This is a genomic window from Rhodopseudomonas palustris (genome assembly GCF_003226555.1).
Lineage (GTDB): Bacteria > Pseudomonadota > Alphaproteobacteria > Rhizobiales > Xanthobacteraceae > Rhodopseudomonas > Rhodopseudomonas palustris_I.
On record NZ_QKQS01000013.1, the window covers coordinates 641580 to 695915 of the forward strand.

Genomic DNA, 54336 nt, shown 5'->3' on the forward strand with positions numbered 1-54336 from the left:
AGCACGACGGCGAGGATTGCGCCGTCGGCGACACGGTCCCGCTCACCCGCGCGCAGCACGCGCAGCTCTACGCGGCCGGCGCCGTCGCGACCGACTGGCGCGACTGAGTTCGTGCACCCGCCGCCGGGTGCACCGCGCGGACGACGGTCCGCCTGGCCGGGGGCGCAAGCGCCCTCGGCGTCATTCTCCGAAACAGCGGGGCGCTGCCATGTCCGACCAGTTCAATCGCTTCGATCCGTCATTCTACGAACAGGGCGTGGAAGCCTGCGCCACGGGCGCCAGCCTGCTGGACGTGTTCAAGGCCTTCGCCAGCCACGACATGACCGATCGGAAAGCCGAGGATCGCGTCCTCAGCTACGTGCTCGGCTTCGGCGACGAACTGCTCTCCGAACTACGCGAGGCCGCCAAGCCGCGGTCGGTCGACCTCACCCTCAACATCAACGTGACGGGCTCGCTCGACGACGGTGCAAAGCTCTCGCTGATCCAGGCGATCGAGGATGCCGTGGCGAATGCCGTCAAGCCGGAGCCGAAGTGATGGACCGAAGGGCTTTCCTCGCCGGCGCCGCCGCGGCCTGTTTTGTCCCGCCGATCGCTTATGCGCAGACCGCCAAGCCCGTCTATCCGCGCGATCTGCTCGACCGCGTGCACGAGATCGGCCGCACGACGCCCGGCGGGCCCAAGCAACTTCAGGCTGCCCTCGAAGCAGAGTTCGGCCGGGGCGAGATTGTCTTCAGGGATGAAACCTGGACCGTGCTGGTCGATGTGAGCGCAGTCGACCACCACCCGGCGAGCGACCATCCGAACGTGCGCGGCATCCCGATGCGGATCGTGGAGCCTGCATCGTGGCGCTCCAGAGACTGGATCCTCGTTTTCGCAGGCGGCCCCGAGTGGCGCCGCGATTACTTGAAGCTGGGCTGATCTCATGGCCTTCGCCACGCTGTCCGACGTTCTGGCGCGCTATCCGTCCGAGGCGACTGTTCTCGCCGCGGACGAGACCACGCGCGTCCGCGACGATTCGCGGATCGAGGCGGCGCTGGGCGACGGCACCGCGGAGGTCCGCGCCATCCTGTCGGCGCGCTACACCCGCGACGAGCTGGAGCGGATCGACAATGACAGCCGCGAAGTGCTGCGCATCTACACGATCGACATCGCGCTGTATCGCGTGGCGCTGTCCTTCGGCCGCTCCAACGAGCGCGTGGAGAAGCGCTACGACGTCGCCATCGCGCGGCTGCAGGCGATCGCCAAGGGCACCGCGGCGCTCACCTTCGACGGGCCCGGCGGCGGCGGCACCGGCGGCGCCGGCGAACCGGCCGGAGCGGTGTCGCCCAACGAGGCGATCGTGGTCGCCAACGAGCGCGTGCTGACGCGCGACCGGCTGCGGGGCTGGTGATGGACAGCGGCGTCCGCATTGAGGTCGACATCACCGACCTGACCAAGGCGCTCTCGGCGCTGTCCGGGCTCGATCAGCTCGACACCGAGCAACTGATGTCGGACATCGGCGCCCGGCTCGAATTCTCGATGCAGGAACGCATCACCACCACCAAGACGGCACCCGACGGCACGCCCTGGCCGGCGAACATCGAAGGCACCTCGATCCTGATGCGGACCGGAGATCACATGCTCGGATCGGTCGCCTGGACGGCGTCGGCCACCGAGACCGAGGCCGGCCTGTCGTGGGAATACGCGCACGTCCATCAGGACGGCATGACGATCAGCGCCAAGAACGCCAAGCTCCTGTCGTTCGTCGTCGGCGGCCGCCGCGTCAGCAAGAAGAGCGTCACCATTCCGGCGCGGCCGGTGGTCGGCATCTCGGCGGAGGACGCGACCAAGATCGACCAGCTCGCCACCCGTTTCGTCGCCGGTAAGCTCGGAGGCGGCCAGTGATTGTGCCCGCCACCATCTCCGAGCGGCTCGCGGCCTCCGCTTTGGTCGGCTATCTCGCCGCCGTTGAAGCGACCTTGAAGCCGCTGTTTCCGGACATCACGGTGCGCCAGCATCCGGGCCGGATCGACGTCTCGGACATCGTCGAAAAAGACATCTTCACGCCGCCAATGATCGCGCTCGCGGCGGTGAAATGGAAGCTCGACGGCGACCTCGCCGGCTCGTGGGATCTGCCGGTCGAGGCCGCCGCCTACATCGTCACCGAAGACATGGCGCTGGGGGGCCGCGCCTGGCGCCGGCAGGAGGTCGCGCATGCGCTCTCGGTCGGGCTGCTCGGCGTGCTCGGCGATCTCGACGCGTCGCGCTGGGGCCTGCTGCGTATCGCCCCGCCGCAGAAGGTCGAGGCGCGGCCTTTGTTCACCAGCGAAGTCTTCGCCAAGGGCGCGGCGTACTACGTCGTCACCTGGGAACAGACGCTGAAGGGCTTCGGCAGCAGTCCGCTCGAAAGGCCGCCGATCGCCGAACCGCAGATCTTCGATTTCGACGGCGAGCCGGTCGACGACAGCGATGGAGCGCCGGTGTGAGCATCACCGATCCGCAGGTCCGCGCGCTGAAACAGTATCTGCGCAATTTCGAAAAGCGCCTGGTCGAGGTCGATCAGCGCGTCGCGCGGATGATCATGCGCGGCAAGGTCGCCAAGGTGCGCAAGCAAGGCGACGACTGGCAGGTCAAGCTGGAGATCGGCCGCGATCCGGAGACCGACAAGCCGGTGCAGTCGCCCTGGGCGCCGGTGCAGCCGGTCGCCGCCGGCGCGCTGAAGATCAAGGTCAAGCCTGTCGAGGGCGAAGCGATGACGCTGCTGTCGCCGTCCGGCGTGCTCGGCACCGCGTCGATGGCGATCCGCTCACCCTACGACGACGATCATCCGGCGCCGAAGGGCGACGAGGATTTCGTGCTCGAAATCGGCAAGTCGAAATTCGTCATCGCGGACGGGCTGATCAGCACCAAGGTCGGCGGCAACGAGATCGAGCTCAAGGGCGACGCCATCAACATCGTGGCTACTGACAGCGACGGCTACGTCGTCGCGAAAAGCGGCAAGTTCTGGCACCTCGGCGTCGAGGCCAAGAACGAAAAAGCCACACCGAAAGTCACCACCGAAGACGGCCCGGCAAAGAGCGTCAAAGCGAAGATCTGAGGCACAGCATGGCAGACGAAAAGAAAAGCTATCGCATCACCACCCGCCGCCCGATCGGCGGCCGCATGCGCCCGGCCGGCGAGATCGTGGCGCTGACCGATCGCGAGTATCAGGCGGAGGCCGGCTGGGGTGGCATCGAGCCGGTCATGCCTGAACCCGCCGCGCCGGCGGCAGAAGCCGCCGCGGATGCCGGCGAGACCGACGCGGCCACGAACACGCGCAAGCGCAAGTAAGCGATGGCCGAGCGCACCACCAGGACCGGGGTCGACGCGAACACGGGGCGCATCCTGCGCGGCCGTGAGCATGCGGAGCATTGCGTGCGCCGCATCTTCGCGACCCGCCTCGGCACCCGGGTGATGCGGCTCGGTCTGGGTGCCGATCTGGCTCCGCTGCGCGGCGAGAACCTGACCGCCATCAACGTGCTGCGCGCCTATTCCGAGATGGTCTCGGCGGTGCACAGCCAGGAGCCGGCGATTCGGATCCGCAATATTCAGCCCTGGCTGATCGACGGTCGTAACGGTGCGATCGGCTTCATCTTCGGGACCACCTTCTATCCCTATGGGCACCTCGGCGATTACTCGGTCGAGGAGGATGCAGATATTCGCGTGCCGGTGACGGCGTTGGCGCGCGGATCTGCGGCGGTGTCGGCATGACGACGGCAGCCTCTCTCGATCTGTCGCGCATCGGCGCGCCGACGCTGGTCACGATCGACTACGAAGCGGCGCTGACGGCGCGGCTGCTGCACTTCAAGGCGCTGTGGGATGCGGCGCGGCTGCGCGACCCGACGCTGCCGGCGTTCGACGTGATCGACGCGGCCGGCAATCCGGTGACGCAGTTCGACTCCAACGTCGTGCTCGAGCAAGAATTCGCCTACGGCGAAACGATGGTCGAACAGACCATCAACGACCATGCCAACGCGCTGCGCCTGGCGACCTCGGCCGGCGCCGATCTCGATCATCTGGCGGTGACCTACAAGGCGACGTCGCGGCTGATCCTGTCGCCGGCAACGGGCACCACGTCCGAAGTGCTGGAAGCCGACGACGAACTGCGCGAGCGCGCGCAGATCTCCGACGAAGCCCGGCCGCTGTTCGGACTCACGCCGCCCGGCTACGTCTGGCGCGTCCGCAAGCTGTTCGGCGACCGCGTCAAGGATGTCCGGCCGCTGCGCCGGCCCGGCGGCCATATGGACCTCTACATTCTGGCGCGCGATGGCGACGGCACGCCGGCCGAGACGCTGATCGGCGACATCCAGGGCGCCTTCGACGGCGAAGCCGGCTCGCATTCGACCGACATCGTCACGGTGCTGCCGGCGCGCATCGTGGCTGCGCCCGTGCAGGTGAAACTTTGGGTGGCGCGCGGCCCCGATCCGGCGCTCGCCGTCGCGCTCGCCTCCACGGCGATCGCATCGCTCGGCGCCGAGCGCCACCGCATCGGCGAGACGCTGCACGCGCAGGCGATCGGCGCGGTCGCCAAGTCCGGCGCGGTACGCAAGGTCGATGTTCTGGCGCCGTTGGTGGACGTGGTCGGCGGACAGGATGGCGCGCCGCACATCTCGTCGATCGCCGTGAGCTGGGGGATCGACGCATGACCGAGCCATTCCCCTCGCTGCTGCCCTACCAGGCGCCCGCCGAACATTGCCACAGCCTGGTCAACGCGGCGCGCTGGCCGAAGCTGTTCGCCGAAGCGGCCTCGCTACGCACGCTGTGGAACCCGTGGACGTGCCCGGCCGAGCAGTTGCCGCTGCTCGCCTGGGCGTGGTCGGTCGATTTCTGGAAGCCGGAATGGCCGGAGCATCGCAAGCGTCAGGTGATCGCCGAATCGCCCGCGTATCACGAGGCCAAAACCACGGTCGCCGGCTATCGGATGGCGCTGGGCTATGTCGACGCCGAATTCGTCCGGGCCCGGCTGCCGCGGCACGCGTTCTTCGTCGGCTCCGCGCCGACCAAGGAGTCGCACGATCGCTGGCTCGCCGGCCTGCCGGAGATCCGCATCTACACGGCGGACTATCCGATCCGCTATCGCCCGGTGCCGTTCCTGATGCCCGACGGGACGATCGTTCAACGCACCTTGAAGGGACGTTTTGTCGGGCGGCGTTTCGTGGCTCGCTCGGCAAAGGCCGTCGTGCTCGGCCGCTGGCGGCCGGAGCTTCGCAAGGGCGGCACCGTGCAGCGCCTGGTGGTCGCCGGTGTGCGCACGGACGCCTCGGGCCGGCTGCTGTCCGATCCGGAAAGGCTGGTCATTCCCGGCCCGCGGCGGAATACGTTTCAGGTCGGCAAGCGGCTGCGCGGGCGGTTCGTCGCTGACGGCAAGCTCGCCGGCCAGCGGGTGATCCTGCTCAGTTTCACGACCGGCGGCGATCAGTTCATCCCCGCTGTGATGTCGCCCGGCCTGACGCCGATCGACGCGACGCCACGCAAAATGTGGGAGCCCCAGCCGGCCGGGCGCGGCTGGTTCGTCGGGATGCGGCTCAAGGGCCGCGGCATCCGCCCGAACCGCGCCGACGAACAGGCCTATCTGTCGATCCGCCTGGCGGACGGCAGCTCCGCCGAACTCGGCCGCATGCGCAACCGCATCGGCCGCTCGCGGATTCGCCGGAAGCCTTTCACCGCCACCGTGGTGGCGCATATCGCCGGGCCGTCGAAACGCGGCTTCCCGCTCGGTCGCTACCTTCGCGCCGGCCCGGAGCCGCGCATCGCCGAGGTGATCAGCGCCCTGGCCGTGACCCAGGCTGCGCGTGACACCCTCTATCTCGATCACAACTCGGTCCGTCCCATCACTTACGGCGATCTCGCGAGATTGCCCGACGATGTGCGGTTCGGTGCCGTCATTCGCCGCTGAAAAGGAGGCATCATGTACAAGCGCATTTTGTGGGACGTCGATCAGGAAGGCACCGAGGAGGATCTGGAGCGCATGGGGCTGTGGCCCCAGGAGGGCATCGCCCGGCTCACCGATGATCTGCTGGTGTCGGGCCGATTGTACAAGGGCTTCACCACGCTCGCGAGCGGGCTGTCGGCGATCGAAGTGGCGCCCGGCCGGATCTACGACGCCGGTGCGATGTACGCACTCGAAGCGGCCCTGACGTTGTCGCTCGGCGAGTTCATGCCGATCACCGCCGGCCAGAAGGTCTACGTCGTCCTGATCGGCCAGGGTCGGGAGGACGATGGCTATGTCGAGGCGCGCAACTACGAGCGTGAGGTGCCGCAGACCGGCGGTGGCACGGCCATCCAGCAGGTGCCGCAGACCGGGAGCCGCGCCAAGGTCCGCAGCGCGATCCTGATCGCCTATCCGGGGTCGCCTTCCGTCATCCCCGTCAGGCCGTCGATCCCGCTCGGCACGGTGGCGATCGCCGACATCCTGCTCGGCACCGGCGGCATCGAGAGCATCGCGATGCGGACCGAGAATGAAGCGCCGGAGCTGGACGCGCTCGCGGCCGCCTACACGTCGCTGCAAGTCCGGCTCGGCCTGGTCGACCAGGAGATGGCCGGCTTGCGCAACGACCTCGCGGCGCTGGCCCGGCTGTTCAAATCGAGCGTGTCGCGGCTGACCGTGCAGGCGATGCAGGGCGACATCGCGATGATGAAGGACCGGCTCGACATCCCCGACACCGGCTCGCCCTACAGCGCCGACAACTTCCTCGACGAGCGCGAGAGCGACCCGACAAATGTCGACTACAAGGCCCGCGTTCTGGAAGGCATCCGCTTCCCTGCCGCAAACCTCTGGAAGGGGCCGCTGGCGCTCTACAACGCCAACGACGGCAACCTGATGCACGCCAGCGCCGGGCTGATCTGCCCGAAGTACAACGTGGTCGAAGGCATCAAATTGTGGGAGCGCTCCGGCTCCACCCCGCTCGGCGGCACGGTCTATCAGACCATGGAGCTGACGCAGATGCTGATGAGCCGCCAGGAGACGGCTTACGGCGATTATTTCGAGGCCTGCACCAACGCCGCGTGGTGGAATTCCGGCCAGTACGACGTCGCCAAGGGCATCTTCCGGATCGGCGACGAGACCTATGAGGTCGCCGATTATGATCGCGACCTCGGCGTCACCGTGCCGTGGCACGCGATCATTCGGTTGCGCAAGTTCTGGACCACCACGGTGAAGACGCCCTACGACGTCTACGCGCCGGTCTCGCACACCATCCAGGGCGTGCTGAAGTCGCAAAGCTGGCTGCAATCGCAGGATCGCTGGTCGCCCGGCATGCGGCTCGCGATCGAGTCCTGGTCGGCCGGCGCCGAGGTCACCGTCGCGCTGGTCGAATGCGGCGACAACGGCATGCCACTGCCTCGCCGCATGCTGAAGAAGACGACGCTGGCAGCGTCGCAGTTCAAGACCTTCCCGGAGGCGACGGGCGTGCCCTGGTCGACACCCGTGTTCCTGGAGTCCGGCAAATTCTACGCCTATCTGTTCGCCGTCACCGGCGACGTCACTGTGGCCTATGCGGAGGGCCAGAAGTTCCTGTCGGGTAATTATTTCGAGACCACGGACGGCACGTTCTTCGTCGGCAATCTCACCCGCGATCTGTGCCACGTCACCGAGTACTGCCAGTTCGCCCTGACCTCGCTCACGGTGCTGCTGCAGGGCGTCAATCTCGATGGCGGCATCCACAACATCCGCATCCGCAACGCCGAAGTGGTGCCGGAGAATTCCACCCGCGAGTTCCAGCTTCAGGTCGGCGGCGCCTGGCGCAAGATCGAGGCGCCGGAGGGTGACGATACGCTGTTCGGCTCCGGGGTGACGCCTTACTACGATTTCCGCCTGGTGCTGAACGGCAACCAGTGGGCGATGCCGATCCTCGACATGGGCTCCAGCGAGGTCGAGCTGTTCCGGGCCGACGACGATCTGCGCCACATCTCCTCGGTCATCGCCTTCGGCTCTTCGATCGAGACGGTCTACGTCAAGGCCACGGTCGGCGCGTGGGATGCGGCGCGCCACACCCTTGCGGCGCGGCTCGCTCACGGCGCCGGCTATGCGACGCTGAAGACCCACGACGCGGTCGAGACCAAGCCGGCGATCGGGCCTGACGGCCTGGTGCGGGCCGACGCGGTCGGGAAAATCTGGACCTTCACCTTCGCGGCGCCCGGCATCAGTTCCTGCAAGATCGATTTTGTCGGCGCCACCAACAACCCGCGCGTGACGTATCACGTCGAGCGCCGCATCCAGACCACGGAGTAACGCAGATGGCGAAGAACCCGACGAAGACAGGAGCCGCCCCGGCGGAGATCGACGACGAGACCTACTACAGGGTCGACGTGTCCGGGGCCTTCCGCGCGATGGGCGTCAGGTTCGGCACCCAGTCCACCACCGAGGTGAAGGGGGCCTTGCTGCGCAAGGTGCTCGCCACCGAATTCGCAACCAAGATCACGGGCTATCGCTCGTTCTGATCGGCCGGGGTTCCAATGGCTCGCAAATTCGAGACCGATTACCGGATCTCCAAGGTCGCCGAAATCCTGAAAACCGAGAACAAGTTTCGGCAGGATATCGATCTGCGGGCCGACGCGCTGGAGCGGGCGGTGTCGAACCTCGGCGCGGACGCGCAGGAGCTGGTGGCGCGGGTGCTCCGCGTCATCGAGCTGGAGATCGCGCCGCGTGCGGCGGAGATCGAGGCGTTGCTGGCGGACTACCGATCCGGGGTGCCGGCCGCGCTCGTCGCCGAAGAAGCGTCGGGCCGCCAGTTCCTGACGCCCGATCGCCACGCCGCGATCCTCGCCGAGCTGCGCGGCGGCGTGGCCGCGGAAGGCGATACGCTCGCCAAGCTGCTGGCCGCGATCGTGGCCGTGGATTCGGCCAAGGCGACGCCGGCCGACATCACGGCGGCGATCAATGCGCTCAAGGGCGGCGCGCCGAGCGCGTACGATACACTGGTCGAAATCGCCGCGGAGCTTGCAGAGAACGATACGGCCGTTTCCGGCCTGCTCGCATCGCTCGCCAACCGTGTCAGGTTCGACGCCGCCAGCGCCGAGAGCCCCGCCAGGCAGGCGCAGGCGCGTGCGAACATTGGTGCCCCGCTGAGGGGGCATCTCTATGGCCTCGCGCTCGCGAATAGCGTCGCAGACCCCGCCAACGATATCGACATCGGGGCCGGGGAAGCTGCCAGCACTGAGGCCGACCCTGTACTGATGGTGCTCCAGGCCGGCATCACGAAGCGTCTCGACGCGACTTGGTCGGCAGGCTCAAACCAAGGCGGTCTCGACGCCGGGGCCGCCGCGGACGGCACCTATCACATCTGGATCATTCGCCGGTCCGACACCGGCGCCGTCGATGCGCTGTTATCCACCAGCGCGTCGGCGCCGACGATGCCGTCAGGCTATGATCAGAAACGTCGTGTCGGATCAATTCTGCGCAGATCAGGGTCGATCGTCGGGTTCGTCCAAGACGGGGACGTCTTCCGCCTGAAGTCCATGATCAATGATGTTGCGGCGGAAAACCCTGGGACCAGCGCTGTGACACGGACCATCAGCGTGCCACTTGGCTTGCGCGTCGAAGCTGAACTCGTCGTCGGCTTTGTCGATGGTGCAGGCAACAACTACAACAATCCAGGTGCGATCTACATTTCCGATCTGGCTGCCGACGACGTGGTTCCGACGATTGTGTCCGGGGTCTCGGCCGTATGCTATCCGAGCTTTGCGTCATCCCAGCAGAATGCGGCCCCGGTCATGGTTTTTACAAACCCAAGCGCACAGGTCCGCAGCCGTATCTACACTTCAGGCGTTAACACCACGCTCGTCATTAACACCAGAGGATGGCGCGATCGCAGGGGGCGGGAATGACCGTGTCGACAGTTTTTGTGGAGCGTGATGGCAGTGGCGCGATCAAGGGCGTCTATGCAAATTGCCAGCCCGGTTGCGCCGAGGAACTCAATTCTCCGGAAAATGCCGATGTCGCTGCGTTCTTGTCGAGATTTGGTGCAGCCGTCCCGGCCGCGGAGCCGGTGTCGCAGCCGCCCCGCGTCGTTGCCTCGGCCATGGGAATCACCGTCGAGAACGGCGATGTCGCCGCCATCCGCGGCTCCTACAACATCGCGGCGGCGTTGTATCTCGGCGTCGGGCAGGTGATGTTGCTGTTTTTCGTGGCGCTCGCCGACGATGATTACTTCGTCGTGGTGCAGGGCCACCCCTTCTCGACGGCGGCATCCGAGACGACGGCCGATCATTTCATCGTCGAAACCAAGGACGGCGCCGGGGACCTGGTCGACCCGTCTTGCTTGAGCATCCAGGTCTACAAGGTCTGACGGCTGATGGAGAGTGGAATGGGGAAGCTTGTTTGCGCGATGATGATCAACGGCGAGGAAAGCCTGCGCGTTCTGACGACGGCCGAAGGCGTCGTCCCGCGCCTGGTCAAGAAAACGCCGGGGGTCGGAAAGCCGTACTGGTATTGGCCGTCGATTCCGGCCGGCCAGGTGATCGCGGCTGATTTCACCGACGCGCCGGTCGCGACCAGCGACGAGGCGCAGAACGCGGCGGACATCGCCGCCATCACCGCAACGCCGCAGGAGAAACTGACCTACGGCTGATCGGGCGGCGCCGCGGCGCCTGCAACAACGACAAGAGGGCCGCTGACAGATGACACCTGTCAGCGGCCCTCTTTGCGCCGTCGATCCATAGGGTCGTCCCGAACTGATTTCAGGTCAAGGGGCTCCCATGGCTGCGCTCACCAAGAACCACGGCGTCCGCTTCATCGACGGGGCGGAGACCGCCCGCCTCGTGCAGGTGCCGGACTTCGCGACTATCGCGATCGTGGCGCCTGCCGACGAGGCTAACCCGTCGATCTTTCCGCTCAACACCGACGTGCATCTCTATGGCGACGAAGCCGACAAGATCGCCACGCTCGGCGATGCCGGCGAAATCTCGATGGCGATCGACGACATTCTGTCGGAGGGGATCAATCCCAGCCTGATCGTGCGCCGGGTCGCCAAGGAGGCGACGCGCAACGAGCAGCTAGGCGCTATCATCGGCGACCCATCCGACCGCACCGGGCTGTGGGGTCTGCTCGACGCGCGCGCTACGACCAAGGTCCGGCCGGGCCTGATCATTACGCCCGGGTTCGACAACGACAGCCCGATCGGCGCCACCACCGTGACCATGACCAATCAGGGCGCCGACTACACCCATGCGACGGTGACCTTCACCGCCACCGGGGCCTTGGTGCAGCCCAAGGGCCATTGTGTGATTGCGGGGGGTAAGGTCAGCGTCGTGATCGACGATGCCGGCTTCGGCATTCCCAACACCTGCACGATGGTGATCGACGGCGACGGCACCGGAGCGGCGGGCACCGTTGCGGTCGGCCCGGTCGCCAACCCGGTCGCGCTCGCGAAGTCGGCGGTGGCCAAGCGGCTGCTGGCGATCGGCATCTGCGACGCACCCAATCTCGGCCAGACCGAAGCCGCAGCGTGGGCCGAGCGGCTGAAGCGCGACAACGGGCGATATCTCTACGCGATCGACCCGGCGGTGCGGCGCTTCACCGTGCTGGACGGATCCGACGACACCATCCTGACCCGGCCCGCGTCGACCACCGTGGCGGCGCTGTTCGCCAAGCGCGACCGCGAAAAGGGTGGACCGTATTGGTCTCCGGAAAACCAGACCTCGTCGGCGATCGTCGGCACCGCGCGCCCGGTCTCCTACTACGACGGCGAGATCGACCACGAGGCCAATTACCTGGTTAACGCCGGCGTCAATACCTTCATCGAAGGCAAGGAGCTATTCGGCAGCGAAACGCTGTCGAACGACGCCAACTGGCGCTTCGTGAACAAGGTGCGCACCGAGAATGCGATTCGCGCGGCGCTGCCCGTGGCGCTGCGGCCGTTCCGCGGCCAGAACTTCACCGCCCACAACGCTCTGATGTTCGTGAAGACGATCGAGTATTTCCTCGAAGAATGTGTGCAGCTCGGCGTGGTCGTCGGCTTCACGCGTTACTTCGATCGGAAGCTGAACCCCAACATCAATATGCGCGCCGGCATCATTCGGGTCGAACTGCCCCACGAAAACACGCCGATCATGTCGGACATGCAGATCGGGATGCAACCCTATCTGCCCGCCTTCGACATTCTGGCCGCCGACATCCAGCAGGCGCTGGGTGGTTATGAGCCGATCGCCGCCTAAGGAGCGCCCCGATGGAATTCGTCCGAAAATCCGGAAACCTCTATGCCGAGGGCATCAACCTGTGGCTCTCGCTGTCGGGCTACAAGCTGCCCCAGCCGAAGGTGAAGACCGAAGAGCATCACCCGGGCGGCGGCATCATGGCGCTGAACGTGCCGATCGGTGCGATCGAGCCGCTATCGCTGCAGTACAATCTCAAGGGTGCGCCGCCCGCAGTGCTGGGGCAGTTCGGCATGTCGCTGGCCCAACGCAGGCTCTACACGATCTACGAGCTGCTGCAGGACGAGAAGGACGGCACCAAGCGCGAGCGCATCATCACCATGCGTGGCCTGATGTCCGAGGTCGATCCCGACGAGATGAAGGGTCGCGGCGTCCAGGGCTACGGCTATCAGATCCATTCGATCACCGACTACGAGGACGTGATCGACGGGTACGGCATCATCGCCAGCTTCTCGTTCTTCACCAACCGCTGGCAGGGCTACGGCACCGAGATCGGTTCGGACGTCGACAACCGCATCCTGCGGATTTCGGGCTGAGGAATCCCAAGCGAAAGAACCAGAGGCAAGCGGCCATAATCGGCGGGGCGCACTCACTTGAGGACCCGCCACCGCGGTTCGAGTAGGCGACGCCCGGCGCGGATCCGGGCACCAATTTCAGGGGCCTTTAAGGAGCTTTCAATGGTCGATGATCTGCCGCCGCCGATCGATGCCGAGCCGGCGCTGAAGCCCGTGTTGCCGCCGCCCGGCTCGCCGGACTACGCCCGAAACAGCGGCGTGACCGAGGCGCCGGCCGAGACTGCGGCCAAGATGCAGAGCGAGCCGCCGCCGCTGGTGGCGGTGCTGCAATTCCAGTCCGGGGATCTGCGCAGCAAGCGCTTTCAGCTCGACTGGCCGTTCGAACTCGACGGCGTGACGATCGACGCAATCACCGTGCGGCGGCTGCCGATGGTGACCGTCAACAATCTCGTCGCCAGCGAGCGCTACCGCGATCTCTACGAGATCTACGCCGAGATGACCGGACTGTCGGCAGCGGTGCTGCGCGGGCTCGACAGCGACGACGGCGAACTCATCACGGGGGCGTGCTGGGATTTTTTGCCCCGGTTGCTGCGGACGGTTCACGAGTAACCGTCGGTCTCGACGAGTGGCGGCTCGTCGCCGCGCGGGTCGCGGCGGCTCTGTCGACGCCGCTGCCGGCCGTGATGGCGATGGACTGGGACGACGTCGTGCTGTGGTTCGGTGAGGCCGTGGCGATCGGGCTCGAAAACCGGGTGAGGCTTGAGCTGTGAGCAATCTCGACGTCTCTCTGCGGTTGCGCCTGGTCAACCAGCTCGCGGGCCCTGCCAAGGAAGCCAAGAAGGAGCTGGAGAACGTCGGCGCGGCGGCCAAGAAACTCGACGGCGCCAAGGCCGGCAAGCTCGCAGCCGACCTCGCCAAAACCAAGACGGAAGCCAAGGGCGCCGACGCGGCGCTGAAGCAGGTGGCGGCCGGCGCGCAGAAGCTCGGCACCACCAAGGCGGACAAACTCCCGCGCGATCTGAACCGCACCAAGACGGAAGCGCTGGCCAGCCAGAGGGCGCTGGCGCAGATCGCGCGCACCCTGCAGCAGCTCGACGGCAAGCATGCCGAGCGGCTCGTGAAGGGCCTGCGCAATGCAACGGCGGCATCCGAACGGCTGGCGCGCAGTATGCGGCGGGTGCGCGAGGAAGCGCGTCGGGACGACGGACATAAGCCGCCGCACCGACCTCGCGAGCAGCCCGGCGAAGGCGGCGGCAACATGCCCGGCTTCATCGCTGCCGGCGGCCGTGCGGCGGCCGGCTATCTCGGCGCTGGCTATCTCGCCTATCGCGGTGCCTCCGGCGTGAAGAAGTCGTTCACCGACTTCGCCGATCTGGACCGACGCATGACGCGGCTGGGCATTACGGCGGATGCGACCAAGGGACAGGTGGAGGCGGCCACGGCCGACATCCGCGCTCTCGCGAAGACCTATGCGGTGCCGGTCGAGGACGCGCTGAAGGGCCTCGAAGCGCTGGTGGCGCAGGGCAAGGAGCTGCCCGAGGCGCTCGGCATGATGGATGCGATCGTCAAGTCTGCGCAGGCCTCCGGCGCGTCGATTGAGGACATGTCCAACTCCGCCGGCACGATGATGACCAACCTGAAGCTCAGAGTCGATGAGCTGCCAGAGGCGTTCGACAGGCTGGCTTACGCGGGGAAAAAGGGCCAGTTCGAACTGAAGGACATGGCGCAGTACTTTCCGCAGTTGGCCGCTTCGTGGGCCAACGTCGGACAGAAAGGCGCCGACAAGCTGGCCGATCTCGCGGCAGCGACGCAGATCATTCGAAAGGAAGCCGGGACTTCGGAGCGGACCTTCAACGGCATCCGCGATCTGCTCGCCAAGATCAACACCACGGAGGTGCAGGGCAATTTCAAGAAGATGGGAGTCGACCTCGAGGCCGGCCTGAAGAAGGGCGCCAAGGAAGGCAAGCCGCTGTTCGATGTCCTGGTCGAGCTGACCGAGCAGGCGACCAAAGGTGACATGGCGAAGCTGCCCAAGCTGTTCGGCGAAATCGACTCGCGAACCGCCATCAGCGCGCTGATCAACCTCAAGAAGGAATTCCGGGCGCTGCGCGCGGAGATTCAGACCAAGGCCACCGGGACGATCGCGAACGACATCGTCCGCGTCACCGACGACGCGCAGGCTTCGATCGACCGGCTCGCGAATTCATGGTCGGCGGCCGGCGTCGCGGTCGGCAAGTTCGTGGCGGAGGCAACGCCGGCGCTTTGGGCGTTGGAAAAGATGTCGAATCTCATGGACGGTGGTCGGGAGCTGGTGAAACCCGGCAACAATCCGTTTTGGGATCAGGAGTTCTGGAAGCGCGAGAAGGAGAAGATGCGCGGGATCGAGCCGGTGCCGCCGGTGCCGCCGAAATCGTCGTTCCCGGGGCGCTTCCAGCAGGCGGCCTACGACAAGGCGGTGCGCGAGCGCGCCGCCAAGGTTCGGGAAGCCGAGGCCCGCCACAAGGCGCTGTATCCGCCGACGCTGCGCGGCCCGAATGCGCCGGTGGCGCCGAACTACTCGCCGGTGCCGAGCTTCAAGCCGCCGTCGATGCCTGCCGGCAAGGGCCGGTTCTCGACTGGGCAGAATTTCTCGGTGGTGCCACCGGACGCCAAGGCTCAGGCGCTGGCGTCGATGCAGGGCGTGACCAGCGTGATTGCAAGCGAGGGCGCAAAGGCGGCCGCGACGGCGAAGTCGATCGCCGAGCAGATCAAGTCGTATTTCGATTTCGTCGTGCGGCCGACGATCGCGCCGCGGCTCGGTGGCGCCGCAGCGGGCGGCGCATCGCCCGCAGCCCCGACCGGCCCCGCGCCGGCCGCGCCCGGCAAGCGGGCGAGCGTCAGCAACAACCGGACCACGCACGTCACCGTGAACGTCACCGGCGCCGGGAAAGACGGCCGCCAGATCGGCCAGGAGATTGGCCGGCAGCTCGCGCAGCTGGGTAACAGCGCCAACGCGCTGTTCGACACGGCGTGAGGAGGACGCCATGGCGCTGATGGCGATCGGAGGGCACATCTTTCAGGCGATCGGGCTGAACGGTCAGAGCATCGAGACCAGTACCGAATCCAATTGGGTGGACGTGCCGCGGTTCGGCATGGTCGACAGCGCGCAGATGCACGGCTGGCGGCGAGCCGAGATGTCGATCCGCGGCGTGCTGTATCCCGACCAGATCGGCGGGCTGGCGGACTACGAGGCGATCCGGGCGAGCCAGTACGGCACCAGGCCGCTGCCTCTGCTGCGGATGGGCCGCGGATTCAGCGCGCGGGTGATCGGCGCGGTGACGATCGAGCGCGTATCGGACCTCGAAGAATACGGCGGCAAGAAGATCGCCTTCACGATCGATTTGAAGGGGCATTCATGACCGCGTTCGACCGGCTTTACACGGTGCGGCGCGACGGCCTGCGGCTGGACCATATCGCCCGCGACGAACTCGGCAGCGAGCGCGGCGGCACCGTCGAGAGCATCCTGGCGCTCAATCCGGGGCTGGCGGCGCTGGGCTGGATCATCCCGATCGGCACCGTGATCAAGCTGCCGCCGCGGCCGAGCGCCAGCACGCCGCAGATCAAGGTCGCCCGCGTCTGGGGCGACGCATGACGGCGCCGATTCTCAAGGTCATGAAGGCCGGCATCGACCTGATGCCCGGCATGGCGCCGTACTTCATCAGCGCGACGTTCACCGACAATGCCGGCGAGGAAACCGACGAGTTCGAGATCGAGCTCGACGACAACTGGCGCCAGATCCCGCTGCCGCAGGAAGACGATCTGCTGATCGTGTTCGCCGGCTATGAGGAGACCGGCGTTGCGATGATCGGCGCCTTCAAGGTCAACGGCTGGGAGACCGGCTGCGAGGCCGGACCCGAGACGATGACGATGACGGCGCGCGCCGCGACGATGTCCGGCGAATTCAAGGCTGGCGGGCTGAAGCACTGGGACGATTCCACGCTCGGCGAGGTGCTGGAAGACGCCGCCAAGGCGGCGAAGCTGTCGCTGGCGATCGACCCGGAACTGGCGAAGGTCAAGCTGCCCTACACGCTGCGCTGGGAGAACAGCCCGATCGACTTCGCCATCCGCGTCGCGGCCGAGGCCGGCGGCACCGTCAAGCCCGGCGGCGAGAAGCTCGCGGTGACCAAGAAGGGCTCCGGCAAGGGCGCGGGCGGCGCCGAGCTGCCGCCGATCATCATCAACCGGATCGGCTGCTCGGGCTGGCGGATCAAGGGCGAGCCGCGGCCCAGGCACAAGGCCGTGGTGGCGTCCTGGCATGACCCGAAGACCGGCAAGCGCAAGTCGATCCGCTGTTCGACCGGCCAGAAGACCGGCCCGACCCACACGCTGCTGCATCCGCGCGCCAGCGAGGACGAAGCCAAGCGCGCCGCCGAGGCGCGCGGGCGCGAGCTGAACATGCTGACCGGCGGCGGGCATTTCACCGACATCTACAACCCGGCCTGGTCGGCCGGCGCGAAGGTGATCGCCAGCGGGTTCGGCGACGGCATCGACGGCACGTGGCTGTCGGAATCGATCTCGACGACATGGGCGAAGGACTCGCCGGTGCTGTCGACGATCACCGTGAAGGCGCCGGCCGAGGGCAAGAGCGAGGGCGGAAAAGGCAGTGGATCGAAAGGCGGAACGTCCGGCGAGGCCGGCGTGCCGTCGACCGGCAACGTGGCCTGACAGGAGAGACGCCGATGAAGGACCCGACATGACGGCTGGCAGACGCCTCGGCGCGGCCGCCATCGGCCTCACACTGATCGCGGCGGCGCCGGCCGGCGCCTGCGACCGGCGATGCGCCGGCCTCGCGTCGTTCTACGGCAGCGAGTCCGGCACCCGCACGGCCTCCGGTCAGCGCTTTCATCCCGGCGGGATGACGGCGGCGCACCGCTGCCTGCCGTTCGGCACCAAGCTGCGCGTGACCTACGCCGGCCGCAGCGTCGTCGTGACGATCAACGACCGCGGCCCGTTCATCCGCCCCCGGGTGCTCGATCTGTCGGAAGGCGCGGCCCGCGTCATCGGCCTGACCAGCCGGGGCGTCGGGCCGGTCGGATGTGAAGTCGTGGGAGTTGTGCGATGAGCCACCAATGCCCGATTGCAGGCTGCTCGGCCGCCGTCCCGGCGGAGGTGTTCATGTGCGCTCGCCACTGGCGCATGGTGCCGAAGCCGCTGCAGGCGGCCGTCTACGAATCGTTTCGCTCGACCGGCCGGTTGAGCGACAACCACCGCGAGGCGGTGCGAGTGGTCGAGGCCGCGGAGGCTGGACGGACCGCGCTCGATCTCCTGGCCGGGATGAAGGCCCTGACGATCTGGCAGCCATGGGCGTCGCTGGTGATGATCGGGGCGAAACCGTACGAGTTTCGGCGCTGGCGCTTCGCGGATCGTCCGCATCTGGCCAAGTTGATCGGGCAGCGGATTGTCGTCCACGCCGGCGCCAGGCCTGCCCGGCCGGCCGAGCTGCTCGACATCCTGGAGCGGATCGACCAAGGCGAGAGCGCCCTCGATCGGGCGATCGCGCGGCCCTTCCTCGAGGAGCTGCTCGCGGCGCGCCTTCGCAAGGAGACCGGACCTGCGCCGCTGGCGGCCGCTTTGGGCACCGCCGTGCTCGGCGAGCCCCGCAACTGCCTGGACCTGTTCGTCGACACCGTCGCCGACAGCACCCGGATCGACGAGCACATGTACGCCTGGCCGTTGACGGACGTGCAGGCCTTTCCGGAGCCGATCCCGGCCGCCGGGGCGCAGGGTTTCTGGAATTTCACGTGAGAGGAAGGGTGACGGGGTCCGGGAATTACCCGGTCGCGGGTCCAGTTTGGCGACGAGCCCGCGAAGCGACGCAGAAGAATTGCCGCCACCCCGCCGAGGCTCTGACGAGCGACCGCGGCGTGGCACGATTCGGATTAACAGGACATGGAGACCATCCGCTGCGCCCGATGCCGGGCGCTGCTGTTTCGCGCGGCCGGCGGCGCAATCGCCGCGCCCGTCGAGATCAAATGCCGCCGCTGCGGCAGCATCAACATCCTGAGGCCGACAGAGCCCCCATCAGAGCGCCGCGAGCGTCGAGACGAAAGGTCTCACGCTCATGTCGAAGCCAAAGCCCCACCATCCGCCGGTGCCCGGCCCCTACGAACGGCCTTGGACTGATGTCCCGAGATACATTTACGGCACCCAGGCCGTCGCCGGGTTCGGCACCCGGTGGTTCTACGTCGCCCGGATCGAGCGGGCCCTGGCCTGCGAGATGGTCATCCGGCACCACTATTCCGGCCGCATCGTCAAGAACAGCTATGTCCACCTCGGGGTGTTCATCGACGGGCAGATCGTGGGCGTCATGCAGTTCGGCTATGCGCTCAATCCGGCCGCGATGGGCAAGGTGGTCGAGGGGTCCAGCTCGATCGACTATCTCGAACTCAACCGGATGTGGCTGTCCGACGCCGCCCCGCGCAACAGCGAAAGCCGGGCGATCGCCTATGCCGTCCGGTACATCAAGGAGGTCATGCCGCAGGTCAGCTGGCTTCAGACCTTCGCCGACGAGCGCTGCGGCGGCTGGGGGGTGGTCTATCAGGCGGCGAACTTCACCTACGTCGGGTGCCACTTCACGGCCTTCTACGAGCTGGACGGCGAGTTTTTCCACGAGATGCTGCTGTCGGCTCACTCGAAGATGGGGCAGCGCGGGGCCTATCTCAGGCAGAACCTCGACCGGGCGACCCGCCAGACCTTCCGCCAGTTCCGCTATGTGTTCTTCATCCGCCGCAGCTGGCGGAAGAGGCTGCGCCTGGCGCCGAAGCCCTACCCGAAGCGGTGGTTGGAGGCCCCTTCAACGGCACCGGCGGCCGGCAAAACCGTTGCCATGTGATCTTGCGCGCGCTGCCATTTGATTTTGCGCGCTACAGCAGATCGGACGGCCCACCCGAAGCCCCCTCACCGCTGCCACACAACAGACTCTAAGTTATTGAAATCATTGGAGCGGGTGAAGGGAATCGAACCCTCGTATTCAGCTTGGAAGGCTGCTGCTCTACCATTGAGCTACACCCGCGACGAAGCCCCCGTAACACGTTCGCCGCGGGCTCTCAACTCCCCTCGCCGGCGCACCACCAACTTCGTCGCCCGGTCGCTCTTGGCTTTGTCCTGTTCATAGGCCGCACCACCGCCCGCTTTGCTGCCGATCTGCGGAACAGAATCGACCGTCCCTGGTTTCCGGTCCGACCGCAGGAGGCGGATGATTGGAGCGGAGGCGACGATGGGGTTCTTCAGCAAGGACATTCAGACGATGGAGGACCTGCTGCTGCACGGCCTCCGCGACATCTATTACGCCGAGCAGCAGATCACCAAGGCGCTGCCGAAGATGATCGAGCAGGCTACCAACCGCGATCTGACTCAGGGCCTGAAGGCGCATCTGGAAGAAACCGAGAAGCAGATCGAGCGGCTCGACCAGGTGTTCAAAAAGCTCGGCGAAAAGCCGTCCGGCGTGAACTGCCCCGCAATCGACGGCCTGATCAAGGAAGCCGACGAGACCGCCGGCGAGATCGCCGACCGGACCGTGCTCGACGCCGCGATCGTCGCCAACGCGCAGGCGGTCGAGCACTACGAAATCGCCCGCTACGGCACCCTGATCGCCTGGGCCGAGGAGCTGGGCCACGACGACATCGTCCGTTTCCTCACCACCAACCTCAACGAGGAAAAGGCCGCCAACACCAAGCTCAACACCGTCGCGCTCCGCAAGGGCGTCAATCGCAAAGCCGCAAGCTGAAAGGAAACCACCGCATGAACCGCACCGCACTCGTTCTCGGCTGCCTGTTGGTCGCCACCCCGGCGCTGGCGCAATCGGTCACCGAGAAGACAGGCGTCAATTCGGTGCTCGGCATCGCGCCGTCCACCGCCGATTTCGTCAAGCAGGTCGCGATCAGCGACATGTACGAGATCCAGTCGAGCCAGCTCGCGGAGCGTAAGGGAAACTCCGCCCAGCAGGCGTTCGCCAAGCAGATGATCAACGACCACACCAAGACGTCCAGCGAGCTGAAGTCACTGGTGACGGACGGCAAGGTCAAAGCCGAGCTGCCGACTGCGCTGGATTCCGCCCACCAGGACAAGCTGGACAAGCTGAAGAACGCCAGCGGCGCCGAGTTCAGCGAAACCTATGACGAGCAGCAGATCAGCGCCCACAAGGACGCGGTCTCGTTGTTCGAGCGCTACGCCAAGGGCGGCGACAACGACGCGCTGAAGAACTGGGCCGGCACCACGCTGCCGAAGCTGCAGCACCACCTCCAAATGGCGCAGCAGCTCGAACGCGACCGCACCAACACCACCTCGAAATCCAAATCCAGCAACTAACCGTCATCGCACAATCTTCAGGTGACGACACGGCCCGGCGGCGCAATCCGCCGGGCCGTTGTATTTTTACCCAGCGCCGCGGAAGGGCATCTCCTAAAGCGACCCGCGCCGGCCGGTGGAACCGAAAACTCCACTCGCGCATTGTCGGCAGTCAGCGGTATGGGGGCTTGTACGTGACACGACCATCGGCACGCGTCGGCCGAGGGCTCGCTTACGGCGCGCCCTCCGGCCGGACGAAATGAGATCGCTTGGACAGGAGCCGCGCCAATGGCGGAGATCACCGATACCACGGAGACCACCGAAACGCTCGAGCGGCCGCCCGAAGCGGACCCGGCCGAACCGGCCCCGAAGCCCAAGCCGGTCCCTGGCTACGACGTTGTGTATGTCCCGGACGTGGTGCGGGAGGGCCTGCCCTTCCCGCTCGGCGCCTGCTGGGATGGCAATGGAACCAATTTTGCGCTGTTCTCCGCCAACGCCACCAAGGTCGAGGTCTGCCTGTTCGACGGCGACACCGAGCGCCGGATCGAGCTGCCCGAATACACCGACGAGGTGTTTCACGGTTACATTCCGGACATCGGTCCCGGCACCTTTTACGGTTATCGCGTCTACGGACCGTATGAACCGGAGAACGGCCACCGCTTCAATCCGAACAAGCTGCTGCTCGATCCTTACGCGCGCGCCCATGCCGGTGAACTGACCTGGGATCCGGCCGTGTTCGGCTATGTGATGGAGAGCGGCGACGACACCACCTTCGACGAGCGCGACAGTGCGCGATTCGTGCCGAAATGTGTGGTGGTCGATCCGGATTTCGATTGGAAGGGCGAGCCCGGCCGCCAATCCGTGCCGTGGGATCAGACCATCGTCTACGAGACCCACGTCAAGGGCTTCACCATGCTGCACCCGGAGGTACCGGACAATCTTCGCGGCACCTATGCGGGCTTCGGCACCAAACCGGTCGTCGATTACATCGCTTCGCTCGGCGTCACCGCAGTCGAACTGCTGCCGATCCACACCTTCGTCAACGACAGCTATCTGCTCGACAAGAAGCTGGTGAACTATTGGGGCTACAACACCATCGGCTTCTTCGCCCCCGACCCGCGCTATGCCGCCGACGTGCCAAACAGTCTGCGCGAGTTCAAGGAGATGGTAGCGCGGCTGCACGATGTCGGTCTCGCGGTGATCCTCGACGTCGTCTACAACCACACTGCCGAGGGCAACGAACTCGGCCCGACGCTGTCGTTCAAGGGCATCGACAACGCCAGCTATTACCGGCTGCTGCCGGAACAGAAGCGCTACTACATCAACGACACCGGCACCGGCAACACCGTCAACCTCACGCATCCGCGCGTGATCCAGATGGTCAACGACAGCCTGCGCTACTGGGCGGGCGAGATGCACATCGACGGCTTCCGCTTCGACCTCGGCACCATCCTGGCGCGCGAGCATTACGGCTTCGACGAGCAGAGCGGCTTTCTGAAAGCCGTGATGCAGGATCCGCTGCTCGCCTCGGTGAAGCTGATCGCCGAGCCATGGGACTGCGGCCCCGGCGGCTATCAGGTCGGGGGATTCCCGCCCGGCTGGGCGGAATGGAACGACAAGTTCCGCGACACCGTGCGCGACTATTGGCGCGGCGAAGCCCCGGCGGCGGCGCTGGCGCCGCGGCTGTCGGCCTCCGGCGATGTGTTCAACCGCCAGGGCCGGCGCGCCTGGGCGAGCGTCAACTTCATCACCGCCCATGACGGCTTCACGTTGAACGACTGGGCGAGCTACAACGACAAGCACAACGCCGCCAATGGCGAGGATGGCAAGGACGGCCATTCGGACAACCGCTCGTGGAACTGTGGCGCCGAAGGGCCGACCGACGACGAAGCGATCCTCAGCTTACGCGAACGCCAGAAGCGCAACATGCTGGCGACGCTGCTGCTGGCCCAAGGCACGCCGATGCTGCTCGCCGGCGACGAATTCGGCCGCACCCAGAACGGCAACAACAACGCCTATTGTCAGGACAACGAGATCTCCTGGGTGCATTGGGATCATGACGAGGCCGCACAGCACCTACGGAGCTTCACGCAGCGGCTGATCGAACTCCGCCGGACCAATCCGACGCTGCGCCGCAGTCGGTTCCTGACCGGGCAATACGACGAGCAGCTCGAGGTTCGGGACGTCACCTGGATCAACGCCAATGGCGGCGAGATGCAGCAGGAGCACTGGGACGACGGCAACGTGAAATGCTTCGGCATGCTGCTCGACGGCCGGGCGCAGACGACAGGCATCCACAAGCAGGGCCAAGAGGCCACCGTGCTGCTGATCCTGAACAGCTTCGACGGCGTCGTCGACTTCACCCTTCCTGAGGTTCCGCACGGCTCGAAATGGGCGCTGCTGATCGACACCAACCTGTCCGACGGCATTCCCGACAAGCAGTTCGATTGCGGTGAGGTTTATCAAGTCACGGCCCGCTCGGTCCTGCTGTTCGGGCTCACCGAGTAGTCACGTCCCACGCCGGCGCGAGTGCGCCGGCGTGGTGCCACTAATTTGCGCAGGTCCTGCCGCAAGATAGCGGGAACGCAGGGTTCGTTTTGCGATTGAGAATAGCAATGTCGGCCGACGCACCGTCCGCCGTTCTCGATCAGCAACGGGAGCTCTTCAGGTGATCATTCGCGCGGGGTACAACATCGCCTTTCACTGCTTTCAGGAAACGCCGATCAATCTCTTGCTCAGCGTGCATCCCTCGCGCGCGCAGCATGTGATCGGCGATCATATCATCAAGTTCTCGCCTGACGTGCCAGCGCGCGACTTCACCGACATGTTCGGCAATGTCTGCACCCGGATCGTCGCGCCCCCCGGCCGCATCGACATCAGCAATGACTTTCTGATCGAGGATTCCGGCCTGCCCGACGAAGTCGCGCCCGGCGCCCGCCAGATCCCGGTAGCCGAGCTGCCGGACGAGGTGATGGTGTATCTGCTCGGCAGCCGCTATTGCGACACCGACAAACTGTCGAACCTCGCCTGGTCGCTATTCGGCGGCATTGATTCAGGCTGGGAGCGGGTGCAGGCGATCGTCGACTACGTGCACGATCGCATCACCTTCGGCTATCAATTCGCCCGCAACGACCGCACCGCCTCCGAAGGTCACGCCGAGCAGATTGGCGTTTGCCGTGACTTCGCGCATCTTGCGGTCGCGCTGTGCCGCTGCATGAACATTCCGGCGCGGTACTGCACAGGTTATCTCGGCGATATCGGCGTGCCGGTAGACCCGGCACCGATGGATTTTTCCGCGTGGTTCGAAGTCTATCTCGACGGCCGCTGGTACACCTTCGACGCCCGCCACAACACGCCGCGGATCGGCCGCATCGTCATCGCCCGCGGCCGCGACGCCGCCGATGTGGCGATCTCCACCTCGTTCGGCGTCACCAACCTGCTGAACTTCGAAGTGATCACCCACGAGGTGACCGACCAGACCGCTGCTGCGACACCACTGTCGAAGGTGGCGTAAGCCCTTACCCGGAGTCGATCGTCGTTGCGAGCGCAGCGTAGCAATCCAGCCTCCGGCACGAACATCTGGATTGCTTCGTCGCTTCGCTCCTCGCAATGACGCGGGGTCGCGCTCCCCTCGACAGCGGCAATCCTCCGAGAGCGGTTCATCGTTTGATTGAAACGATCCGACCTTTCCGAAGGCACTGTGTCCTCATCCTGAGGAGCGCGGCGAAGCCGGGCGTCTCGAAGGATCAGGCAACGCATTCCGTGCGTCACATGGTTCGAGACGGCGCTACGCGCCTCCTCACCATGAGCTTGTGCGTGTGGCAGGCGGTGCGGATCAGCTCTGATTCGATGAAAAGAAGAACTGCTCTAACGAAAAAGCGGCCGGGCTTGCACCCGACCGCTCGCAACCGAGACGGAAACGTTCAGTTGGTGATCACGCCGAGATTGGTCTCCGAGCCTTCATTGCCCGGCACGGTGATCCGGACCTCGTGGCCGAACTTGATGGCGTTGGAAGCCGCGGCGCAGGCGGCTTCGAACGCCGCTTCCTTGCTGGCATAGTCGCCGGTCGGATCGTCGTCGTGACGGATCCCCCACCGGTCATCGCTGCCGATGATGTCGTAGTAGGCCTTACCCATGCGCACCTCCATTTCCTTGCGATAATGGCGGCGGCTGGCGATGGTTCCTTGACGACGCGCGGCGGAAGCAGCTCCGCCGCAACGTCGTCGACCGCTCCGTGGCGGGCAATCAGGCGGCGCGGACGCTGTTGAGAAAGCGTGCGACCTCGACCTTCAACCGGTTGCTGTCTTCCGACAGCGAGCGGGCGGCTGACAGCACCTCCGACGACGCCGAGCCCGTCTCGGTGGCGCCACGCTGAACGTCGGCGATATTGACCGAGACCTGCTGGGTGCCTTGCGCGGCCTGCTGCACGTTGCGGGATATCTCCTGCGTCGCCGCGCCCTGCTCCTCCACCGCCGCCGCAATGGTCGACGCGATCTCGGACATCCGGCCGATGGTCTCGCCGATCGCCCTGATCGCCGACACCGACTGTCCGGTCGCCGCCTGAATCGCACCGATCTGCTGGGTAATTTCGTCGGTGGCCTTGGCGGTCTGATCGGCCAGCGCCTTCACTTCCGCCGCCACCACCGCAAAGCCGCGCCCGGCCTCGCCGGCGCGCGCAGCCTCGATCGTGGCGTTGAGCGCAAGCAGGTTGGTCTGGCCCGCCACGGTGTTGATCAGCTCGACGACGTCGCCGATCCGCGCCGCCGCCTTCGCCAGATCCTCGACCCGGTCGTTGGTCTGCTGCGCCTGCTCCACGGCATCGTGCGCCATCCGCGCCGATTCCTGGACCTGCCGGCTGATTTCGTTGACCGACGAGGTCATCTCCTCGGTCGCCGAGGCGACCGACTGGACGTTGGTGGAGGCCTCCTCCGAGGCCGAGGCGACCATGGTCGCCAGTTCCTCCGAACGCTCGGCGGTGCCGGTCAGCGAGGTGGCCGAACTTTCCAGCTCCGTCGATGCGGTCGACACCGTCTCGACGATCTCGCCGATCGCGCTTTCGAACTCGTCGGCGAGTTTGATCATGTCCTGCTTGCGCTGCCGCGCGATCGCTTCGTCCTGGGCGATCCGCGCCTCGGCTTCGTCGCGAGCCTTGCGTTCGGCGTTGGCCTGGATCACGCGGACGGTCTTGCCGATGTCGCCGATCTCGTCGCCGCGCTCGGCTCCGGCGATGGTGACGTCGAGCTTGCCCGACGCGAGGCGTCCGAGGGCTTCGTTCAACCGGGTCAGCGGACGCGCCACACCGAGGAACGAGAACACCGCCGAACCGATCAGCACCAGGATGATGGCCGAGCCGAACATCAGGTTCAGCGTATTCGACGCGGTGACCTCCGCGGCGGCCTTGGCCTTGGCGTCGGCGACGGCACGCTGGCTCTGTTCCACCGAGTCCCGCAGCAGTTTCGCCGCCTTGTTGGCGATCGGAACGGTGCGATCGCGGCTAATGCTGTTCTTCAGCTTGTCGGCGGCGATCGCCTCGTCGGTGAGCACGAGATAGCGCTTCACCATTTGTTCGAGTTCGGCGAGCCCCGGCTTGATCTTGGAGTCGGCAACGGCAGCGGCGTTCTTCAACGCCCTGAAGGTCGCCGCAGCGTTGTTGTCGAGCTTGCTCTTGTAGTCTTTGTCGTCGACGACAAAGAACTGCCATCCCACTGCCTGAATGCCGTCGAACGCGCCGTTGGCTTCCCGGAGGCTCGCTTCAAGGGCGACGCTGTCCGGCAGGCCGTCAGCGGGTACCAAGGCGATGGCGGCCGCGAGCTTGGCATCCCATTCGGCCGACAGCGCGACGCGCTTGGCATTGGCCTCGAGGACACGCTTCTGCTGCTCGGCCTGTTCGTCTGCGCCGACCGCATAGTCTGCGGTCATCTGCTTGATCTGGCCGAACAGTTCTTTGTCCTTCGGTTCGGTGGCGAGCGCCAGCACCGCATCGATCAGTTTCGCCTGCGCCGTCTTGGCCTCGGCGAACTGCTTGCGCCGAGTGTCGAATTCCTTGGTCGACCGCACCATCCGAACCCCGCGCACCGCGAGCTGCATGTTGCGCATCTCCGATTCCGCGATCAGCGCATTCTCGGAAATCTGAGCCTGGAGGTCGGCATGCCGGCTGGACGCCTGGATCGCCGAGGCCGTCAGCCGCTGGTTCACCACCATTGCAACCGCGAGTACGATGCCAATCAGGCCGGCGACTGCGAGCTTGTTGCCAATTCGATTGAACTTCTTCATGGGATCCCCCTCGGCTCTAGGCGTATCACCGGGGATCTTTGAGACAGTTAACAATGGAACCGGTACAACTACGAGTTCGGCTAAGCTCCCCCTGAGTGTTTGAAAGGTATGAACTGGTCTATTTGTCGCTTAGCTCGGGGCTGAATCCGATCGATTCGGGGCCCCTCAGAAAGAACTATGTGCGCCGTTGTTGCGAGATGTCGGTAACCTTCACATTGACAGTGCGGGTCCGGCCGTCGCGCTCAACTGTCAGCTTGACGTCGCGGCCGATGCCGGTGTCTTCCAGGGCAGCGGCCAGGTCGGACATGCCGTGGACCGGCTTGCCATCGGCCTCGGTGATAACGTCCCGGACATAGCCGTCGTCGGTGGCGCCTTCGAGCCCGGCCTTGGCCGCTGGCGAATCCGGCAGGGTCCGTAAAATCACGACGCCGTCGATTCCGAGTTGCGCGGTTTCGTTCTCCCGCGCCGCGATGATGCCGATGCCAGGCACCGGCACCGTGCCATTGGTGATCAACGCCGTGACGACGCGATTGACCGCATCGACCGGAATCGCGAAGCCGATCCCGGCCGAGGCGCCCGAGCCGGAGATGATCGCGGTGTTGATGCCGATCAGCCGGCCGGCGCTGTCGAGCAACGGACCGCCGGAATTGCCTGGATTGATGGCCGCGTCGGTCTGGATCACGCCGCGGACCTCGTGTGCCGCCGCGGTCGGCAGTCGGCGCCGTAGCGCGCTGACGATTCCCGTGGTGAGGGTCTGTTCGAGGCCATACGGATTGCCGATCGCGTAAGTCGCCTGCCCGACCTGCAGATCTTCCGAGCTGCCGATTGCGATCGGCCGCAGCGGCGTGTGCGGCCGCTCGAGCTGCAGCACCGCCAGATCGTAGTTTGGTGCGGCGCCGACGACGCGCGCGGTGACGAATTCGCCCGACGCCATCCGGACGCCGAGCTGACTGGCGTTCTGGATGACGTGATTGTTGGTGACGACATGACCGGCCGCATCCCAGATCACGCCGGAGCCGGATTGCACCGGCGCCTCCTGCTGAGCAAAGAACGGCGACACCCGCTGCTGGGTCTGCGCGAACACGTGCACCACGGAGGGCGACACCTGCTTGAACAGCTCGATCGTGGCCTTCTCCGCAGGCGCCAGATCACCGCGCGCGGTGACGGTGCGCGGGCCGGTGACGGAGAACCACAGCGCGCTGAGATAAGGCTGCGCCACCCAGAATGTCGCCAGCACCAGCAGCCAGACGATCGCGATGCGCAGCAACAGGTCGTTACGCCTGGCTCGCCGGAGCTGGGCCTCCTCACGAACCTGTGGATCGAAACCAGGGGGCGGTGGCGAATGGGGCGGGAGCGACGTCATGGCGAGATCGTCTCGAACAAAGGCAGGTCGGCCGCGAGTGAGCGTCGGCGCCCGCAGCCTGTCAGCGCTAATGCACCAGGTTCCATCTGGTTCCATCTAGGCCGAGGATGCGGTCTGATGCAGGCGCCGAACGCGGATGGTTAACAATGCATGCACCGCGGAGCCGTGAGCGGCCACCGCATTACTTCGAGTCCATGATGGCCCAGACGAGGCTGCCGGCGCTGGCGCGGTGGCGGCGCGGCTTCTATATCATGCCGGTTCCCGCCTCGGATCTTCGGCCTCCCGATCGATCCAAACCCCGAGTCGATCGACATGACAGGTTCGTTGTCCAACATGATGCTGGTGATTTCGGTCTGGGCGCTGCCGCTCCTGATCGCGATCACCTTCCACGAAGCCGCGCACGCCTATGTGGCCAAGCTGTGTGGCGACAACACCGCCTGGATGCTGGGGCGCGTCAGCTTCAACCCGATCAAGCACGTCGATCCGTTCGGCACGGTGCTGCTGCCGCTGCTCCTGCTGGTGATCCAGTCACCGTTTCTGTTCGGCTATGCCAAGCCGGTGCCGGTGAACTTCCGCAATCTGCGCAATCCGCGGCGCGACATGGTGCTGGTCGCCGCTGCGGGACCGGCGATCAATCTGGTGCTGGCGGCGCTGGCGGGGCTCGCGTTTCATCTGGTCGGCTACGTGCCGGGCCAAGCCGGCCAATGGCTGATGCAAAATCTCGCCAATGCGCTGCTGATCAACGTCGTGCTGGCGATTTTCAACCTGCTGCCGATTCCGCCGCTCGACGGCGGCCGGATCGCCGTCGGCATCCTGCCGCGCGCGCTGGCGAACCCGCTGGCGCGGCTGGAGCCTTACGGCATGCTGATCCTGCTCGGGCTGATCTTCATCCTGCCGCTCGCCGGCATCGGCGTGGCCACGCAGTTCATCGCGCAATCCAGCAGGGTCGTGGTCCAGGCAATTCTGATGCTCACCGGTAACGTCTGACCGCGTCGTCCTCAGGTGGTGTTTCAGTAAGCATCGCGCGCCATTCGATTAACTCTGCGACAGGATGCGCGAAGAGGCGGAACCGCAGTCGCGGCGGCCGCTTGGTACGACGGGGCGAGACCTGTTCGCGGCGCAGCTATTCCAGCAGCGCCGCGGCTTAACGGGACAACGACCGTGACCACAGCCGCAACCACTTCTCCGACCTCTCCGACCTCGACACCAGCCTCCGCACCCGATCGCGATCCGCCGACACCGACGCGGCGCGACTTTCTGTTCATCGCCACCGGCGCCATGGCGGCGGTCGGTGCGGCAGCGGCGATTTGGCCGTTCATCGATCAGATGGAGCCGGACGCCTCGACGCTGGCCTCGGGCGCTCCGATCGATGTCGACCTCAGCGCCATTCAGCCCGGGCAGCAGATCCTCGTTCGCTGGCGCGATCGCCCGATCTTCATCAACCGACGCACGCCGCAGGCGCTGCAATCGCTGCAAACCCCTGCCCTACTGGCCCGGCTGTCCGACCCGACCTCGAGCGTGCGGCAGCAACCCGACTACGCCGATAATTGGCACCGCTCGGTCAATCCGGAGTTCGGCGTGATGGTCGGCATCTGCACCCATCTCGGCTGCATCCCGACATTCGAGCCGCTGCCGACCGACATGCCGTCGTCAGAGCATTGGGTGGGCGGTTACTTCTGCACCTGCCACGGCTCCAAATACGATCTCGCCGGCCGGGTCTTCAGCGGCGTTCCGGCGCCGTACAATCTACCGGTGCCGCCGTATCATTTCATCGGCGATGCCAAGATCCGGATCGGCGAGAATCCACCGACCAGCAAATTCGACTTCTCCACGATCCGCCAGATCTGAGGATCGCCTCCGGGGAACGTTCGCGTCCGCCCGCCGTTGGCCGCCCATCAGCGAGGCAACATCATGCAACACAGGAAATTGCACGACGACGGCGGACAGACGACCTGGGTGATCGTGCTCGAAACCGGCGACGAGGTGATGCAATGCATGCAGCGCTTCGCCGAGGAGCAAGGCATCTTCGCCGCACAGTTCAGCGCGATCGGGGCGTTTCGCCGGGTCGTGCTGAACTACTTCGATTGGGACGCCAAGCAGTACATCCGGATCCCGGTCGATCAGCAGGTCGAAGTCGCCTCGCTCACCGGCGACATCGCACAAGCGCCGTCCGGCAAACCGGCGCTGCACATCCACCTCGTCGTCGGTCGCCGAGACGGCAGCGCGATGGCAGGCCATCTCGGTGAAGGCCATGTGCGGCCGACGCTGGAGATCGTGCTGACCGAGAGCCCGACCTTGCTACGCAAGGCATACGATCCGGAGTCCGGTCTGGCGTTGATCCGTCCCAGCACCGCTTGATCAAGAGCAGACGGTTACGCTCGTACGCCATCGTCCGGTCGCGCCCCAGCATACGAGCCGTCGTCGGACCGAACGCTCAAAAGCCGGTGAGCCCGCCGAAATTTCGACCTTCTGGGGCCTCTCGGTCGCAACGTTACTTCTATCGCGTCGTTGGACCGCACATCCCCTTCTGAACTCGAACGGGTGCGTCGCGCACCGGCGGAACACAATCATGAACGTCAGCGAATTCATTTGGCAGCGGCTCTCCGAATGGGGACTCAGCCGCGTGTATGGCTATCCGGGTGATGGTGTCGGCGGGCTGGACGTCGCGCTCGAGAAGGCCAAGGACAAGATGGACTACGTCCAGGTCCGCCACGAGGAAATGGCCGCCTTCATGGCCTCGGCGCATGCCAAATTCACCGGTCAGGTCGGGCTGTGCTACGCCACGTCCGGCCCCGGCGCGATCCATCTCCTCAATGGATTGTATGACGCCAAGCTGGATCATGTCGGCGTGGTGGCGCTGGTCGGACAGCAGGCCCGCAGCGCGATCGGTGCCAACTACCAGCAGGAAGTCGATCTGCAGAACCTGTTCGCCGACGTCTGCGAATACGTCGCGATGGCCAGCGTGCCCGAGCAGGTCAGGCACCTGATCGATCGAGCGGTCCGAATCGCCCACGACAGGCGCGGCATCACCTGCGTGATTCTTCCAAACGATCTGCAAGAGCTCGATTTTCAGGATCCGCCGATGGCACACGGCGCCACCCACACCGGCGTCGGTCATGCCTTTCCTGCCCAGATCCCCGATGAAGACGGGCTGAAAGCGGCTGCGAACGTGCTCAACGCCGGCAAGAAGGTGGCGATGCTGGTCGGCGCTGGCGCGCTCGGCGCCACCGACGAAGTCATCGCGGTTGCGGAGCGGCTTCAGGCCGGCGTCGCCAAGGCGCTGCTCGGCAAGGCGGCGCTGCCCGACGATCTGCCGTTCGTCACCGGCTCGATCGGCTTGCTCGGCACCCGGCCGAGTTGGGACTTGATGAAGGGCTGCGACACCTTCCTGATGGTCGGCTCGTCATTTCCATACAGCGAATTCCTACCACGGCCCGGTGATGCGCGCGGCGTCCAGATCGACATCGATGGACGGCGGCTCAGCCTGCGCTATCCGATGGAGATCAATCTCGTCGGCGACAGTGCCAAGACGCTCCGCGTACTGCTGCCGATGTTGAATCAGAAGGACGAGACCTCATGGCGGCGCGGCATCGTGCGCGGTGTCAAATCCTGGTGGGAGACGCTGGAGAACCGCGCGATGGTGGGGGCCGATCCGCTCAATCCCCAACGGGTATTCTGGGAGCTGTCGCCGCGGCTGCCGGACAACGCCATCATCACGGCCGACTCCGGCTCGGTCGCGAACTGGTACGCCCGCGATCTGAAGATGCGCCGCGGCATGAAGGCGTCGCTGTCCGGCGGACTTGCTTCGCTCGGTGCCGGCACGCCCTACGCGGTCGCCGGCAAGATGGCCTATCCGGACCGCACCGTGATCGCCTGCATGGGCGACGGCGCGATGCAGATGAATGGCCTCAACGTGATGATCACCATCTCCAAATACTGGAAGCAGTGGTCGAACCCGAGACTGATCGTATTGGTGCTCAACAACCGCGACCTCAACCAGGTGACCTGGGAAGAGCGCATCCAGCTCGGCGCCGGCAAGACCGAGTCGACCCAGAGCATTCCCGATTTCCCGTATCACAAATATGCCGAGCTGCTCGGCCTGAAGGGCGTCTTCGTCGACAATCCCGATCGCGTTGGTGCGGCGTGGGACGAGGCTCTCGCGGCCGACCGGCCGGTGATCCTCGAGGCCTATACCGACCCGAACATTCCACCGCTTCCGCCCCACATCACGCTGAAGGACGCCAAGAACTTCATGACCATGATGGGCGACGAGCCCGAACTCAGCAGCGTGCTGAAGAACAGCGCCAAGGAGTTGATCGCCACGGTGCTACCTGGCAAGGGTTGAGGCGATGACGCCTGCGGTCATCATCGACGGCTTGCACGTGCGTGCCTTCACGATTCCGACCGATCGGCCGGAAGCCGATGGCACGCTGTCGTGGGATCGCACCACCATCGTGTTGGTCGAGGCCTCCGGCGGCGGCCGCACTGGCATCGGCTACACCTATGCGTCGGAGATGATCGGCGGCCTGATCACCGGCAAGCTCGCCGAGGTGGTGACGGGCGGCGACGCGCTCGCCCCGCAGGCGGCGTGGCGGGCGATGCAGCGCGCCGTCCGCAACCTCGGGCGCAGCGGTCTGGCGGCCACCGCTATCGCGGCGGTCGACACCGCACTGTACGATCTCAAGGCTAGGCTGCTCGACGTCTCGCTCGCTGCCCTGCTCGGCTGCTACCGCGACGAGGTGGTGATCTACGGCAGCGGCGGCTTCACCAGCTACACGGAGGCTGATGTGGAAGAGCAGCTCGCCGGCTGGGTCGAACGCGACGGCTGCTCCCTCGTCAAGATGAAGGTCGGCAGCGAGCCGGCACGCGATCCGTCAAGGGTGCGCGCCGTCAGCCGGGCGCTCGATGATCGCGCAACGCTGTTCGTCGACGCAAATGGCGCTTACGGCGTGAAGCAGGCGTTGCGGTTGTCGCAGCGGTTTGCCGAACAAGGCGTCGGCTGGTTCGAAGAGCCGGTTTCGTCCGACGACCTCGACGGATTGCGTGCAATTCGCGAGCGTGCGCCGTTCGGCATGGAGATCGCGGCCGGCGAATACACTTACACGCTCGATGACGCCCGCACGATGCTTGCCGCCGAAGCAATCGATGTGATGCAGGCCGACGTGACCCGCTGCGCCGGCATCACCGGCTTTCTGCAGATCGCCGCGCTGTGTGAAGCGCACCATATCGACCTGTCCGGCCATTGCGCGCCGGCGCTACATCTGCACGTCGCCTGCGCGGCGCCGCGGTTGCGCCACCTCGAATGGTTTCACGACCACGTCCGGATCGAGCGCATGTTGTTCGAAGGCGCGCCGGTGCCGCGCGACGGAGTGATCCGTCCCGATTTGTCGCGGCCCGGCAACGGGCTCGCTTTCAAGGCGCAGGACGCAGCCCGCTACGCTGCCTGAGGACAGGACGCATGAACCGTCAGAACCTGTTTCTACTGTGCGCAGCGATCGGAGCCGGAGCCGCCCTTGTGGCGCACAACCGGCGCGGGCCGCCACTGCGCCGGATCGGGCCGCATCACGAGACGTCCGGGCGCGCCGCAATGCCCGCCACGGTGATCGCCGCCCGCCGCCTCAACCGCGCTGCCGGGCTGCTCGCTACCTCGGTGCTGACCGACAGCGGCGTCGAACACTATCGCGGCGCATTCAAGAACAAGGCGATGTACACTCCGCTCGTGGTGTCGGCGGCGACGCTGGCGATCAGCCTGCACGGCACCGCCGACATGCGGCCGGCGGCACATCGCAGCCGGGATCTCACCTACACGGTCGCCGCGATCACTGGCTTGGTCGGCACCGGCTTCCATTTTTACAATGTCGGCAGAAAGCTCGGAGGCTTTTGCTGGCAAAACCTGTTCTACGGCGCGCCGCTCGGGGCACCGATGGCGATTCTGTTGTCCGGCCTGCTCGGCTTCGCGTCGGAGCGGGTGCGCGAGACAGAGCACGGTCGGCGGCCGGAGATCTGGACCATGCCCGCCGGCCGGGTGCTGGCCGTCGTGATCGGCGGCGGCCTGCTCGGCACCACCGCGGAGGCCGCGCTGCTGCATTTCCGCGGCGCCTATCACAACCCGGCGATGCTGCTGCCGGTGACACTGCCGCCAGTCGGCGCCGCGATGATGGCGGCGATCGCTGCCGGCCCGCGCACCGAACACAGTGCGGCGCGGCTATGGATGTGGGTGCTGGTGGTGATGGGCTTCGCCGGCGCCGGCTTCCACGCCTATGGGGTCTCCCGCAACATGGGCGGCTTCTACAATTGGAGCCAAAACATCCTCAACGGCCCGCCGCTGCCGGCGCCGCCGAGCTTTTCCGGGTTGGCGCTCGCCGGCCTCGCCTGCATCGATCTGGTCAGGGAGCATCCCGATGCGTGATCCATCCCGCAGCCTCAAACCCACCGACCGCTACCCCGGCTACGACGTGCTGGCCAAGCGCAACGGTCCGTCGTGGAACGCCAAGACCCGCCAAGTGATCAGCCGCCGGCTCGCGATCACTTCCGAGCCGCGCTATTTCAACGCCGACGAATTCGCCACCGTGCAGGCGCTCGCCGAGCTGATCGTGCCACAGCCGGCCGATCGGCCGCCGGTGCCGGTCGCCGCGCTGATCGACGACCGGCTACACCTCGGCAAGTCCGACGGCTACCGGCTGCCAAACATGCCGAGGGACGGCGAAGCCTGGAAACGGGGAGTTGCAGCGCTCGACGCCGAGGCGCGAGCGGCGCATGGCCGGCGCTTCGCCGAGCTGTCGAAGCCACTGCAGACCGAACTGATCGAGCGGATGCAACGCGATGAGCTGTCCGACCCGGCCTGGGGCGAAATGCAGCCGAGCCAATTCTGGAAGCGGCGGCTGGGGCGCGACGTGGTGATGGCGTATTACGCCCACCCCTCGGCGTGGAGCGAGATCGGCTGGGGCGGCCCAGCGAGCCCTCGCGGCTACGTCCGGCTGGACTTCAATGATCGCGACCCGTGGGAAGCGGCGGAAGCCGAAGGCTTCGACGACGATACCGCAAGGAGAATCAATCGTGGTGTGCGCTGATCCGCTGCAAGCGCCGCGCGCCACCGACGGCCGCGCTCCCGACGTCTTCCGGCCCGGCGGTTGGGTGCCGATGCGGCAATATCGCGACAGCGAGGCGGTCGACTTCGTCATCGTCGGCACCGGTGCCGGCGGCGGCACGCTGGCCTGCCGGTTGGCCGAGCAGGGTTTTTCAGTGGTGGCGCTCGACGCCGGGCCGTACTTCCGCCCGCTCGAGGATTTCGCCTCCGACGAGGCCGAACAGACCAAGCTGTACTGGACCGACGACCGCATCGTCGACGGCGACAACCCGCTGCAGATGGGCAGCAATAACAGCGGCAAGGCGATCGGCGGCTCGACCGTGCACTTCGCAATGGTCTCGCTGCGGTTTCGGCCCGAATGGTTCAAGGCGCGCAGCAAGCTCGGCTACGGCGCCGACTGGCCGATCGACTGGCGCGAGATGTGGCATTACTACGCCGAGGTCGAGGATGCGCTGAAGATCGCCGGCCCGGTGACCTATCCGTGGGGGCCGAAGCGACCGCGCTATCCGTATCGCGCGCATCCGCTTAACGCGGCCGCCCGCGTGCTTGCCAAGGGCTGCGAGGCCATGGGCGTGTCATGGACCGAGACCCCGCTGGCGACACTGTCCGCGCCGCGCGGGCTGGCGCATCCTTGCGTGTATCGGGGCTTCTGCGTCACCGGCTGTTCGACCAACGCCAAGCAGAGCGTGCTGGTGACTTGGCTGCCGCGCGCGCTCGCGGCAGGCGCCGAAATCCGCGATTTGGCGATGGTCGGACGGATCGAGACCAACCACGACGGGCTGGCGAGCGGCGTGCACTATGTCCGCAATGGCGAATGGCGGTTTCAGCGCGCCCGCAACGTCGTGGTCGCCGGCTACGCGATCGAGACGCCGCGACTGCTGCTGAACTCCGCCACCGACCGCTATCCCGACGGCCTCGCCAACTCATCCGGCCTGGTCGGCAAAAACCTGATGGTGCAGGCCAACCAAGCGGTGTGGGGCACGATGGACGACGCAATCCGCAGCTACAAGGGGCCGCCGTCGCTGGCGATCACCGAGCACTGGAACTACGACGACGACAAGGATTTCTTCGGCGGCTACGCCTATATGAGCCAGGGGCCATTGCCGCAATTGTGGGCCAACACCCAGATCGGCGCGCACGGCCTGTGGGGCGAGCGGTTGATGACCGCAATGCAGGATTACAACCACGTCGTCGGCCTGAAGATCGTCGGCGAAACCATGCCGCAGGAGCGCAACCGAGTCACGTTGGCGGACGAGGTAGACCAATACGGCCTGCGAATCCCGCGCATCACCTTCTCGTATTGCGAGAACGACAAGAAGCTCATCGCCCATTCGCTCAATTTCATGGGTCAGGCGCTGGCCGCCGCCGACGCACGCGACATCTGGACCCAGGACGACGACACCTGCCACCTCAACGGCACCGCGCGGATGGGCAACGACCCGCGTACCAGCGTGGTCGACGCCGACTGCCGAAGCTGGGATATCCCAAACCTATGGATCTGCGACGGCTCGGTGTTTCCGACTGTCGGCGGCGTCAACCCATCGCTGACCATCCAGGCGATCGCTTGTCGCACCGCAGACCGGATTCGGGAGATGGCCCGGTGTAGCGAGTTCGCCGTAGCGTGAACCGCAGCTCCGCTCAGCCGTAGGGCCGTACGCTCTCGGCGACGGAATCGGCGACGTGCTCCTTGGTGATCACGCCGATCACCTGCGAGGCCCGCGGGCGGCGATCGCTGTCGACGACGATCGCCATCGATGCCTGCCGGCGGGTCATGCGGGCGACGATCTCGAACACCACGTCGCCGCGCCGCGCGATCGTGAACTTCTGCGCCAGGTCGCCGAGCGTGACACCGGAATAAGACGGCGACGTGCTGCGGCGGAAGCCGGTGTTGATCCGGGCCGCCCCGACGATCATATCGCCGCGCGTCACCACGACATGCGCCAGCCCTTGCGGTAGATCCTCACGCCGCAGGAAGTCGTCGAGCGGCGTCGTCGCAGCGACGATGATCGGATTGCGATCCATCACCTCGTGGGCGTGGCGAACCAGGAACATGTTGGCGTGGTGCGCCTTCGGAATGGCATGGCCGCGGCCGACCAGCTTGATGGTGTAGATGTTCTCGCGGCTGAGCAGCCGGCGCACGCCGATCGCAAGCGCCACCGCGACGATCACCGGCATCACCAGATCGTAGTCGCGGGTCATCTCGAAGATCATCGTCACCGCGGTCATTGCCGCGCCGGTGGCGCCGCCGACCATCGCCGCCATGCCGACGATCCCCGCGGTCGCAACCGTCAGACCGGGTGCCGGATCGACCAGCGCCACCGCCGCACCGAATGCGCCACCGAGCGTCGCGCCCATGAACAGCGACGGCGAGAAAATCCCGCCCGAGGCGCCGGCGCCGAGGCTGACCGACGTGGCGGCGAGCTTGCAGATGAACAGCAGCGCCAGCAGCCCGGGCAGCATCAACCCGCCCGTCATGATCGCCTGGATCGTCGCATAGCCGACGCCGTCGACATAGTACTGGCCGAAATTACGCATCAGCACGTAGAGCAGGACGCCGACCATCAGCATGCCGACGATGTTGCGCAGATAGGTGTTCTTGATGGTCTCGAACAGCGTTTCAGCCGCCGACAGGCCGCGGATGAAGGCGGTCGCAGCCAGTCCCATCAGCGCGCCGAGCAGCGCAAACCACAGCAGCGACGTCAACGGCGTCGGCTGGTCCGCCAGCAGCAAATCCTGCGGCAGCGCGAAGGCCGGCGCCAGCCCGAGGAACAGCCGGCCGATGAAGGTCGCCGTACCGGTCGCCAGCGCGACCGGCAGGAAGGTGCGCGCACTGACTTCAGGCAGCATCAGCTCGATCGCGAACATCACGCCGCCGATCGGGGTGTTGAAGGTCGCGGCGATGCCGGCGCCGGCACCGGCCGCAACCAGGGTGATCCGCTGCCACGGCGCCACTGCAACGAGCTGACCGAGCGAGGAGCCGAGCGAGGCGCCGATCTGGATGATCGGCCCTTCGCGGCCGACCGCAGCACCGGTGCCGATCGAAATCGCGGAGGCGAGCGATTTGATCGCCGCCACCTGCGGCCGGATCTTGCCCTCGCGATAGAAGATCGCGTCCATCACCTCGGGCACGCCGTGACCGCGCGCTTCCGGGGCGAAGTTGTTGACCAGCCAGACCACCACCAGGCCGCCGATCACCGGCACCAGGATGATCAACGCACCCCATGGCGAGGCCGGGGTGAATTCATTGGCATCGTAATAGGCCGAGAGCGTCCCGAAAAACGCGGCATTGTGGATCACCGCGATCAAGGCGCGAAACGCGATCGCGCCGATGCCGGTGATGACGCCGACCACGACCGCCAGCAGGCACAGCCGAAACAACCCGATCCGGTGCGGCCAGAGCATCGCGGCGATCCGCCGCCGGCTCAAAGGCCGCCCGGACCGCCGACGCGCCGGCGCACGATCGGCTGCCGGCGCTCCGGCTCCCGCTCCGCCCGGCGTCACGGCCGAACCCACGCAACGTCGGACGGAACTGACTGATTCATCGTCGCTCTTTCAAATCGCCCGGTGCCGACGGCGAAATCGGCAGTGGCCTTCGATCTGTGGTGGAACGCGCGCCGCGCACCGGCGGCTCGCGCACAGCCGCAAGCGCGCGCGACCTCCGCGATCCCTTCAATCCGCAACATCTTCGGAAATTGCAGCGAGACGTCCGAACGGACCCGGAGCCGCAACGCCTCGCGCCGCAGCATCGCCGCAATCTGCGAGCCGCTCACCGAAAGTTCAAATCTCTTTCTTGTGAGGCAGGTGTGGGACTCAGGGAATTTTCCTGATCGAGGACTTGGCTCCCCCTCCGGGGCCGCTGATCGGCCGATCGGTTCACTCCTGCCTGGCCGACCAACGAGTGCCCGCAATCGATCGCGGGGCGTTGCAGATCCTGCTGACGACAACCGGACCGGCGCAATGCTGAGCGCAGCGCGCTGCGCCAACGCTCCGCGGATGCCACCGTCGATCGGGATTACGCGGTCGCGCTGATGCGCGTTCTCGTCAGTCTGATCAATCACGAGGCGGCATCTGCCGCGACTATGCGATCGACAGCCGGGCGGCTTTGTTGCAAAGCTGACGACAACGAGCGCACCGCGAATGGAGTTACGATGACGAACGACCGCCCTGCCGATCCCCGCTCCAACTGGGCGCAACTTTCGCAAGATGATCGTGACGCCGCGTACGACAACAACAGTGCCGTCAAGAACAGCCCCGAACTGATCGCCGAGCGCAACAGCTCGTCGGCGAAGGCGCGCGCGACTTTGAAGTCGGTGCTGGACCTGCCCTATGGGCCTCGCCCGAATAACAAGATCGATCTCTATCCCGCAGCCGAGCGCGACGCGCCGTGTCTGGTGTTCTGGCACGGCGGCTACTGGCAGAAGAACTCGCGCGAGCTGTTCGCCATGCTGGTCGAAGGCATCGCGGCGCACGGCTGGTCGATGGCGATCCCCGGCTACTCGTTGGCGCCCGACGTGACGCTGACTACGATCGTCGACGAAAGCCGCGCCGCACTCGACTGGCTCGCCGCTCATGGCCCCGAGCATGGCGTCGCCGGTCCAGTTGTTACGTCAGGGTGGTCCGCCGGCGGCCATCTGGTGGCGATCACGCTGGATCATCCGCTGGTGACCGCCGGACTGTCGATCTCCGGCGTGTTCGATCTTGTCCCGATCCGCGACACCGGTCTCAACAAGGCACTGCAGCTGACCGATGACGAGATCGAACAACTGTCGCCGCTGCGGCAGCCGATGATCGCCAAGCGTCTCGATCTTGCTTACGGCGCCAACGAGCTGCCGGCCCTGGTGCTGGACTCGATGAATCTGCACGAGCGTCGCGAGGCCGCCGGCGCGCCGGGGCGACTGCTGCCGCTTCCCGGTCACGATCACTTCTCGATCCTGGCCGAACTGCGCCGCCCCGACGGCGCATTGGTGAAAGCCGCGCGCGCGCTGATCGACTGAAGCTCAGCTCTCGCGCACAGGCTTCAGCGAGGCGGCGTTGATGAACACCTCGCCTCGCTCCACCCGCACCGGATAGAGCCGCAGCGGCCGGCTCGGCCAGCCGTCCGAAATTGCGCCGTCGACGAGGCTGAACGACGCATCGTGGCGCGGACAGGCGAGCCGGCCGCCGACCACGCGTCCACACGCCAGGTCGGCCTGTTCGTGCGGGCAGGCACGTTCACAGGCGGCGACGACTCCGCCATCGACCACCAGCACCAGATCGACACCGGCTACGCGCACCGCAACGATGCCGGCGGCGGTGAGCCGCGGCAGGCTGCAGACCGGAAGCCACTGGTCCTGCGGCCGTTCGGCACCTGTATCCCAGCTGTCAGCCACCGAGATAGGCCTTGCGAACGTGCGGATTCGCGATCAGCTCGGCGCCGGTGCCCGACAGCACGATGCGGCCGCCTTCGAGCAGATAAGCGTGGTCGCACATGTCGAGGGCTGCGAAGGCGTTCTGCTCGACCAGCAGCACGGTGGTGCCGGCGTCGCGGATCCGGCGGATGATCGCAAAGGTTCGCTCGACGATGTTCGGCGCCAGCCCGAGCGACGGTTCGTCGAACATCACCAGCCGCGGCCGGCTCATCAATGCACGGCCGATCGCCAGCATCTGCTGCTCGCCGCCCGAGAGCGTGCCGGCGGCCTGCTTGCGACGCTCGGCGAGGCGCGGAAACTCGCCGTAGATCCGGTCGCGGTCGGCTGCGACTTCGGAACGGTCGCTGCGCAAATACGCGCCCATGTCGAGGTTTTCCTCGACCGTCATGTGCGGGAACACACGGCGGCCTTCCGGGCAATGCGCGATGCCAGATTTCAGAATGCGCGGCGGCCGGGCGCCGGTGAGCACCTCGTTGTCGAACCGCAGCGCGCCGGCCCGCAGCGGCACCAGGCCGGAGATCGCCCGCAGCGTCGTGCTCTTGCCGGCGCCGTTGGCTCCGATCAATGCGACAAGCTGCCCGGCCTTGACCTCGAACGTGATGCCCTGCAGCGCGGTGACGCCGCCATAGCCGCACACGGCGTTGATGAGCTCAAGCATGCTTCACACCCTGGCCGAGATAGGCTTCGATCACCGCAGGATCGTTGCGGATCACCTCCGGCGTCCCCTCGGCGATGATCCGGCCGTAGTTCAGCACGACGATGCGATCCGACACGCTCATCACCATCGGCATGTCGTGCTCGACCAGCAGAATTGTGATGCCGCGATCGCGGATCTTGCGGATCAGTTGGACGAAGGTGTGGGTCTCCGACGCGTTCATGCCCGACACCGGCTCGTCGAGCAGCAGCATCGACGGCTCGGCCGCGAGCGCGAGTGCCACGCCGACCAGCCGCTGCTCGCCGTAGGACAGCGAACCCGCCTGATCCTGCGCGCGGCGGCCGAGGCCGACCCATTCGACCAACTCGGCCGCCTTGTCTTTCAACTCGGCCTCGAGCCGCCGCACCCGCGGCAGGCCGAGCACCGACGGCAGCACCCCGACCCGGCCGCGACGGTGCAGCCCGATCAGCACGTTGTCGCAGACGGTGTCGTTCGGAAACACGCTGGTGCGCTGGAAGGTGCGGATCAGGCCGAGATCGGCGATCGCCTGCGGCTTCATTCCGCGGAGCGACTGGCCGCGATAGGTGACGTCGCCGTGCGTCGGCGTCAGGAAGCCGGTGACGACGTTGAATGCCGTGGTCTTGCCGGCGCCGTTCGGGCCGATCAGGCTGACGATCTCGCCCTCGCCGACCGAGAACGTCATGTCGGAGATCGCGACCAGACCGCCGAAATGCATCGCAACTTTGTCGACGCTGAGAGCGGTCTGCACTGCCGGCTGTTTCAATGCTATTGCGGCGGTCATGATGCGCCCTCCTCGACGCCGCGCTTGGCGAAGTTCGGCGCCTCGACCTGCTTCATCCGCGGGAACCACTGCACCAGCGCCGGCACGATGCCGCGCGGCATGATGAACAGGATCACGATCAGCGCGCCGCCATAGGCGATCCACTGCGCCTCCGGTGCCATCACCGGCCGCAGCGCGACCGGCATCAGGCCGAAGATCAGCCCGCCGACCACCGGGCCCGCGAGCGTGCCCTTGCCGCCGGTGATCACCATGATCACCATCGTCACCGTGTTGATGAAGGCGAAGATTTCAGGATCGATGATCTTGATGTAGTGCGCGTAGAGGCTGCCGGCCGCACCGCAGATGCCGGCCGAAACAACCGCGGCCAGCGTCAGCGTCTTGGTGACGTCGATGCCGATCGAGACCGCCAGCGTCTCGTTCTCCATCAGTCCCCGCATCGCGCGGCCGACATGGGAGCGCACCAGGCGCGCGATCAGCAGGTAGCAGACCACCGCGACGCCGAGCACCAGATAGTAATTGTGCAGCTTGGTGCGGAAGACGAACTCGCCGAGGCCGGGAAAGCCGACCTGCATCGGCGGAATACTGGTCAGCGCCAGCGGCCCCTGGGTCAGCTCGACCCAGTTCAGCGCCACGAGCCGCACCACTTCGGCGAACGAGATGGTGACGATGACGAAATACGCCCCGCGCACCCGGAACGACAGCCGCCCGACCAGATAGCCGCACAGCCCCGACACCAGCACCGCGATCGCAAAGCCCGCCAGCGGCGGCCACGGCTCGTGCACGACCTGCAGCCCGAACGGCAGGCTGACACTGAAGCCGAGCGACGTCAGCGCGCTGACATAGGCGCCGATGCCGAAGAAGGCGATATGACCGAGGCTGAGCTGGCCGGTGAAGCCGAGCAGCAGATTGAGGCTCATCGCACCGATCACGAAGATCCCGGTGGTGATCAGCGCGTTGAGCAGATACGGATCGCTCAGCCACAGCGGAACGGCGGCGAGCGCGACGATGACGACGATCGACAGCAGCGGTCTCATCCGACGCGCTCCGCACGAGGAAACAGCCCGGTCGGGCGGAAGATCAGCACCGCGATGATGATCAGGAAGCCCATCGCGTCGCGATAGCCGGACGAGATGTAGCCGGCGCCCAGCTCCTCGGCGAGCGCCAGGATAAAGCCGCCGATCACCGCGCCGGTGATGTTGCCTAGCCCGCCGAGAATGACGATGGCGAACGCCTTGACGGCCGCGAGATCGCCCATCGCCGGGTAGACCACATAGACTGGGCCGAGCAGCGCGCCGGCAGCGGCGGCGAGGCTCGATCCCAGCGCGAAGGTCGAGGTGTAGATCAGGTTGACGTTGACGCCCATCAGCGCGGCCGTGTCCTGGTCCTGAAACGTCGCCCGCATCGCGCTGCCGAGCCGGGTGCGGTTGATCAGCACGTAAGTCAGCACGATCAGCGCGCCGGCAGCGATCAGCACGAACAGCCGCAGCCACGACACCGAGACCGGGCCGATCTCGAGCGGCGCATCCGGAAACGGCGTCGGCACCGATTTGGCGACGCCGCCCCACACCCACAGCGTCGCCGACTGCATCGCGATCCAGGCGCCTATCATCACCAGCATGGTGGTGTCGATGTCCGAGCCGCGCAGCGGACGAAGCAACGTCAATTCAACGAGCGCTCCCAGCGCCCAGCCGCTCGCGATCGCCAGCGGCAGCGCGACGAAGAAGTTCAGTTCGAACTTCTGCACCACAATGAACATCACATAGGCGCCGAAGGTGTAGAGAATGCCGTGGGTGAAGTTCACGACGTTCATGATGCCGAAGATCAGCGTGAGGCCGATGCCGAGCAGCGCATAGGTGCCGCCGAGCACGAGCGTGTTGATGAGATGCTGAAAGAGTTCGCCCAAGGTCGATCCTCACGTTCCAGGGAAGGACGAGGCGCGGGTCGCGCCTCGTCGGTCGTCGTGTCGTGCGATCAGAGGTCCTTCATCACGACTTTGCCGTCGGCGATCTCGATCAGGTAGACGTTGGGCTGGCTCTGGCCGCTCTCCTTGCCGGCGGGGCCGGACTTCTGGAACACGATGTCGCCGTTGAGGCCCTTCAGCTTGATGTCCCACATCGCCGCCTTGATCGCGGCCGGTTCGGCCTTGCCGGCCTTCTCGATCGCGGCCACCGCGGTGCGGATGCCGTCATAGCCGCGGAAGCTCTCGGTGCAGCCAGCGAAGTCGAAACCGCGCTTCTTCCATTCGGAGATGAAGTAGGTGGTCGCTTCGGGGTTCGGCGTCTTGTCCGGAAACCAAGGCAGGAAGGTCGTCAAGTGCAAGGTGCCGTTGGCGGCGGCGCCGGCCTGAGCGATGATCTGGTCGGGGTTCTGCGAGCCGCCGGTGGTGATGATGCGCTTCTTCAGGCCGAGTGCGGCGGCCTGCTTGAACAGCAGCGTGAGCTGATCGACCGCAGCCGTGACGATGATGGTTTCAGAGTCCGAGCCCTTCAGCTTGGAAAGCTGCGCGCTCATGTCCTGCGCGCCCTGGTCCATGGTCTCGACCAGGCCGACCGCGATGCCCTTCGCCTTCATCATCTTGCCGAAATCCTCGGCGGCACCGCGCCCCCAGTCGTTGTTGATGACCAGGAAGTCGACTTTCTTCAGCCCGAGCTTGTCGACGATCTTGCCGAACGCCGCAGCTTCGATCGCCGACGGCGGCGAGATGCGGAAGATGTAGGGGTTGCCGGTGGTGGTGATCTTGCCGGACGACGAGGTCTCGACCACCATCGGCACTTCGTATTCCATCAGCTTCGGCATCACCGCCAGCGTCAAGCTCGAGCCCCAGGCGCCCATCATCACCGGCGTCTTGTCGCGGGTGATCAGCTTCTCGGCGACGGCCGCCGCTTCGGTCGGGTTGCTCTTGTTGTCTTCGATCACCAGCTCGATCTGCTTGCCGAGCACGCCGCCCTTGGCGTTGATCTCGTCGGCGGCGATCTTGGCGCCGTTGACGACGTAAGTGCCCGACGCGGCGAAGGCGCCGGTCAGCGGTTCGTTGACGCCGATCTTGATCGTCTCGGCAGAGGCCGTGCCCATCAAGCACGCCGTCGCCAGCGCGATGAGAGAAGCAGTCCGCAGGGTTCGCATCATCCTCGTTTCTCCGTGATCGTTTGTTGATTTTCCGGACGCCGCCCCCGGCGCCCGTCGCAAGTCGGCTTGCCCGCCGCTACCGGCGGGACGTCCCTCCCAGCCAGCGCCGCAGCCGCGCTGTTATCAGGCCCAGCAACAGCGCCAGCCCGTTGAGATGTTGATCAGCGCCGGTCGGCACGACCGCCTCGCCGGACAGCTTGTGTTCGAGGTTGCCGGCGAACTGATCGACCAGCCGGCGCGCAAGGTCGCGCACCAGACCGCTACGTCCGACCTGCGCCAGCAGACCGGTCAGCGTGTAACCAATGGTCAGGTCGACACGCGTCGCAGCACCGCCCGCAAGGGGGGACAGCCGATAGCGAATCTCGCCCTGGGTCGACGACCGGCTGCGGCGGTCGTTGCCGGTGCCGATGATCCGACCCGACATCACGTCGTCCGCGCGTTCGATGCGCGCGATCCCGGCGAACTGCGCGGCGATCGGCCCGACCTGCACGCGGATCTCGCCTTCGATCAGGTTGGGATCCGCGGCGTTGGTCAGAACCACGCCGGGCAAACAGGCGGCGACTGCCGCCACGTCGTTGAACAGCGCGGCGACCAGCGCTGGCGAATGCTGCGCCTCGAACGCCTGCTCGATCGTCACCGAGGGCGTGAAGTCCGAGATCGTTACGGTCTGACGAGCCCCGACAGCGCTCGCAGCCGCTGGCGTCGCCGCGACGCGCACATCGGCTTGCGTCGCGCCGTGCCCCGAGCCGACCGGCCCCAACATCGTGCGCCCACCGCCTGCTTCGGGCCCGATGCCGCGGGCGCGGCGATCCGCAATCACCGACATCACGGCGCGGACGATGCCGACATAGCCGGTGCAGCGGCAGAGATTGCCGCTCATGCCGATGCGGACCTGCTTCTCGTCGGCATCGGGCAGACGCAGCACGAGGTCACGCGCCGACACCAGCATGCCGGGGGTGCAATAGCCGCATTGCAGCGCGTGCTCACGCGTAAACGCGGCGCGCAGCTCGGCGGCGATTTCGTCGTCGTCGAGGCCTTCGATCGTGGTGACGGCAGCACCCTCGCAAGCGGCCGCAAAGGTGATGCACGACCGCGCCGGGACGCCGTCGATCAACACCGTGCAGGCGCCGCACACGCCGTGCTCACAGCCGAGATGCGTACCGGTGAGATCGAGATGATCGCGCACCACGTCGGCGAGACTGGTGCGCGGCTCGGGCCGGCAATCGACGGCGCGGCGGTTGACGGTCAGGGCCAGCGTGCTCATGCGGCCTCCTGCAGGGCGCGCTTCAGCACCGTGAGATGGATGTGGCGATGCACCGCGTCAGTGACACCGGCATTGCTCAGTAACCGGTCGGCGACGTGGGCATCGAACCGCGCCTTGTAGTCGGCGCCGATGCGGCCGCCGAACAGCTCCGCGGGCTGCGCGATCAGGATCGGCGCCGCGTCGAGCGCGCCGATCACAATGCGCGCACCGCCGGCGTCGGGATCGATCAGCACCGCGCATTGGCCGTGCGCGAACTCGCCGGTCTTGCGGCAAGCCTTGACGTAGCCCCACTGCGCCGTCGCCGACCGCTTCGGAACATGGATCGCGGCGACCAGCTCACCGGGCTGCAAACAGCTCTGCAGCGCGCCGACGATGAACTCGGACAGCGCTATCTGCCGCGCCCCGGATTCGCTTCGCAGCGCCAGTCGCGCACCGAGCGCGGTCAGTACCGAAACCCAGTCGGCGGATGGATCGGCGTGGCTCAGCGAGCCGCCGAGCGTGCCGCGATTGCGCACCGCGCGATAGGCGATGTTGGCGGCGACGCCGCGCATCGCGCCACCGGTGACGTCCGGAACGCGGCCGTCTTCGATATCGGCGTGGGTGATGCAGGCGCCGAGCACCAGCTCGTCGCCGCTGACATCCGCCTGCTTCAGCTCGTCGATCGCGGTGATGTCGACGATCTGCTCGGGCTGCGCCAGCCGCAGATTCAACATCGGCCCTAGCGACTGGCCGCCGGCCATCACTTTGGCAGCCGCGTTGCTGCCGAGCAGCGCAAGCGCAGAGGACAGATCGCGCGGGCGCGCATAGTCGAACGGCGCGGGCTTCATGCGGCTGCCCTCCCCGCGCGCTGCGCCGCGACCACCGCCTCGACGACGCGATGCGGGGTGATCGGCGAACGCATCAACTCAGTGCCGAGCGGCCGCAGCGCGTCGTTGACGGCGTTGGCGATCGCGGCCGGCGGCGCGATCGCGCCACCCTCGCCGATGCCCTTGACGCCGAACCGCGTATAGGGCGACGGCGTCTCCATGTGATCCAGCCTCGGCGCCGGCACTTCAGTCGGTCCCGGCAGCAGATAGTCGGCGAACGTCGTCGCCAGCGGTTGGCCGCTCGCGTCGAACGGCATCTCCTCGTAGAGCGCGGTGCCGATGCCTTGGGCCAGGCCACCATAGATCTGGCCGTCCACCACCATCGGGTTGAGCAGGACGCCGCCATCCTCGACGATGACGTAGTCGAGGATCTCCACCGCGCCGAGGTCGGGATCGACCGCCACGACGGCGGCATGTGCCGCATAGCTGAAGGTGCCGCTGTCGCGCTGCGGCTTGTAGCCAGACGTCACCTCGAGCCCTCCTGGATCGACATCCTTCGGCAGATCCTGCGGGCGGCGATACCAGGTGTGGGCGATCTCGCGCAGCGTGACGCTGCCGGTGCTGCCGCGCACCTCACCACCGATGAACTCGACATCGGCGACCTCCTGCTGCAGCAGTTTGGCGCCGATGCGCTTGATCCGGTCGGCCAGATCGCCGCAGGCGGTCGCCACCGCGCCGCCCGCCATCACCGCGCAGCGCGAGCCCCAGGTGCCGGTCGAATATGGCGTCATCGCCGTATCGCCGAGAATGATGCGGACCATGGCGACGTCGATACCGAGCACCTCGTGCGCGACCTGCGCTAGCGTGGTTTCCATGCTCTGGCCGTGCGAATGCACGCCGACGCGTAGTTCGAGGCCACCGTCGGGCGTCAGCCGCGCCGTCGCTTGCTCGTGACCCGGCACCATCGGAATGCCCCAGCCGGAATACACCGAGGTGCCGTGCGCGGCCTGCTCGCAATAGATCGAGACGCCGAGGCCGATGCGACGCCCGTCCAGCTCGCCGCGACGCTGGCGCGCGCGCAAACCCTCGACATCGATCGCCTGCAGCGCACGCCGCACAGCTTCCGGATAGTCGCCGCTGTCGAAATGCTTGTTGGTGATGTTGTCAAACGGCATCTGGTCGGGCTGCACCAGATTGCGCAACCGGACCTCGGCAGGTTCGAGCCCAACCTCCGCCGCGACCAGATCCAGCATCAGTTCGAGCGCGAAGCAGACGCCGGTACGCGCGACGCCGCGATACGGCAGGATCGGGCATTTGTTGGTTGCCACCGAAAAGGTGCGGCAGCGATAGGCCGGCATCACATACGGCCCGGGCAGGATGCTGGCGACCTGCGCGGCCTCGAGGCAGGCGGAGAACGGATAGGACGAGTACGCGCCGGAATCGACGGTGGCCTCGCAGTCGATGCCGCGCAGTTTGCCGTCACGATCGGCATAGACCGTGATCTTGTAGTGATGCTCGCGGCAGTTGGCGCTGGCGGTGAGATGTTCGCGGCGATCCTCGATCCAGCGCACCGGACGGCCGAGCCGCATCGTCAGCCACGACAGGCAGACTTCCTCGGGCAGCAGGATGCCCTTGTGGCCGAAGCCGCCGCCGACGTCCGGCGAAATCACCCGGATGCGGCCCTGATCCATGCCGAGGCATTCGGCGAGGCCGTTGCGGTTGATATGCGGCATCTGCGTCGAGGTGGTGACGACGAGCTGCTCGACCCGGTGGTCATAGGTCGCCACCGCGCCACGGCCTTCGAGCGGCGCCATGCATTGCCGCGCCGTGGTGATCTCGCGCGACACCTTGATCGGCGCATCCAGCGCCGCTGAGATGTCGACTTCGAAATTGGTTTCGAGGAAGACGTTGTCGCCCCAATGCTCGTGCACCAGCGGCGCATCCGGCGCCCGCGCCTGCAGCATGTCGTGCACCGCCGGCAGCTCTTCGAGATCGACTACCACCGCGGCGGCGATGTCCTCGGCCTCCGCGCGCGTCGGCGCCACGCACATCGCGATCAGCTCGCCGACCTGTCGCACCTTGCCGCTCGCCAGCACCGGCTGCTCGGAGATCTTGAACCCCGGCAGACCGGATACGGCACGGATCGGATTGACGCCGACAAGATCCTCGGCGGTGAACACGCGCCCCCGATACACTTCGGGCACATCGATGCCGCGGATGCGCGCATGCGCCAGCGGACTGCGCACGAAGGCGACGTCCTGCATCCCGGCAAGGCGGATGTCTGCCACATACTGGCCGCGACCGCGCATCAGGCGGTCGTCCTCCTTGCGCGGCAACGACGCGCCAACGCCCTGCCCGCTGCTCTGATGCTGATCGACGCGTCCGTGCAACTTATCTTCTCCGAGGCAAGACGAAGTAATCAAAACACCAAACTCGCCCCGTCATTGCGAGGAGCGAAGCGACGAAGCAATCCAGCTCCGTGCACTGGGCTTTTGGATTGCTTCGCTTCGCTCGCAATGACGGGGATAGGCATCGTTCTTGTCCGTCCCGTTACTAAGTGGCTCAAGCCGCCACCGCTTCCGGCAAAATCGAGGCGTCGGCGTCGTAGCGAACGCCGGAGCGCAGGCAGAACGACGGCTGCAGCAGACTGTCGGCGATCACTTCGGTGTTCTCGTTGTCGCGCAGCACGAAGCGGCCGGCGCGCTGCGTCAGCACCGACACGTCCGCATCCATGCCGACCTTGAGAGCGCCGATCTCGTCCGAACGCGCGATCATCTTGGCCGGATTGGCGGTGACCATCGGCACCACCTGTTCGAGCGACAGGCCAAGCGCCATCATCGAACTCATCGCCTGCACCAGGCTGAACTTGGCCTGGCCGGCAAACGGATGGTTCTCCTCGTCCTCGTGCTGATCGGGCGTGCCGGCCGGCGCGGGCACATGCGTGTTGTAGCCGTGGATGTCGGCCCCGAGCGTGGTCGGCACGATGCCGGCCGCGATCGCCTTCTTGGCGAGCCGATAGGAGAAGTGGCTGCCGTGGCCGACATCCACCTTCAGGCCGCGATCGAGCGCGGCCTGGATCACCGGATGCACCACGCCTTCGCGATTGATGAAGCCGCCGGGATGACGCGTGAACGGATGCGCCAGCACGTCGCCTTCTTTCAGCAGCGGAATGACGCGCGTCAAAATCGTATCGGCGTCCTCGCCGTTGGCGCCGCTCTCGGGCAGGCCCCAGAGCTGGCCGAAATGCACGTAAACCGGCAGCTCGGCGCGGCGACCGATCTCCGCCGCCATCTCGATGACGCGAATGCCCCAGCGGGCGAAGCCGCCAATCTCGGCATGAGCCTTGATGCCGCGCACGATGTCCGGGTTGGCGCGCGCCGCCTTCACGGTGGCGTCGATATCGACGCCCTCGGGGCTGTACAGCTGCGGATAGTAATGGCCTTCGAGGCCGCCGACGAGATACGCCGACAGGAACGCATAGACCCGCGATTTCGCCGGCTCGGCGATGAAGTGGCGAAAGCCCGGCAGCGTCATGCAGGACGGCCCGCCCTGATCGATCAGCGCGGTGACGCCCGAGCGCACGCCGACCATATCCGGGTTCATGCCGAAGCGGCCGGAGACGTATTGATAGATGTGCGCGTGGGTATCGATCAGACCCGGAAGCACCAGCTGGCCCGCGACGTCCACCACCTCCTTGGCGCTCGACGGCAGAACGTCTTTCTGCACCGCCGCGATCTTGCCGCCGCGCACCGCCACATCCATCACGCCATCGATGCCGGACGCCGGGCAGATCACTCGCCCGCCACGCAACAGAAGATCAAAGCTGGCACTCACCGACATCGAACCGCTCTCCACGAACCTGGCCAAATTACGAAGCATGCTTCGCATTTGCATCTAGCAAGGCTTATGCCAAAGTCTAAGAGACGAAGGACGTAGAGAATCGCGTTACTGAATTTCGCTGCGCGCGCCGGCCGTTCAGCTTGCAGAGATGGAGAGAAACGCTTGCGGCAGAAGCATTTCCGCGCGATCGAGGCGACGCACGAACCTTGGCCCTTGGCCGAGCGTCCCGGATTTCTGATCCGGCGGCTGCACCAAATCCATGTGGCGCTGTTTCAGCAGGCATGTGCTGAATTTGAAGTCACACCGCTGCAATACAGCCTGCTGTCCGCGCTCGCGGCCCGGAAAACCGCCGACCAAACAACACTCGCGGCCGATATCGCGCTCGATCGCACAACGACCACAGGCGCCCTCAAGCGCCTCGAAGCACGCCATCTGATCGAACGGCCGGTCAACGCCGACGACCGCCGCGCCCGCTTGTGCCGCCTCACCAAGGCCGGCGCCCAGCTGCTCGCCAAAATCGAAGGCGCCGCCCGCTCCGCCCACGAGGCAACGTTGCAAGGCCTGTCGACGCGCGAGCGGACCCAATTCGTCACGATGATGCAGCGCATCGTCGCCCAGAACGCCAATCACGACACCAGCGATCCCTCGGTCGATTGAGGCACAGCCGGTTTCTTGCGCGCTGTGCCTAGGCACTGAGCAGGCACCCGGGCGGCTGAGTTCAAAACGGATCCCCCTGTCGTTGCGGATGTATCCGCGGCCGCTCCCCCAATAATCAAGTCTGCGCGGAACGGAATCTCCGCCGGAAGTTGCAGAGGGCCGGCACAGACCGGGGCGGCATTCGCCGCCAAGTCGGCCTCTCGGTCTCTTCAGAGATCAATCGGAGCGTCAAACGTCGCATCCCATTGAGTGGCGTAACTAGGCGATCGCAGAGCCGTTCGCCGGCGCGCCCCCTGGTGCCGCAACGAGCGACGGTCATCGAAGACCTCCGGGCCGGATCTGGTTGCGGGTATCAACGCCATCGTGGATCTACCGATGACCGACGTCATCGTCTCCCACCGCCTGCTTGCGGAGCTTCTCCCGCCGCCGATTTGACGCGAGAGATGATCACCTTTGCCGCCCAGCTGTTGATGGAGATGTCGGTCCGCAGCCTGACCAGCGCCCGCCATAGCAAGACAACGCCAGAACGGCCGTTGCAACGCAACTGTTACCGCGACGAGGAAATCCGGGGTCGGGACAGCCGAGCTATGGCCCTCCGAGGTTGCGCAACGGCCGCCACTTCTTCGGAATTCTGAAGCGCCGCGCGCCACATCACTCCACCAGATATGACACTATACGAAATTATTTTGACAAACGGATACACGCTCACGCCACCTATGGTGATCGCTAATCAATTTACGATTGAATTACCACCTCTCACTAGAATGATACTGGGCTGAACTGGGGAGCTTGATTCGAGAGGCATTCAAGCGGGGGGCTGGAATGATCGTTCTGCTGATAATCATCGGCTTGCTGACCGTTCTTCTGTGGGCTTGCTGGTCCTCTGCCAGATCATATTACCAGAACGGACGGATCAAAGGCATGGATGAAGCAGTCCAGCAGATCGTGCGGGGGATCGGTCGCCACTATGAAATGGCAGCAAGGTCAACGCCTAGCGGCGTGTCGAATGCGATCGCTGAAATCAAGGCGCTGCTCAATCAACGCCACCCTCTGAAGACACAAGACGTAGAGCGACACCATCTTCAAATTTCGCTTTTGGCGGACGCGATCGGCGAAGCCTGCTGCTCCAAGGGGCAGGCGGAAGGCGTCGAGATGATGGCACCAGCCGAAGGCTACCTCCGTGTCGACCTCTCGGTGATCGAACTTCTACAACTCAGCCGGCTTGCACATCTCGGCTTTCTTCACATGATGCCGAACTATCGCGGGCTGGAGGTCCAGCGCTTCAGCGATGAGCTCGATGCACAAGAGGGCGCCAGGTCGATCTACACACTCGAGCGCGTGATTCCGCTGAAAGAACGACCGTTCGTCGATCCAGCCGCCCATTATATATGGCGCGAGCAGCTGATCTCTGATTGGTGGCAGCCCCCAACGCCCAAGCGCGCCGAATATGTCAAAGACCTCCGCTCGTTAGTAACACCACCCCTCACAACCACATCCCCCTAAAGAAATAATGGTTGCGACATTGCACGACCCGTGCAGGTCGTAGGCAGCTCTCCCGATCATGTGGGACACCTTCCTGACCGTCCGCGCAGTCAGCATGTTCGGCGATCGATCCTGGCCGGCAAATCAAAGCGCTCACCAGCGACCGGCGTCGATCGTCACGGTATCAAATCGTCTGATTATACGCGCCGACTTCGGGGTGCTGGCGCAGCACGACGTTCACGGCCTCGAACATGTCGTGCATCCGCTGCTCCGATACCGGGCTTTCGACCACGACGACCAGCTCGGGCTTGTTCGACGAGGCCCGGACCAGGCCCCAGCTGCCGTCTTCGCACGTCACGCGAACGCCGTTGACGGTGACGAGATCGCGGATCGGCTGGCCGGCGACCAAGTCGCCGTTTGCCTGCGCGGTTTCGAAGTGCTTCACCACCTGATCGATCACCCGATACTTCACCTCGTCGGCGCAATGCGGCGACATCGTTGGCGACGACCAGGTCTTCGGCAGCGCGTCTTTCAGTTGCGACATCGACTTGCCCGGCGCGCGGTC

The 54336-nt window shown here is 65.9% G+C and carries 58 protein-coding genes, 1 tRNA gene and 1 pseudogene (1 of these 60 cut by a window edge); 43 read left to right on the forward strand and 17 right to left on the reverse strand.

Features of this window, described 5'->3' with window-relative positions:
• The 28 genes from DNX69_RS26325 to DNX69_RS10960 form a co-directional block, all read left to right on the forward strand.
• A protein-coding gene (locus DNX69_RS26325) for a hypothetical protein (RefSeq protein ID WP_165825230.1) crosses the window boundary here: on the forward strand, positions 1-107 show its 3' end. 199 nt of this gene lie to the left of the window's left edge; the window shows 107 of its 306 coding nt (coding positions 200-306); its start codon lies off the left edge, out of view; it ends in the stop codon at positions 105-107.
• A gap of 101 nt (positions 108-208) precedes the next feature.
• Positions 209-535, forward strand: coding sequence for a hypothetical protein (locus tag DNX69_RS10830; protein ID WP_110785960.1), 327 nt, complete (start codon positions 209-211; stop codon positions 533-535).
• Complete coding sequence (locus tag DNX69_RS10835) at positions 532-918, forward strand: hypothetical protein (protein ID WP_165825231.1); 387 nt, start codon at positions 532-534, stop codon at positions 916-918. The genes DNX69_RS10830 and DNX69_RS10835 overlap by 4 nt, the downstream gene beginning before the upstream one ends.
• Positions 919-922: 4 nt before the next feature.
• Positions 923-1390: a phage protein Gp36 family protein gene (locus tag DNX69_RS10840; protein WP_110785962.1), complete on the forward strand. Its 468-nt coding sequence runs from the start codon at positions 923-925 to the stop codon at positions 1388-1390.
• Entirely contained in the window at positions 1390-1884 is a 495-nt protein-coding gene (locus DNX69_RS10845; RefSeq protein WP_110786075.1) for a phage virion morphogenesis protein, read from the forward strand. The genes DNX69_RS10840 and DNX69_RS10845 overlap by 1 nt, the downstream gene beginning before the upstream one ends.
• The gene (locus DNX69_RS10850) at positions 1881-2465 is read left to right on the forward strand and encodes a hypothetical protein (RefSeq protein ID WP_110785963.1); all 585 of its coding nucleotides are present in this window, start codon (positions 1881-1883) and stop codon (positions 2463-2465) included. The genes DNX69_RS10845 and DNX69_RS10850 overlap by 4 nt, the downstream gene beginning before the upstream one ends.
• A complete protein-coding gene (locus DNX69_RS10855; protein WP_110785964.1) occupies positions 2462-3076 on the forward strand; it encodes a phage baseplate assembly protein V in 615 nt (204 codons plus the stop codon). Before DNX69_RS10850 ends, DNX69_RS10855 begins: the two co-directional genes overlap by 4 nt.
• An 8-nt stretch (positions 3077-3084) precedes the next feature.
• Positions 3085-3309, forward strand: a complete 225-nt coding sequence (locus DNX69_RS10860; RefSeq protein WP_110785965.1) for a hypothetical protein — start codon at positions 3085-3087, stop codon at positions 3307-3309.
• 3 nt (positions 3310-3312) lie between these two features.
• The gene (locus DNX69_RS10865) at positions 3313-3729 is read left to right on the forward strand and encodes a hypothetical protein (protein ID WP_110785966.1); all 417 of its coding nucleotides are present in this window, start codon (positions 3313-3315) and stop codon (positions 3727-3729) included.
• Positions 3726-4664, forward strand: coding sequence for a baseplate J/gp47 family protein (locus tag DNX69_RS10870; RefSeq protein ID WP_110785967.1), 939 nt, complete (start codon positions 3726-3728; stop codon positions 4662-4664). The genes DNX69_RS10865 and DNX69_RS10870 overlap by 4 nt, the downstream gene beginning before the upstream one ends.
• Complete coding sequence (locus tag DNX69_RS10875; protein WP_110785968.1) at positions 4661-5914, forward strand: phage tail protein I; 1254 nt, start codon at positions 4661-4663, stop codon at positions 5912-5914. The genes DNX69_RS10870 and DNX69_RS10875 overlap by 4 nt, the downstream gene beginning before the upstream one ends.
• 12 nt (positions 5915-5926) lie before the next feature.
• Positions 5927-8248 carry a hypothetical protein gene (locus DNX69_RS10880; protein ID WP_110785969.1) on the forward strand — a complete coding sequence of 774 codons (2322 nt, stop codon included), beginning with the start codon at positions 5927-5929 and terminating at the stop codon, positions 8246-8248.
• A gap of 5 nt (positions 8249-8253) precedes the next feature.
• Positions 8254-8457 carry a hypothetical protein gene (locus tag DNX69_RS10885; RefSeq protein ID WP_110785970.1) on the forward strand — a complete coding sequence of 68 codons (204 nt, stop codon included), beginning with the start codon at positions 8254-8256 and terminating at the stop codon, positions 8455-8457.
• 15 nt (positions 8458-8472) lie between these two features.
• Positions 8473-9843: a hypothetical protein gene (locus DNX69_RS10890; RefSeq protein WP_110785971.1), complete on the forward strand. Its 1371-nt coding sequence runs from the start codon at positions 8473-8475 to the stop codon at positions 9841-9843.
• Positions 9816-10304, forward strand: coding sequence for a hypothetical protein (locus tag DNX69_RS10895; RefSeq protein ID WP_133256003.1), 489 nt, complete (start codon positions 9816-9818; stop codon positions 10302-10304). Before DNX69_RS10890 ends, DNX69_RS10895 begins: the two co-directional genes overlap by 28 nt.
• 18 nt (positions 10305-10322) lie before the next feature.
• Positions 10323-10586, forward strand: coding sequence for a hypothetical protein (locus tag DNX69_RS10900; protein ID WP_133256004.1), 264 nt, complete (start codon positions 10323-10325; stop codon positions 10584-10586).
• A 127-nt stretch (positions 10587-10713) separates the two neighbouring features.
• On the forward strand, positions 10714-12171 hold the full coding sequence (locus DNX69_RS10905) for a hypothetical protein (protein WP_110785974.1): 1458 nt from the start codon (positions 10714-10716) through the stop codon (positions 12169-12171).
• Between the two features lie 11 nt (positions 12172-12182).
• Positions 12183-12704 carry a phage major tail tube protein gene (locus tag DNX69_RS10910; protein WP_110785975.1) on the forward strand — a complete coding sequence of 174 codons (522 nt, stop codon included), beginning with the start codon at positions 12183-12185 and terminating at the stop codon, positions 12702-12704.
• A 141-nt stretch (positions 12705-12845) separates the two neighbouring features.
• Positions 12846-13292, forward strand: coding sequence for a phage tail assembly protein (locus DNX69_RS10915; protein WP_110785976.1), 447 nt, complete (start codon positions 12846-12848; stop codon positions 13290-13292).
• Positions 13247-13453 (forward strand): hypothetical protein, encoded by a 207-nt coding sequence (locus DNX69_RS10920; RefSeq protein WP_234826917.1) that lies wholly within the window; start codon positions 13247-13249, stop codon positions 13451-13453. Before DNX69_RS10915 ends, DNX69_RS10920 begins: the two co-directional genes overlap by 46 nt.
• Entirely contained in the window at positions 13450-15696 is a 2247-nt protein-coding gene (locus DNX69_RS10925; RefSeq protein WP_110785977.1) for a phage tail tape measure protein, read from the forward strand. Before DNX69_RS10920 ends, DNX69_RS10925 begins: the two co-directional genes overlap by 4 nt.
• 10 nt (positions 15697-15706) lie before the next feature.
• Positions 15707-16081 (forward strand): phage tail protein, encoded by a 375-nt coding sequence (locus DNX69_RS10930; RefSeq protein ID WP_110785978.1) that lies wholly within the window; start codon positions 15707-15709, stop codon positions 16079-16081.
• Positions 16078-16314, forward strand: a complete 237-nt coding sequence (locus tag DNX69_RS10935) for a tail protein X (RefSeq protein ID WP_110785979.1) — start codon at positions 16078-16080, stop codon at positions 16312-16314. The genes DNX69_RS10930 and DNX69_RS10935 overlap by 4 nt, the downstream gene beginning before the upstream one ends.
• A complete protein-coding gene (locus tag DNX69_RS10940; protein ID WP_110785980.1) occupies positions 16311-17387 on the forward strand; it encodes a phage late control D family protein in 1077 nt (358 codons plus the stop codon). The genes DNX69_RS10935 and DNX69_RS10940 overlap by 4 nt, the downstream gene beginning before the upstream one ends.
• Before the next feature lie 28 nt (positions 17388-17415).
• Positions 17416-17784, forward strand: a complete 369-nt coding sequence (locus DNX69_RS10945; protein ID WP_110785981.1) for a septal ring lytic transglycosylase RlpA family protein — start codon at positions 17416-17418, stop codon at positions 17782-17784.
• On the forward strand, positions 17781-18467 hold the full coding sequence (locus DNX69_RS10950) for a hypothetical protein (protein ID WP_110785982.1): 687 nt from the start codon (positions 17781-17783) through the stop codon (positions 18465-18467). The genes DNX69_RS10945 and DNX69_RS10950 overlap by 4 nt, the downstream gene beginning before the upstream one ends.
• A 144-nt stretch (positions 18468-18611) precedes the next feature.
• Positions 18612-18845: a Com family DNA-binding transcriptional regulator gene (locus DNX69_RS26895; protein ID WP_110785984.1), complete on the forward strand. Its 234-nt coding sequence runs from the start codon at positions 18612-18614 to the stop codon at positions 18843-18845.
• Positions 18784-19554 (forward strand): hypothetical protein, encoded by a 771-nt coding sequence (locus DNX69_RS10960; RefSeq protein WP_110785985.1) that lies wholly within the window; start codon positions 18784-18786, stop codon positions 19552-19554. The genes DNX69_RS26895 and DNX69_RS10960 overlap by 62 nt, the downstream gene beginning before the upstream one ends.
• A gap of 106 nt (positions 19555-19660) precedes the next feature.
• On the opposite strand, the gene DNX69_RS10965 is transcribed toward DNX69_RS10960, so the two are convergent.
• Positions 19661-19734, reverse strand: a tRNA-Gly gene (locus tag DNX69_RS10965).
• Positions 19735-19938: 204 nt separating this feature from the next.
• Between DNX69_RS10965 and DNX69_RS10970 the strand changes: the two genes are divergently transcribed.
• The 4 genes from DNX69_RS10970 to DNX69_RS10985 all read left to right on the forward strand — a co-directional run bounded on the left by DNX69_RS10970 (position 19939) and on the right by DNX69_RS10985 (position 24522).
• Positions 19939-20448 carry a ferritin-like domain-containing protein gene (locus DNX69_RS10970; RefSeq protein WP_110785986.1) on the forward strand — a complete coding sequence of 170 codons (510 nt, stop codon included), beginning with the start codon at positions 19939-19941 and terminating at the stop codon, positions 20446-20448.
• 14 nt (positions 20449-20462) lie between these two features.
• Positions 20463-21029: a DUF4142 domain-containing protein gene (locus DNX69_RS10975; protein ID WP_110785987.1), complete on the forward strand. Its 567-nt coding sequence runs from the start codon at positions 20463-20465 to the stop codon at positions 21027-21029.
• Between the two features lie 267 nt (positions 21030-21296).
• The gene (gene glgX / locus DNX69_RS10980) at positions 21297-23516 is read left to right on the forward strand and encodes a glycogen debranching protein GlgX (RefSeq protein ID WP_110785988.1); all 2220 of its coding nucleotides are present in this window, start codon (positions 21297-21299) and stop codon (positions 23514-23516) included.
• Positions 23517-23676: 160 nt separating this feature from the next.
• Complete coding sequence (locus DNX69_RS10985) at positions 23677-24522, forward strand: transglutaminase-like domain-containing protein (protein WP_110785989.1); 846 nt, start codon at positions 23677-23679, stop codon at positions 24520-24522.
• A gap of 409 nt (positions 24523-24931) precedes the next feature.
• Here the strand turns inward: DNX69_RS10985 and DNX69_RS10995 are convergent, their stop codons facing one another.
• From DNX69_RS10995 to DNX69_RS11005, 3 genes are all read right to left on the reverse strand, one after another.
• The gene (locus DNX69_RS10995) at positions 24932-25144 is read right to left on the reverse strand and encodes a hypothetical protein (protein ID WP_110786077.1); all 213 of its coding nucleotides are present in this window, start codon (positions 25142-25144) and stop codon (positions 24932-24934) included.
• Between the two features lie 109 nt (positions 25145-25253).
• Positions 25254-27281 carry a methyl-accepting chemotaxis protein gene (locus tag DNX69_RS11000; protein WP_110785990.1) on the reverse strand — a complete coding sequence of 676 codons (2028 nt, stop codon included), beginning with the start codon at positions 27279-27281 and terminating at the stop codon, positions 25254-25256.
• Positions 27282-27456: 175 nt separating this feature from the next.
• On the reverse strand, positions 27457-28644 hold the full coding sequence (locus DNX69_RS11005; protein WP_110785991.1) for a S1C family serine protease: 1188 nt from the start codon (positions 28642-28644) through the stop codon (positions 27457-27459).
• A 312-nt stretch (positions 28645-28956) separates the two neighbouring features.
• Here DNX69_RS11005 and DNX69_RS11010 point away from each other — a divergent pair, with 312 nt between their 5' ends.
• From DNX69_RS11010 to DNX69_RS11045, 8 genes are all read left to right on the forward strand, one after another.
• Positions 28957-29631 (forward strand): site-2 protease family protein, encoded by a 675-nt coding sequence (locus DNX69_RS11010; protein ID WP_110785993.1) that lies wholly within the window; start codon positions 28957-28959, stop codon positions 29629-29631.
• Between the two features lie 174 nt (positions 29632-29805).
• The gene (gene petA / locus DNX69_RS11015; RefSeq protein ID WP_110785994.1) at positions 29806-30492 is read left to right on the forward strand and encodes a ubiquinol-cytochrome c reductase iron-sulfur subunit; all 687 of its coding nucleotides are present in this window, start codon (positions 29806-29808) and stop codon (positions 30490-30492) included.
• Between the two features lie 63 nt (positions 30493-30555).
• The gene (locus DNX69_RS11020) at positions 30556-31002 is read left to right on the forward strand and encodes a PPC domain-containing DNA-binding protein (RefSeq protein WP_110786078.1); all 447 of its coding nucleotides are present in this window, start codon (positions 30556-30558) and stop codon (positions 31000-31002) included.
• 211 nt (positions 31003-31213) lie between these two features.
• Complete coding sequence (locus tag DNX69_RS11025; protein ID WP_110785995.1) at positions 31214-32989, forward strand: thiamine pyrophosphate-requiring protein; 1776 nt, start codon at positions 31214-31216, stop codon at positions 32987-32989.
• Positions 32990-32993: 4 nt separating this feature from the next.
• A complete protein-coding gene (locus tag DNX69_RS11030) occupies positions 32994-34091 on the forward strand; it encodes an enolase C-terminal domain-like protein (protein ID WP_110785996.1) in 1098 nt (365 codons plus the stop codon).
• Positions 34092-34102: 11 nt separating this feature from the next.
• Positions 34103-35053 (forward strand): hypothetical protein, encoded by a 951-nt coding sequence (locus DNX69_RS11035; protein ID WP_110785997.1) that lies wholly within the window; start codon positions 34103-34105, stop codon positions 35051-35053.
• Entirely contained in the window at positions 35046-35714 is a 669-nt protein-coding gene (locus DNX69_RS11040; protein ID WP_110785998.1) for a gluconate 2-dehydrogenase subunit 3 family protein, read from the forward strand. The genes DNX69_RS11035 and DNX69_RS11040 overlap by 8 nt, the downstream gene beginning before the upstream one ends.
• Entirely contained in the window at positions 35704-37356 is a 1653-nt protein-coding gene (locus tag DNX69_RS11045) for a GMC family oxidoreductase (protein WP_234826925.1), read from the forward strand. The genes DNX69_RS11040 and DNX69_RS11045 overlap by 11 nt, the downstream gene beginning before the upstream one ends.
• A 13-nt stretch (positions 37357-37369) precedes the next feature.
• On the opposite strand, the gene DNX69_RS11050 is transcribed toward DNX69_RS11045, so the two are convergent.
• Together DNX69_RS11050 and DNX69_RS11055 are read right to left on the reverse strand one after the other, a co-directional pair.
• Positions 37370-39133, reverse strand: coding sequence for a chloride channel protein (locus DNX69_RS11050; RefSeq protein WP_165825232.1), 1764 nt, complete (start codon positions 39131-39133; stop codon positions 37370-37372).
• Between the two features lie 95 nt (positions 39134-39228).
• Complete coding sequence (locus tag DNX69_RS11055; protein ID WP_110786000.1) at positions 39229-39501, reverse strand: hypothetical protein; 273 nt, start codon at positions 39499-39501, stop codon at positions 39229-39231.
• Between the two features lie 378 nt (positions 39502-39879).
• Between DNX69_RS11055 and DNX69_RS11060 the strand changes: the two genes are divergently transcribed.
• Positions 39880-40725, forward strand: a complete 846-nt coding sequence (locus DNX69_RS11060) for an alpha/beta hydrolase (protein WP_110786001.1) — start codon at positions 39880-39882, stop codon at positions 40723-40725.
• 3 nt (positions 40726-40728) lie between these two features.
• On the opposite strand, the gene DNX69_RS11065 is transcribed toward DNX69_RS11060, so the two are convergent.
• The 10 genes from DNX69_RS11065 to DNX69_RS11110 form a co-directional block, all read right to left on the reverse strand.
• Positions 40729-41100, reverse strand: a complete 372-nt coding sequence (locus DNX69_RS11065; RefSeq protein WP_110786002.1) for a Rieske (2Fe-2S) protein — start codon at positions 41098-41100, stop codon at positions 40729-40731.
• Positions 41093-41797 carry an ABC transporter ATP-binding protein gene (locus DNX69_RS11070; protein ID WP_110786003.1) on the reverse strand — a complete coding sequence of 235 codons (705 nt, stop codon included), beginning with the start codon at positions 41795-41797 and terminating at the stop codon, positions 41093-41095. Before DNX69_RS11070 ends, DNX69_RS11065 begins: the two co-directional genes overlap by 8 nt.
• The gene (locus tag DNX69_RS11075; protein WP_110786004.1) at positions 41790-42596 is read right to left on the reverse strand and encodes an ABC transporter ATP-binding protein; all 807 of its coding nucleotides are present in this window, start codon (positions 42594-42596) and stop codon (positions 41790-41792) included. Before DNX69_RS11075 ends, DNX69_RS11070 begins: the two co-directional genes overlap by 8 nt.
• Positions 42593-43630, reverse strand: coding sequence for a branched-chain amino acid ABC transporter permease (locus DNX69_RS11080; protein ID WP_110786005.1), 1038 nt, complete (start codon positions 43628-43630; stop codon positions 42593-42595). Before DNX69_RS11080 ends, DNX69_RS11075 begins: the two co-directional genes overlap by 4 nt.
• Complete coding sequence (locus DNX69_RS11085) at positions 43627-44499, reverse strand: branched-chain amino acid ABC transporter permease (RefSeq protein ID WP_110786006.1); 873 nt, start codon at positions 44497-44499, stop codon at positions 43627-43629. The genes DNX69_RS11080 and DNX69_RS11085 overlap by 4 nt, the downstream gene beginning before the upstream one ends.
• Before the next feature lie 68 nt (positions 44500-44567).
• Positions 44568-45722: an ABC transporter substrate-binding protein gene (locus tag DNX69_RS11090; RefSeq protein WP_110786007.1), complete on the reverse strand. Its 1155-nt coding sequence runs from the start codon at positions 45720-45722 to the stop codon at positions 44568-44570.
• Positions 45723-45798: 76 nt separating this feature from the next.
• Positions 45799-46986: a xanthine dehydrogenase family Fe-S subunit gene (locus tag DNX69_RS11095; RefSeq protein WP_110786008.1), complete on the reverse strand. Its 1188-nt coding sequence runs from the start codon at positions 46984-46986 to the stop codon at positions 45799-45801.
• Positions 46983-47813, reverse strand: a complete 831-nt coding sequence (locus DNX69_RS11100; protein WP_110786009.1) for an FAD binding domain-containing protein — start codon at positions 47811-47813, stop codon at positions 46983-46985. Before DNX69_RS11100 ends, DNX69_RS11095 begins: the two co-directional genes overlap by 4 nt.
• Positions 47810-50101 (reverse strand): xanthine dehydrogenase family protein molybdopterin-binding subunit, encoded by a 2292-nt coding sequence (locus DNX69_RS11105; protein WP_110786080.1) that lies wholly within the window; start codon positions 50099-50101, stop codon positions 47810-47812. The genes DNX69_RS11100 and DNX69_RS11105 overlap by 4 nt, the downstream gene beginning before the upstream one ends.
• 253 nt (positions 50102-50354) lie before the next feature.
• Positions 50355-51632: an amidohydrolase/deacetylase family metallohydrolase gene (locus DNX69_RS11110; protein ID WP_110786010.1), complete on the reverse strand. Its 1278-nt coding sequence runs from the start codon at positions 51630-51632 to the stop codon at positions 50355-50357.
• A gap of 162 nt (positions 51633-51794) precedes the next feature.
• On the opposite strand from DNX69_RS11110, the gene DNX69_RS11115 reads away from it, so the two are divergent.
• Both DNX69_RS11115 and DNX69_RS11125 read left to right on the forward strand, forming a co-directional pair.
• Complete coding sequence (locus DNX69_RS11115; protein WP_234826918.1) at positions 51795-52289, forward strand: MarR family winged helix-turn-helix transcriptional regulator; 495 nt, start codon at positions 51795-51797, stop codon at positions 52287-52289.
• Positions 52290-53111: 822 nt separating this feature from the next.
• Entirely contained in the window at positions 53112-53792 is a 681-nt protein-coding gene (locus tag DNX69_RS11125; RefSeq protein ID WP_110786012.1) for a hypothetical protein, read from the forward strand.
• 163 nt (positions 53793-53955) lie between these two features.
• On the opposite strand, the pseudogene DNX69_RS11130 reads toward DNX69_RS11125, so the two are convergent.
• Positions 53956-54336: pseudogene (locus DNX69_RS11130) on the reverse strand (phosphomannomutase/phosphoglucomutase); the annotation flags it as partial.

Excerpts from the sequence above, each read along its gene's own strand:
- DNX69_RS10830 (WP_110785960.1), top strand. The coding sequence starts at position 209 with ATGTCCGACCAGTTCAATCGCTTCGATCCGTCATTCTACGAACAGGGC.
- DNX69_RS10840 (WP_110785962.1), top strand. The coding sequence starts at position 923 with ATGGCCTTCGCCACGCTGTCCGACGTTCTGGCGCGCTATCCGTCCGAG.
- DNX69_RS10845 (WP_110786075.1), top strand. The coding sequence starts at position 1,390 with ATGGACAGCGGCGTCCGCATTGAGGTCGACATCACCGACCTGACCAAG.
- DNX69_RS10860 (WP_110785965.1), top strand. The coding sequence starts at position 3,085 with ATGGCAGACGAAAAGAAAAGCTATCGCATCACCACCCGCCGCCCGATC.
- DNX69_RS10865 (WP_110785966.1), top strand. The coding sequence starts at position 3,313 with ATGGCCGAGCGCACCACCAGGACCGGGGTCGACGCGAACACGGGGCGC.
- DNX69_RS10870 (WP_110785967.1), top strand. The coding sequence starts at position 3,726 with ATGACGACGGCAGCCTCTCTCGATCTGTCGCGCATCGGCGCGCCGACG.
- DNX69_RS10875 (WP_110785968.1), top strand. The coding sequence starts at position 4,661 with ATGACCGAGCCATTCCCCTCGCTGCTGCCCTACCAGGCGCCCGCCGAA.
- DNX69_RS10880 (WP_110785969.1), top strand. The coding sequence starts at position 5,927 with ATGTACAAGCGCATTTTGTGGGACGTCGATCAGGAAGGCACCGAGGAG.
- DNX69_RS10885 (WP_110785970.1), top strand. The coding sequence starts at position 8,254 with ATGGCGAAGAACCCGACGAAGACAGGAGCCGCCCCGGCGGAGATCGAC.
- DNX69_RS10890 (WP_110785971.1), top strand. The coding sequence starts at position 8,473 with ATGGCTCGCAAATTCGAGACCGATTACCGGATCTCCAAGGTCGCCGAA.
- DNX69_RS10895 (WP_133256003.1), top strand. The coding sequence starts at position 9,816 with ATGGCGCGATCGCAGGGGGCGGGAATGACCGTGTCGACAGTTTTTGTG.
- DNX69_RS10900 (WP_133256004.1), top strand. The coding sequence starts at position 10,323 with ATGGGGAAGCTTGTTTGCGCGATGATGATCAACGGCGAGGAAAGCCTG.
- DNX69_RS10905 (WP_110785974.1), top strand. The coding sequence starts at position 10,714 with ATGGCTGCGCTCACCAAGAACCACGGCGTCCGCTTCATCGACGGGGCG.
- DNX69_RS10910 (WP_110785975.1), top strand. The coding sequence starts at position 12,183 with ATGGAATTCGTCCGAAAATCCGGAAACCTCTATGCCGAGGGCATCAAC.
- DNX69_RS10915 (WP_110785976.1), top strand. The coding sequence starts at position 12,846 with ATGGTCGATGATCTGCCGCCGCCGATCGATGCCGAGCCGGCGCTGAAG.
- DNX69_RS10930 (WP_110785978.1), top strand. The coding sequence starts at position 15,707 with ATGGCGCTGATGGCGATCGGAGGGCACATCTTTCAGGCGATCGGGCTG.
- DNX69_RS10935 (WP_110785979.1), top strand. The coding sequence starts at position 16,078 with ATGACCGCGTTCGACCGGCTTTACACGGTGCGGCGCGACGGCCTGCGG.
- DNX69_RS10940 (WP_110785980.1), top strand. The coding sequence starts at position 16,311 with ATGACGGCGCCGATTCTCAAGGTCATGAAGGCCGGCATCGACCTGATG.
- DNX69_RS10945 (WP_110785981.1), top strand. The coding sequence starts at position 17,416 with ATGACGGCTGGCAGACGCCTCGGCGCGGCCGCCATCGGCCTCACACTG.
- DNX69_RS10950 (WP_110785982.1), top strand. The coding sequence starts at position 17,781 with ATGAGCCACCAATGCCCGATTGCAGGCTGCTCGGCCGCCGTCCCGGCG.
- DNX69_RS26895 (WP_110785984.1), top strand. The coding sequence starts at position 18,612 with ATGGAGACCATCCGCTGCGCCCGATGCCGGGCGCTGCTGTTTCGCGCG.
- DNX69_RS10960 (WP_110785985.1), top strand. The coding sequence starts at position 18,784 with ATGTCGAAGCCAAAGCCCCACCATCCGCCGGTGCCCGGCCCCTACGAA.
- DNX69_RS10970 (WP_110785986.1), top strand. The coding sequence starts at position 19,939 with ATGGGGTTCTTCAGCAAGGACATTCAGACGATGGAGGACCTGCTGCTG.
- DNX69_RS10975 (WP_110785987.1), top strand. The coding sequence starts at position 20,463 with ATGAACCGCACCGCACTCGTTCTCGGCTGCCTGTTGGTCGCCACCCCG.
- glgX (WP_110785988.1), top strand. The coding sequence starts at position 21,297 with ATGGCGGAGATCACCGATACCACGGAGACCACCGAAACGCTCGAGCGG.
- DNX69_RS10995 (WP_110786077.1), bottom strand. The coding sequence starts at position 25,144 with ATGGGTAAGGCCTACTACGACATCATCGGCAGCGATGACCGGTGGGGG.
- DNX69_RS11000 (WP_110785990.1), bottom strand. The coding sequence starts at position 27,281 with ATGAAGAAGTTCAATCGAATTGGCAACAAGCTCGCAGTCGCCGGCCTG.
- DNX69_RS11005 (WP_110785991.1), bottom strand. The coding sequence starts at position 28,644 with ATGACGTCGCTCCCGCCCCATTCGCCACCGCCCCCTGGTTTCGATCCA.
- DNX69_RS11010 (WP_110785993.1), top strand. The coding sequence starts at position 28,957 with ATGACAGGTTCGTTGTCCAACATGATGCTGGTGATTTCGGTCTGGGCG.
- DNX69_RS11020 (WP_110786078.1), top strand. The coding sequence starts at position 30,556 with ATGCAACACAGGAAATTGCACGACGACGGCGGACAGACGACCTGGGTG.
- DNX69_RS11025 (WP_110785995.1), top strand. The coding sequence starts at position 31,214 with ATGAACGTCAGCGAATTCATTTGGCAGCGGCTCTCCGAATGGGGACTC.
- DNX69_RS11030 (WP_110785996.1), top strand. The coding sequence starts at position 32,994 with ATGACGCCTGCGGTCATCATCGACGGCTTGCACGTGCGTGCCTTCACG.
- DNX69_RS11035 (WP_110785997.1), top strand. The coding sequence starts at position 34,103 with ATGAACCGTCAGAACCTGTTTCTACTGTGCGCAGCGATCGGAGCCGGA.
- DNX69_RS11040 (WP_110785998.1), top strand. The coding sequence starts at position 35,046 with ATGCGTGATCCATCCCGCAGCCTCAAACCCACCGACCGCTACCCCGGC.
- DNX69_RS11050 (WP_165825232.1), bottom strand. The coding sequence starts at position 39,133 with ATGCTCTGGCCGCACCGGATCGGGTTGTTTCGGCTGTGCCTGCTGGCG.
- DNX69_RS11060 (WP_110786001.1), top strand. The coding sequence starts at position 39,880 with ATGACGAACGACCGCCCTGCCGATCCCCGCTCCAACTGGGCGCAACTT.
- DNX69_RS11070 (WP_110786003.1), bottom strand. The coding sequence starts at position 41,797 with ATGCTTGAGCTCATCAACGCCGTGTGCGGCTATGGCGGCGTCACCGCG.
- DNX69_RS11075 (WP_110786004.1), bottom strand. The coding sequence starts at position 42,596 with ATGACCGCCGCAATAGCATTGAAACAGCCGGCAGTGCAGACCGCTCTC.
- DNX69_RS11080 (WP_110786005.1), bottom strand. The coding sequence starts at position 43,630 with ATGAGACCGCTGCTGTCGATCGTCGTCATCGTCGCGCTCGCCGCCGTT.
- DNX69_RS11090 (WP_110786007.1), bottom strand. The coding sequence starts at position 45,722 with ATGATGCGAACCCTGCGGACTGCTTCTCTCATCGCGCTGGCGACGGCG.
- DNX69_RS11095 (WP_110786008.1), bottom strand. The coding sequence starts at position 46,986 with ATGAGCACGCTGGCCCTGACCGTCAACCGCCGCGCCGTCGATTGCCGG.
- DNX69_RS11100 (WP_110786009.1), bottom strand. The coding sequence starts at position 47,813 with ATGAAGCCCGCGCCGTTCGACTATGCGCGCCCGCGCGATCTGTCCTCT.
- DNX69_RS11105 (WP_110786080.1), bottom strand. The coding sequence starts at position 50,101 with ATGCGCGGTCGCGGCCAGTATGTGGCAGACATCCGCCTTGCCGGGATG.
- DNX69_RS11110 (WP_110786010.1), bottom strand. The coding sequence starts at position 51,632 with ATGTCGGTGAGTGCCAGCTTTGATCTTCTGTTGCGTGGCGGGCGAGTG.
- DNX69_RS11125 (WP_110786012.1), top strand. The coding sequence starts at position 53,112 with ATGATCGTTCTGCTGATAATCATCGGCTTGCTGACCGTTCTTCTGTGG.